This is a genomic window from Actinomyces faecalis, assembly GCF_013184985.2.
GTDB lineage: Bacteria > Actinomycetota > Actinomycetes > Actinomycetales > Actinomycetaceae > Actinomyces > Actinomyces faecalis.
The window spans coordinates 1-57,671 of sequence record NZ_CP063418.1; the positions used below are offsets into that span (position 1 = coordinate 1).

Annotated in this window: 46 protein-coding genes and 2 tRNA genes (1 of these 48 running past the window's edge); 32 read left to right on the forward strand and 16 right to left on the reverse strand. The window is 67.6% G+C overall.

Annotated elements, in window-relative coordinates; genetic code table 11:
* Nucleotides 1-169 precede the first annotated feature (169 nt).
* The 10 genes from dnaA (at nt 170) to HRL51_RS00045 (ending at nt 11,240) form a co-directional block, all read left to right on the forward strand.
* The gene (gene dnaA, locus HRL51_RS00005) at nt 170-1,774 is read left to right on the forward strand and encodes a chromosomal replication initiator protein DnaA (RefSeq protein ID WP_172191912.1); all 1,605 of its coding nucleotides are present in this window, start codon (nt 170-172) and stop codon (nt 1,772-1,774) included.
* 547 nt (nt 1,775-2,321) lie between these two features.
* Nucleotides 2,322-3,455 carry a DNA polymerase III subunit beta gene (gene dnaN / locus HRL51_RS00010; RefSeq protein WP_172121184.1) on the forward strand — a complete coding sequence of 378 codons (1,134 nt, stop codon included), beginning with the start codon at nt 2,322-2,324 and terminating at the stop codon, nt 3,453-3,455.
* Nucleotides 3,456-3,500: 45 nt separating this feature from the next.
* On the forward strand, nt 3,501-4,724 hold the full coding sequence (gene recF, locus HRL51_RS00015) for a DNA replication/repair protein RecF (protein WP_172191914.1): 1,224 nt from the start codon (nt 3,501-3,503) through the stop codon (nt 4,722-4,724).
* The gene (locus HRL51_RS00020) at nt 4,717-5,418 is read left to right on the forward strand and encodes a DciA family protein (protein WP_244960186.1); all 702 of its coding nucleotides are present in this window, start codon (nt 4,717-4,719) and stop codon (nt 5,416-5,418) included. Before recF ends, HRL51_RS00020 begins: the two co-directional genes overlap by 8 nt.
* Before the next feature lie 246 nt (nt 5,419-5,664).
* Nucleotides 5,665-7,716 (forward strand): DNA topoisomerase (ATP-hydrolyzing) subunit B, encoded by a 2,052-nt coding sequence (gene gyrB, locus HRL51_RS00025; protein ID WP_172121238.1) that lies wholly within the window; start codon nt 5,665-5,667, stop codon nt 7,714-7,716.
* An 82-nt stretch (nt 7,717-7,798) separates the two neighbouring features.
* Complete coding sequence (gene gyrA, locus HRL51_RS00030) at nt 7,799-10,381, forward strand: DNA gyrase subunit A (RefSeq protein WP_172191916.1); 2,583 nt, start codon at nt 7,799-7,801, stop codon at nt 10,379-10,381.
* Complete coding sequence (locus tag HRL51_RS00035) at nt 10,378-10,848, forward strand: DUF3566 domain-containing protein (protein WP_172191918.1); 471 nt, start codon at nt 10,378-10,380, stop codon at nt 10,846-10,848. The genes gyrA and HRL51_RS00035 overlap by 4 nt, the downstream gene beginning before the upstream one ends.
* 49 nt (nt 10,849-10,897) lie before the next feature.
* Nucleotides 10,898-10,974 (forward strand) — tRNA-Ile (locus HRL51_RS00040).
* Between the two features lie 27 nt (nt 10,975-11,001).
* Nucleotides 11,002-11,127, forward strand: a complete 126-nt coding sequence (locus HRL51_RS11840) for a hypothetical protein (RefSeq protein WP_280528701.1) — start codon at nt 11,002-11,004, stop codon at nt 11,125-11,127.
* A gap of 37 nt (nt 11,128-11,164) precedes the next feature.
* Nucleotides 11,165-11,240: transfer RNA gene (locus HRL51_RS00045), tRNA-Ala, on the forward strand.
* A 536-nt stretch (nt 11,241-11,776) separates the two neighbouring features.
* Here HRL51_RS00045 and HRL51_RS00050 read toward each other — a convergent pair.
* Both HRL51_RS00050 and HRL51_RS00055 read right to left on the reverse strand, forming a co-directional pair.
* Nucleotides 11,777-12,619, reverse strand: coding sequence for a rhomboid family intramembrane serine protease (locus HRL51_RS00050; RefSeq protein ID WP_172191920.1), 843 nt, complete (start codon nt 12,617-12,619; stop codon nt 11,777-11,779).
* 105 nt (nt 12,620-12,724) lie between these two features.
* The gene (locus HRL51_RS00055) at nt 12,725-13,246 is read right to left on the reverse strand and encodes a peptidylprolyl isomerase (RefSeq protein WP_172191922.1); all 522 of its coding nucleotides are present in this window, start codon (nt 13,244-13,246) and stop codon (nt 12,725-12,727) included.
* Nucleotides 13,247-13,425: 179 nt separating this feature from the next.
* Here HRL51_RS00055 and HRL51_RS00060 point away from each other — a divergent pair, with 179 nt between their 5' ends.
* On the forward strand, nt 13,426-14,058 hold the full coding sequence (locus HRL51_RS00060) for a YtxH domain-containing protein (RefSeq protein WP_172191924.1): 633 nt from the start codon (nt 13,426-13,428) through the stop codon (nt 14,056-14,058).
* 214 nt (nt 14,059-14,272) lie between these two features.
* On the forward strand, nt 14,273-15,142 hold the full coding sequence (locus HRL51_RS00065) for an aldo/keto reductase (RefSeq protein ID WP_172121177.1): 870 nt from the start codon (nt 14,273-14,275) through the stop codon (nt 15,140-15,142).
* Between the two features lie 90 nt (nt 15,143-15,232).
* Here HRL51_RS00065 and HRL51_RS00070 read toward each other — a convergent pair whose 3' ends face one another.
* The gene (locus HRL51_RS00070) at nt 15,233-15,577 is read right to left on the reverse strand and encodes a cell division protein CrgA (protein ID WP_172121176.1); all 345 of its coding nucleotides are present in this window, start codon (nt 15,575-15,577) and stop codon (nt 15,233-15,235) included.
* A gap of 266 nt (nt 15,578-15,843) precedes the next feature.
* Here HRL51_RS00070 and HRL51_RS00075 point away from each other — a divergent pair, with 266 nt between their 5' ends.
* Both HRL51_RS00075 and HRL51_RS00080 read left to right on the forward strand, forming a co-directional pair.
* The gene (locus HRL51_RS00075; protein ID WP_172121175.1) at nt 15,844-16,602 is read left to right on the forward strand and encodes a class E sortase; all 759 of its coding nucleotides are present in this window, start codon (nt 15,844-15,846) and stop codon (nt 16,600-16,602) included.
* Nucleotides 16,602-16,757 carry a hypothetical protein gene (locus HRL51_RS00080; RefSeq protein WP_172121174.1) on the forward strand — a complete coding sequence of 52 codons (156 nt, stop codon included), beginning with the start codon at nt 16,602-16,604 and terminating at the stop codon, nt 16,755-16,757. Before HRL51_RS00075 ends, HRL51_RS00080 begins: the two co-directional genes overlap by 1 nt.
* A gap of 154 nt (nt 16,758-16,911) precedes the next feature.
* Here HRL51_RS00080 and pknB read toward each other — a convergent pair whose 3' ends face one another.
* Genes pknB through HRL51_RS00115 form a run of 7 tightly spaced genes read right to left on the reverse strand, consistent with a single transcriptional unit; the run spans nt 16,912 to nt 25,750 of the window.
* Nucleotides 16,912-18,873, reverse strand: coding sequence for a Stk1 family PASTA domain-containing Ser/Thr kinase (gene pknB, locus HRL51_RS00085; RefSeq protein WP_172121173.1), 1,962 nt, complete (start codon nt 18,871-18,873; stop codon nt 16,912-16,914).
* Nucleotides 18,870-20,090, reverse strand: coding sequence for a serine/threonine-protein kinase (locus tag HRL51_RS00090; protein ID WP_216666434.1), 1,221 nt, complete (start codon nt 20,088-20,090; stop codon nt 18,870-18,872). The genes pknB and HRL51_RS00090 overlap by 4 nt, the downstream gene beginning before the upstream one ends.
* 14 nt (nt 20,091-20,104) lie before the next feature.
* Nucleotides 20,105-21,598, reverse strand: coding sequence for a peptidoglycan D,D-transpeptidase FtsI family protein (locus tag HRL51_RS00095; RefSeq protein ID WP_172121171.1), 1,494 nt, complete (start codon nt 21,596-21,598; stop codon nt 20,105-20,107).
* The gene (locus tag HRL51_RS00100; protein WP_425321738.1) at nt 21,595-23,202 is read right to left on the reverse strand and encodes an FtsW/RodA/SpoVE family cell cycle protein; all 1,608 of its coding nucleotides are present in this window, start codon (nt 23,200-23,202) and stop codon (nt 21,595-21,597) included. The genes HRL51_RS00095 and HRL51_RS00100 overlap by 4 nt, the downstream gene beginning before the upstream one ends.
* Before the next feature lie 9 nt (nt 23,203-23,211).
* Nucleotides 23,212-24,579 (reverse strand): PP2C family protein-serine/threonine phosphatase, encoded by a 1,368-nt coding sequence (locus HRL51_RS00105; RefSeq protein ID WP_172121170.1) that lies wholly within the window; start codon nt 24,577-24,579, stop codon nt 23,212-23,214.
* Nucleotides 24,576-25,046 carry an FHA domain-containing protein FhaB/FipA gene (locus HRL51_RS00110; protein WP_172121169.1) on the reverse strand — a complete coding sequence of 157 codons (471 nt, stop codon included), beginning with the start codon at nt 25,044-25,046 and terminating at the stop codon, nt 24,576-24,578. The genes HRL51_RS00105 and HRL51_RS00110 overlap by 4 nt, the downstream gene beginning before the upstream one ends.
* A complete protein-coding gene (locus tag HRL51_RS00115) occupies nt 25,043-25,750 on the reverse strand; it encodes an FHA domain-containing protein (RefSeq protein WP_172121168.1) in 708 nt (235 codons plus the stop codon). The genes HRL51_RS00110 and HRL51_RS00115 overlap by 4 nt, the downstream gene beginning before the upstream one ends.
* A gap of 829 nt (nt 25,751-26,579) precedes the next feature.
* Between HRL51_RS00115 and HRL51_RS00120 the strand changes: the two genes are divergently transcribed.
* Nucleotides 26,580-32,828, forward strand: coding sequence for a Cna B-type domain-containing protein (locus tag HRL51_RS00120; protein WP_172192966.1), 6,249 nt, complete (start codon nt 26,580-26,582; stop codon nt 32,826-32,828).
* Nucleotides 32,829-33,169: 341 nt separating this feature from the next.
* Nucleotides 33,170-34,354: a TIGR04053 family radical SAM/SPASM domain-containing protein gene (locus HRL51_RS00125; RefSeq protein ID WP_172192964.1), complete on the forward strand. Its 1,185-nt coding sequence runs from the start codon at nt 33,170-33,172 to the stop codon at nt 34,352-34,354.
* Nucleotides 34,355-34,452: 98 nt separating this feature from the next.
* On the opposite strand, the gene HRL51_RS00130 is transcribed toward HRL51_RS00125, so the two are convergent.
* A complete protein-coding gene (locus HRL51_RS00130) occupies nt 34,453-34,998 on the reverse strand; it encodes a phosphoribosyltransferase (RefSeq protein ID WP_172120669.1) in 546 nt (181 codons plus the stop codon).
* 136 nt (nt 34,999-35,134) lie between these two features.
* Here HRL51_RS00130 and HRL51_RS00135 point away from each other — a divergent pair, with 136 nt between their 5' ends.
* The 4 genes from HRL51_RS00135 to ahpD all read left to right on the forward strand — a co-directional run bounded on the left by HRL51_RS00135 (nt 35,135) and on the right by ahpD (nt 39,319).
* Nucleotides 35,135-36,721 (forward strand): aspartate:alanine exchanger family transporter, encoded by a 1,587-nt coding sequence (locus HRL51_RS00135; protein ID WP_172120661.1) that lies wholly within the window; start codon nt 35,135-35,137, stop codon nt 36,719-36,721.
* Nucleotides 36,722-36,879: 158 nt separating this feature from the next.
* Nucleotides 36,880-38,031 (forward strand): YeiH family protein, encoded by a 1,152-nt coding sequence (locus HRL51_RS00140; protein WP_172120660.1) that lies wholly within the window; start codon nt 36,880-36,882, stop codon nt 38,029-38,031.
* A 173-nt stretch (nt 38,032-38,204) separates the two neighbouring features.
* Complete coding sequence (locus HRL51_RS00145) at nt 38,205-38,786, forward strand: peroxiredoxin (RefSeq protein WP_172120659.1); 582 nt, start codon at nt 38,205-38,207, stop codon at nt 38,784-38,786.
* A 2-nt stretch (nt 38,787-38,788) separates the two neighbouring features.
* Nucleotides 38,789-39,319: an alkylhydroperoxidase, AhpD family gene (gene ahpD, locus HRL51_RS00150; RefSeq protein ID WP_172192962.1), complete on the forward strand. Its 531-nt coding sequence runs from the start codon at nt 38,789-38,791 to the stop codon at nt 39,317-39,319.
* Between the two features lie 237 nt (nt 39,320-39,556).
* Here the strand turns inward: ahpD and HRL51_RS00155 are convergent, their stop codons facing one another.
* Nucleotides 39,557-41,209: an MDR family MFS transporter gene (locus HRL51_RS00155; protein WP_413228083.1), complete on the reverse strand. Its 1,653-nt coding sequence runs from the start codon at nt 41,207-41,209 to the stop codon at nt 39,557-39,559.
* Nucleotides 41,206-41,964 carry a TetR/AcrR family transcriptional regulator gene (locus tag HRL51_RS00160; protein ID WP_172120657.1) on the reverse strand — a complete coding sequence of 253 codons (759 nt, stop codon included), beginning with the start codon at nt 41,962-41,964 and terminating at the stop codon, nt 41,206-41,208. The genes HRL51_RS00155 and HRL51_RS00160 overlap by 4 nt, the downstream gene beginning before the upstream one ends.
* Before the next feature lie 238 nt (nt 41,965-42,202).
* Between HRL51_RS00160 and HRL51_RS00165 the strand changes: the two genes are divergently transcribed.
* Entirely contained in the window at nt 42,203-42,511 is a 309-nt protein-coding gene (locus tag HRL51_RS00165; RefSeq protein ID WP_172120656.1) for a thiamine-binding protein, read from the forward strand.
* Between the two features lie 66 nt (nt 42,512-42,577).
* Here HRL51_RS00165 and mtnN read toward each other — a convergent pair whose 3' ends face one another.
* From mtnN to HRL51_RS00180, 3 genes are all read right to left on the reverse strand, one after another.
* On the reverse strand, nt 42,578-43,333 hold the full coding sequence (gene mtnN, locus HRL51_RS00170; protein ID WP_172120655.1) for a 5'-methylthioadenosine/S-adenosylhomocysteine nucleosidase: 756 nt from the start codon (nt 43,331-43,333) through the stop codon (nt 42,578-42,580).
* A gap of 131 nt (nt 43,334-43,464) precedes the next feature.
* Complete coding sequence (locus HRL51_RS00175) at nt 43,465-44,445, reverse strand: AlbA family DNA-binding domain-containing protein (RefSeq protein WP_172120654.1); 981 nt, start codon at nt 44,443-44,445, stop codon at nt 43,465-43,467.
* A 247-nt stretch (nt 44,446-44,692) separates the two neighbouring features.
* Nucleotides 44,693-45,208, reverse strand: a complete 516-nt coding sequence (locus HRL51_RS00180) for an S-ribosylhomocysteine lyase (protein WP_413228082.1) — start codon at nt 45,206-45,208, stop codon at nt 44,693-44,695.
* Nucleotides 45,209-45,328: 120 nt separating this feature from the next.
* Between HRL51_RS00180 and HRL51_RS00185 the strand changes: the two genes are divergently transcribed.
* The 11 genes from HRL51_RS00185 to HRL51_RS00235 all read left to right on the forward strand — a co-directional run.
* Nucleotides 45,329-46,174: an alpha/beta fold hydrolase gene (locus HRL51_RS00185; protein ID WP_244960188.1), complete on the forward strand. Its 846-nt coding sequence runs from the start codon at nt 45,329-45,331 to the stop codon at nt 46,172-46,174.
* A gap of 313 nt (nt 46,175-46,487) precedes the next feature.
* Complete coding sequence (locus HRL51_RS00190) at nt 46,488-47,948, forward strand: SLC13 family permease (protein ID WP_172192958.1); 1,461 nt, start codon at nt 46,488-46,490, stop codon at nt 47,946-47,948.
* Nucleotides 47,949-47,955: 7 nt separating this feature from the next.
* Nucleotides 47,956-50,001: an ATP-binding protein gene (locus HRL51_RS00195; protein WP_172192956.1), complete on the forward strand. Its 2,046-nt coding sequence runs from the start codon at nt 47,956-47,958 to the stop codon at nt 49,999-50,001.
* Entirely contained in the window at nt 49,998-50,489 is a 492-nt protein-coding gene (locus HRL51_RS00200; RefSeq protein ID WP_172192954.1) for a response regulator, read from the forward strand. The genes HRL51_RS00195 and HRL51_RS00200 overlap by 4 nt, the downstream gene beginning before the upstream one ends.
* A 244-nt stretch (nt 50,490-50,733) precedes the next feature.
* Nucleotides 50,734-51,915, forward strand: a complete 1,182-nt coding sequence (locus HRL51_RS00205; RefSeq protein ID WP_172120649.1) for an AI-2E family transporter — start codon at nt 50,734-50,736, stop codon at nt 51,913-51,915.
* Between the two features lie 136 nt (nt 51,916-52,051).
* Nucleotides 52,052-53,011: a sugar-binding transcriptional regulator gene (locus tag HRL51_RS00210; RefSeq protein WP_172192952.1), complete on the forward strand. Its 960-nt coding sequence runs from the start codon at nt 52,052-52,054 to the stop codon at nt 53,009-53,011.
* A complete protein-coding gene (locus HRL51_RS00215) occupies nt 53,008-54,045 on the forward strand; it encodes a LacI family DNA-binding transcriptional regulator (protein WP_172192950.1) in 1,038 nt (345 codons plus the stop codon). Before HRL51_RS00210 ends, HRL51_RS00215 begins: the two co-directional genes overlap by 4 nt.
* Nucleotides 54,046-54,241: 196 nt before the next feature.
* Nucleotides 54,242-55,186 (forward strand): nucleoside hydrolase, encoded by a 945-nt coding sequence (locus HRL51_RS00220; RefSeq protein WP_244960189.1) that lies wholly within the window; start codon nt 54,242-54,244, stop codon nt 55,184-55,186.
* Nucleotides 55,187-55,320: 134 nt separating this feature from the next.
* A complete protein-coding gene (locus HRL51_RS00225; protein ID WP_172120645.1) occupies nt 55,321-56,589 on the forward strand; it encodes an ABC transporter substrate-binding protein in 1,269 nt (422 codons plus the stop codon).
* A 69-nt stretch (nt 56,590-56,658) separates the two neighbouring features.
* Nucleotides 56,659-57,585 carry a carbohydrate ABC transporter permease gene (locus HRL51_RS00230; RefSeq protein ID WP_216666322.1) on the forward strand — a complete coding sequence of 309 codons (927 nt, stop codon included), beginning with the start codon at nt 56,659-56,661 and terminating at the stop codon, nt 57,583-57,585.
* A protein-coding gene (locus HRL51_RS00235) for a carbohydrate ABC transporter permease (protein WP_172192946.1) crosses the window boundary here: on the forward strand, nt 57,578-57,671 show its start. 803 nt of this gene lie beyond the right edge of the window; only the first 94 of its 897 coding nucleotides appear in the window; its start codon is at nt 57,578-57,580; its stop codon lies beyond the right edge, outside the window. Before HRL51_RS00230 ends, HRL51_RS00235 begins: the two co-directional genes overlap by 8 nt.

A 57,671-nucleotide genomic window follows, 5' to 3' on the forward strand; every position in this document is an offset into this window, starting at 1 on the left:
AACCGACCACGTTCAGGCCCAGGCACGGTCATCTGGCCACAACCGCAGGCACTGGTGTGGACAACTCTGTGACCAGCCATCATGATGGGCTATCCGGTGGTGTTCCGCCCCGCCAAGGGGTCCCGCACGCCGCCGTGTCCTGTTCGAGCGCACAGTCGAGGAGTACGTCGTGCCTGACGTCGCCACCACCCGGTGGGAGTCCGCCCTGAACCTCCTCGCCTCTCGGCAGGAGCTGGGACGGGGCCAGATCGCTCTGCTTCGCATGACCCGCGTCATCGACGTCGACGACGTCCTCGTCCTCGTCGTCGGCTTCGCCCTGCCTCGCGACATCATCGACAAGAACCACGCCGTGATCGCCCGGGCGCTGACCGAGGTCTGGGGGCACCCAGTCACCTTCGAGGTCACGATCGACCCGTCCCAGGAGTCCTCCAGCCACTCCTCCGACCGCTGGCCCCCTGCAGACGACGGCGGACAGCCCACACCTGGCACCCAGTCCTCTGAGCCGGCAGACCACAGTGACGACGAGCCGACCGAGCCCGGGGCACCAGTCCCCTCCCCCACGTCCCCGGCTCCCTCCATCGCCCCGCAGGTCCCCTCGCCTGTTCCTGACCCGGCTCAGTCCCTGGCCGATGACGAGGACCCGACCCCGACGTCGTCCCCCTTCGGTCCGGGCTACGTCCCCCCGCGCCACCCCACCGCGACCCTGCCAGCGGCCGAGGTGGCCCGTGACGACTGCCGGCTCAATCCCCGCTACACCTTCGCCACCTACGTCCAGGGCAAGTCCAACCGCCTGGCCCGGACGGCCGCGGCCGCCGTGGCTGAGGCTCCCAGCCGCGCCTACAACCCCCTGTTCATCTACGGCGGCTCCGGGCTGGGCAAGACCCACCTGCTGCACGCCATCGGCCACTACGCCCGCACGCTCTACCCGGGCATCACCGTCAAGTACGTCAACTCCGAGGAGTTCGTCTCCGACTTCATCGCCTCGGTCGCAGACGGCCAGATGCGCAACTTCAAGGACCGCTACCGCAACGTCGACATCCTCCTGGTCGACGACGTCCAGTTCTTTGAGGGCAAGGAGCAGACGCTGGAGGAGTTCTTCCACACCTTCAACGCCCTACGCATCGCGGAGAAGCAGATCGTGCTCACCTCCGACCAGCCGGCCCTGGAACTCAAAGGCTTCAACAACCGCCTGATCTCCCGCTTCCAGGAGGGGCTGGTCGCTGACGTGCAGCCGCCGGACCTGGAGACGCGCCAGGCGATCCTCACCCTCAAGGCGCGTGCGGACGGCATCTCCGTGACCGAGGACGTCCTGGAGTACATCGCCAGCCGCGTCACCACGAACATCCGTGAACTCGAGGGTGCGCTGGTACGCGTGACAGCCTTCGCCTCCCTCAACAAGCAGCCCATCGACCGTACCCTGGCCGAGGTGGCGCTCAAGGACGTCATCACCGACCCCACCGGTGAGGAGATCACCTCCGGTCTCATCATGGGTCAGGTTGCTGACTACTTCGACATGACGATTGACGACCTGTGCGGTGAGAGCCGGCGCAAGAACTTCGTCCACCCCCGCCATATCGCGATGTACCTGTGCCGCGAGCTCACCGAGCTCTCGCTGCCCAACATCGGCCGGGAGTTCGGTGGACGCGACCACACCACCGTCATGAGCGCCCACCGCAAGATCACCACCCAGATGGGTGAGCGCCGCGAGACCTTCAACGAGGTCAACGAGCTGACCAGCCGTATCAAGCAGGCGGCGCTGGCACCACGTCGCTGACCTGCCCCAAGCAGCACTCCGTACCTACGGCGTCATGTCGCACCCAGCACGTGCGACACGACGCCGTTTCCGCGTCTCCGTCACTGGAGGACCGGGAGGCGACCAGCCCCCCGCCCTCGTCACCGCCCTGTGGACACGCTGGTGGACAGATGCGGAACGCTCGTGGACACATAACAATTGTCGTGTGGAGGAGCTCAGACCCTCCTGGGGACGAAATTCCTGTCGTCCTAGGACCCTCCACCGTCACTCCTTGTGGTCCACCGAACTACACATCTGTGGTTCCACACCCGCAAGGACCGGGATAACAGGGAAAGATGTGGTTCTCCCCAGAATCCACATCTCCTAACAACCCTACGAACCAAGAATTCATGTCATCCATCCCCGACCTGCCAACACGGTCCACGCCTGACTCACCCACGCCCCGTCCTGTGGACTCGACGCGCCCGGTACCCATGCGTCTAGACTCCAACCAGATCGTCCTGCCCGTTGTCAGGCCCAGCAGCCTGCGAACCAGTCAGGACCGCATGAACGCAGACAGGAGTGCACTGTGAAGCTCAGGGTTGACCGCGACGTCCTCGCCGAGGCCGTGACCTGGACCGCCCGCTCGGTGCCGGCTCGTCCTCCGGTACCGGTCCTGGCGGGTGTGCGTCTGGAGGCCTCCAGCGCCTCACTGGTCCTGGCCTCCTTCGACTACGAGGTCTCCGCCCACTGCGAGATTCCTGCTGAGGTTGAGGAGGAGGGTGTCGTCCTGGTCTCCGGGCGCCTGCTGGCGGACATCGCCAAGGCCCTGCCCTCCAAGCCGGTCGACCTCGAGGTCGAGGGCACCAAGGTGACGGTCAGCTGTGGCTCCTCGCGCTTCGCACTGGCCGCTATGGCGGCGGAGGACTACCCGTCCCTGCCCGCTATGCCCTCCACCGCCGGCACCGTGGACGCCCACGACCTCGCCCAGGCCGTCGCCCAGGTCTCGATCGCCGCCTCGCGCGACGAGACCCTGCCGCTGCTCACCAGCGTCCAGATGGAGGTCGACGGCGACTCCCTGACCCTCATGGCCACCGACCGCTACCGCCTGGCGGTACGTGAGATGACCTGGGCCAGCCAGGACAAGAGCCTTGCCACCCACGCGCTGCTCAAGGCCCGCACGCTCTCCGACGTCGCCAAGTCCCTCACGTCCACTGGTGACGTGACCGTCGCCCTGACCGAGGCAGGCTCGGCCACCTCGGGACTCATTGGCTTCGAGGCGGGCGGGCGCCGTACCACGAGCCTGCTGACCGACGGCGACTACCCGCCGGTCCTGCGACTCTTCCCTGAGGAGACCTCGATTCACGCCACGGTCGGACGCGAGGAGCTCATGTCCGCAGTTCGTCGCGTCAGCCTCGTGGCAGACCGATCCACGCCGATCCACATGTCCTTCACGCAGGGCAACCTCGCTCTGGACGCGGGCACCGGGGAGGACGCCCAGGCCTCAGAGCAGCTTCAGGCTCATCTGGAGGGTGAGGACATCTCGACCGCCTTCAACCCCGGCTACCTCCTGGACGGACTGGGTGCGATCAACCAGCCCTACGTGACGCTGGACTTCACCCACCCGTCCAAGCCCGCGGTGCTCACCGGTGTGGAGTCGATCGGTGGTGAGAAGGACCCGTCCTTCCGCTACCTCATCATGCCTATCCGCTTCGGAGCGTGAACAGGCGTCCTAGCGCGGGCGCGGGCGAGCCGGCGGTGATCGTGCGTGTACGTCTCTGACCTGTCCCTGGACGACTTTCGCTCCTACGACACCCTCGTCCTGTCCCTGGAAACCGGTGTCACGGCCTTCATCGGCTCCAACGGGCAGGGAAAGACGAACCTGGTCGAGGCCGTCGGGTACCTGTCCAACCTCACGAGTCACCGCGTGGGCGCAGACTCCGCGCTGGTACGCCGGGCCCTGCCAGGCAGTCCCCAGCCTGCCGGGGCGGTCCTGCGTGCCAAGGTCGTCCACGGTGAGCGCCCGACGGTGGTGGAGATCGAGCTCATCTCCGGCAAGGCCAACCGTGCACGGCTGGGTCGCAGCCCTGTACGGCCTCGCGAGCTTCTTGGTGTCCTGCGTACCGTCATCTTCGCCCCTGAGGACCTGAGCCTGGTGCGTGAGGAGCCCGGGGTCCGCCGCCGCTTCCTTGACGACCTCGCGGTGACGTTGCGACCCACGCTCGCCGGAGTGCGCGCCGAGCACGACAAGATCCTCGCCCAGCGCGCCAGCCTGCTGAAGTCGGCGCGGGCCGCCCGCCGGTCGACCGCCTCCATGCTCTCCACCCTCGAGGTCTGGGACGCCCAGCTCGCTGCGGCTGCCGCCACTCTCATCGCCGCCAGGGTCGATGTCGTGCGTCGCCTGCGCCCTTGGCTCGCCTCGGCGTACGAGGCGGTGAGCCAGGCCCAGTCCCCGGTGCACGTGGCCTACCGCTCCAGCCTGCTGGCTCATGAGGGAGCGCCTGATCCTGACCCGCGCACGATGAACGACCTGCAGGACGCCTCCTGGCCTGCCGGGGAGGAGGAGCTGCTCGACCAGGCAGCCACCGCCCAGCGTCTGGAGACCGCAATGGGTCAGCTCCACGCCCGTGAGATCGACCGCGGTGCCAACCTTGTGGGTGCTCACCGTGACGAGCTCTCCCTCTTCCTGGCCGGGCTGCCCGCCAAGGGCTTCGCCTCCCACGGAGAGCAGTGGTCGCTGGCGCTCGCCCTGCGGCTGGCCTCCTACGAGATGCTGCGCCACGACGTCGACGCCTACGGTGGCGACGGCGAGCCTGTCCTCATCCTCGACGACGTCTTCGCCTCCCTGGACGAGGGACGGCGCCGCGCCCTGGCGCAGATGGTGGCCGGGGCGCAGCAGGTGCTGGTGACCGCAGCCGTGCCTCAGGACGTCCCCGATGAGCTGGACGGCGTCCGCATGAGCGTCGAGGCCTCGAGGATCACCCGTGGATAGCCAGGCAGGTCAACCGCGCGGTGGTGACGGCGGCACGCCCAGGGGCAGGAGCGAGGCGGCCCGAAGGGACGTGCCCCTGCCGCAGGACGGGGCCGACGTCGACGCCCTCGCCCTGGCACAGCTTGCCCGGCTGCAGGAGCAGGCCTGGACCGGTGGCGTCGCACGCAGCTCGTTGCGACGCAACGCTGTGGGTGAGGACGGTGTCGCTGCCTGGGACGCTCCACGCGCCAGACGATCGGCTCGGGAGGACGAGGACCCGGAGACGGACCGTGGTCCGGGCCTGCCTCCGGGACGCGACCGACCTGGCCCGACCCGCTTCGACCCGCGTACCGGCAAGCGTGAACTGGCCCGCGCCGTCGTCGAGCGAGGCTGGGCCGGTAAGCTGGCGATGGCACAGGTGGTCGTGGCGTGGGAACGAATCGTCGGTCCCCAGATCGCTGAGCACGCTGAGGTGGTGGCCTTTGAGGAGGGGCGGCTGGACGTCCGCAGCTCCTCCAGCGCCTGGGCCCAGCAGCTGCGGCTCATGATGCCCTCGATCAGTGCGGCCGTGGCCCACGAGCTCGAACGGCTCTACCCGGGCAGACGCGTTCCCGCCGTCGAGATCCGGGTCCTGGGACCGGGGTCGCCCACCTGGAGGCACGGTCGCTTCGGCGGGGCGCGCGGCGGGCGTGGACCGCGAGACACCTACGGGTGAGCGCCGGCGTCGTCGACTGTCTCAGCGTGACCCCTCCCACGTGCCGTGGACGGGACCAGGAATGAGGGGTGACGGCCTGACAGGCTAGAATGGGCTCGGAATAGCCCAAGGTGCGTCGCGAACCTTGCGCAGGTACCCACCTACACGCCGCGGACCGCATCCGTATCACGGCGTTCTGAGAGGTCCTGTCTGCCATCGACGCACAGAACGAGGAGCAGCTGACACGTGTCTGACCAGGACCAGCCTGTGACCACCCCTGAGCCCGGGGCCGAGGCCCGTAGCGGCCACCCTAGCGGCGAGTACGGCGCCAGCGACATCACGGTCCTGGAGGGCCTGGAGGCGGTGCGCAAGCGCCCGGGCATGTACATCGGCTCCACCGGTGAGCGAGGCCTGCACCACCTGGTCTACGAGGTGGTCGACAACTCCGTGGACGAGGCCCTGGCTGGCTTCTGCGACCACATCGAGGTCACCATCCAGGCCGACGGCGGTCTCAAGGTCGTCGACAACGGCCGCGGTATCCCGGTGGACGAGCACCCCACCGAGCACAGGCCCACCGTCGAGGTGGTCATGACCGTCCTGCACGCCGGCGGCAAGTTCGGAGGCGGAGGCTACGCGGTCTCCGGCGGCCTGCACGGTGTGGGTATCTCCGTGGTCAATGCCCTGTCCACCCGTGTGGACACCGAGGTGCGTCGCCAGGGTCACGTGTGGCGCATGAGCTTCGGCGACGGCGGTCACCCCAAGACCCCTCTGGTCATGGGTGAGGAGACCGAGGCCACCGGTACCACCCAGATCTTCTACCCCGACCCGGAGATCTTCGAGACGGTCCAGTTCGACTACGAGACCCTGCGCCGTCGGTTCCAGCAGATGGCCTTCCTCAACAAGGGCCTGCGCATCACGCTGACCGACGAGCGTGAGGGCGTCAACGACGACGGTGACGAGATCACCGGGGACGAGGCCGGGACCGCCGACGACCCGGTCAAGGGCAAGCGCGAGGTCTCCTACTGCTACGCCAACGGCCTGCACGACTACGTCGCCTTCCTCAACAAGTCGAAGAAGGTCGACCTCATCCACCCCGAGATCATCGACTTCGAGGCCGAGAAGGCGCTGGACGAGACCCACGGCATCAGCCTGGAGATCGCCATGCAGTGGACGAGCGCCTACTCCGAGTCCGTCCACACCTACGCCAACACCATCAACACCACCGAGGGCGGTACCCACGAGGAGGGCTTCCGCACGGCCCTGACCACGCTCATCAACAAGTACGGGCGTGAGAAGGGTCTGATCAAGGACCGCGACGACAACCTCACCGGTGACGACATCCGCGAGGGCCTGACCGCGGTCATCTCGGTCAAGCTCTCCGAGCCCCAGTTCGAGGGGCAGACCAAGACCAAGCTGGGCAACACCGAGGCCCGCACCTTCGTCCAGCAGACCGTCTACGACCGCCTGGGTGACTGGCTCGACTCCCACCCGGCTGACGCCAAGGCGGTCATCACCAAGGCCAGCCAGGCGGCGGCCGCGCGCGTGGCGGCCCGCAAGGCCCGCGAGGCTACCCGCCGCAAGGGTGTGCTGGAGTCAGCCTCGATGCCCGGCAAGCTGCGTGACTGCTCCTCGCGCAACGCCGCCGAGTGCGAGATCTTCATCGTCGAGGGAGACTCCGCCGGCGGCTCCGCCGTGGGGGGACGCGATCCCGAGCACCAGGCGATCATGCCGATCCGAGGCAAGATCCTCAACGTGGAGAAGGCGCGCCTGGACCGGGCGCTGTCCAGCGACACGATCCGCTCCCTCATCACCGCCTTCGGCACCGGGATCGGTGAGGACTTCGACATCTCCAGGCTGCGCTACGGCAAGATCGTCATCATGGCCGACGCCGACGTCGACGGCCAGCACATCGCGACCCTGCTGCTCACGCTGCTCTTCCGCTACATGCGTCCCCTCATCGAGCAGGGACACACCTACATCGCCATGCCCCCGCTGTACCGCCTCAAGTGGTCCAACGCGGAGCACGAGTTCGCCTACTCCGACGCCGAGCGCGACCAGCTGCTCAGGGCCGGGGCCGAGGCCGGCCGCCGACTGCCCAAGGAGGGCGGTATCCAGCGGTACAAGGGTCTGGGTGAGATGAACGACCACGAGCTGTGGGAGACCACGATGGACCCCGCTGCCCGCATCCTCAAGCAGGTCACCCTCGACGAGGCCGCGGACGCGGACGAGACCTTCTCCATCCTCATGGGCGACGACGTCGAGCAGCGTCGCTCCTTCATCCAGCGCAACGCCGCTGACGTGAGGTTCCTCGACATCTAGCCCCGCAGCCAGGTGACCGGCCCGGTCACCGTGAGCCGCGCCGTCGAGAGACCAGACCTGACCTGACCAGCAAAGGAAACCCGTGAGCGACGAGACCACCCCGATCAGCGAGCAGACCCACGACCGCATCCAGCCGGTCGACCTCCAGATGGAGATGCAGCGCTCCTACCTCGACTACGCGATGAGCGTCATCGTGGGTCGTGCGCTGCCGGACGTGCGGGACGGCCTCAAGCCCGTCCACCGCCGCGTCCTGTACGCGATGTACGACGGCGGCTACCGCCCCACGTCCTCCTTCTCCAAGTCCTCCCGCGTGGTTGGCGAGGTCATGGGTAACTACCACCCCCACGGCGACGCCGCCATCTACGACGCCCTGGCGCGCCTGGTGCAGTGGTGGTCGCTGCGCTACCCGCTGGTGGCCGGCCAGGGGAACTTCGGCACCCCCGGCAACCTGGGGCCGGCCGCGCCCCGGTACACCGAGTGCAAGATGGCGCCGCTGGCCATGGAGATGGTCCGTGACATCGACGAGGAGAGCGTCGACTTCCAGGACAACTACGACGGGAAGAACCAGGAGCCGACGATCCTGCCGGCTCGCTTCCCCAACCTCCTGGTCAACGGCTCCGAGGGCATCGCGGTGGGTATGGCTACCCGCATCCCGCCGCACAACCTGCGTGAGGTCGCGCGCGGGGTCCAGTGGCTCCTGGAGCACCCTGACGCCTCGCGCGAGGAGCTGCTGGAGGCGCTCATCGAGCGTATCCCCGGTCCTGACTTCCCCACCGGGGCCACGATCCTGGGCCGGCGCGGTATCGAGGACGCCTACCGCACCGGTCGCGGTTCGATCACCCAGCGCGCCGTGGTCAACGTCGAGGAGATCCAGGGACGCCAGTGCCTGGTGGTCACCGAGCTGCCCTACCAGGTCAACCCGGACAACCTCGCGGACAAGATCGCCCAGCTCGTGCGCGACGGGCAGGTCGGCGGCATCGCGGACATCCGCGACGAGACCTCCGGACGTACCGGCCAGCGCCTGGTCATCGTGCTCAAGCGCGACGCCGTGGCCAAGGTGGTCCTCAACAACCTGTACAAGCGCACCCAACTCCAGGACAACTTCCCGGCCAACATGCTGGCCCTGGTCGACGGCGTCCCGCGCACGCTCAGCCTGGACGGTTTCGTGCGCCACTGGGTGGACCACCAGATCGACGTCATCGTGCGCCGCTCGCGCTTCCGCCTGCGCAAGGCGCAGGAGCGTCTGCACATCCTCGAAGGCTACCTCAAGGCCCTGGACGCGCTGGACGCGGTGATCGCCCTCATCCGCCGCTCCCAGACCGCTGACGAGGCCCGTGGGGGCCTGATGGGGCTGCTAGGCGTGGACGAGGTGCAGGCCGACGCGATCCTCGCCCTCCAGCTGCGACGCCTGGCTGCCCTGGAGCGCCTGAAGATCCAGCAGGAGGCTGACGAGCTCCAGGCCAAGGTCGCGGACCTGAAGGACATCATCGCCTCCCCCGAGCGTCAGCGCGGCATCGTCTCCGACGAGCTGGCTGAGATCGTCGAGAAGTACGGCGACGAGCGGCGTACCCGCATCGTGCCCTTCGACGGCGAGATGAGCATGGAGGACCTCATCCCCGAGGAGGAGGTCGTCGTCACGATCACCCGCTCGGGCTACGCCAAGCGCACACGTACCGACGCCTACCGCTCCCAGCACCGCGGGGGCAAGGGAGTCAAGGGAGCGGCGCTGCGCGAGGACGACGTCGTCAACCACTTCTTCGTCACGACCACCCACCACTGGCTGCTCTTCTTCACCAACCTGGGCCGGGTCTACCGCGCCAAGGCCTATGAGCTCCCTGAGGGCGGGCGTGACGCCAAGGGCCAGCACGTGGCCAACCTGCTCGCCTTCCAGCCCGGCGAGGAGATCGCCCAGGTCATGGAGCTCAAGGACTACGAGCAGGCCGACTTCCTCGTGCTGGCCACCAAGCGTGGCCTGGTGAAGAAGACGCGCCTGAGTGAGTACGACTCCAACCGCTCGGGCGGTGTCATCGCGATCAACCTGCGTGAGGACGCGGAGGGCAACCCCGACGAGCTCGTCTCGGCACGGCTGCTGTCTGAGGGGCAGGACCTCCTCCTGGTCTCCCGCCACGGCCAGTCCGCCCGCTTCCACGCCTCCGACGACGTCCTGCGTCCCACCGGCCGCGCCACCAGCGGCGTGACCGGCATGCGGTTCCGCGACGGCGACTGGCTGCTGGCGATGGACGTCGTCGACCCGCAGTGGACTGACGCTGACCTCTTCGTGGTCACCGAGGGCGGATACGCCAAGCGGACCAACGTGGCTGAGTACCCGACCAAGGGCCGTGGAGGCCTGGGTGTCAAGGTCGCCAACCTCGTGGAGGAGCGTGGTGACCTGGTCGGCGCGCTGGTGACAGCACCTACCGACGAGGTGCTGTGCATCATGGCGTCGGGCAAGGTCGTGCGCTCCCGCGTGGACGAGGTCTCGGTGACCGGACGCAGCACCCAGGGCGTCACCTTCGCCAAGCCCGACGACGGCGACCGCATCATCGCCGTCGCCCGCAACACCGAGCGCGAGATCGACGGCGACGACGAGCCTGCCTCTCCTGCGGAGCAGGCGGGCGACACGGTAGCGTTGGACGACAACGACAACAGTGAGGACCAGGCATGAGCAAGCCGGAAACCCGCCACCCCGCCGGTGAGTCCGGCAAGGCAGACAGCGCCAGCACCACCCAGGTGCCGAGCTCATCGAGCAGGCCCACGCTGGCAGGTCCGCGTCGGGTGCACCTGGCGCTGACGCGGGTCAGTCCCTTCTCGGTCATGAAGGTCGCCTTTCTGCTGAGCGTGGCAGCCGGCATCATGCTCGTCGTGGCGGCCGCCTTCGTGTGGTTCATGCTTGACGCGATGCACGTGTTCTCCACGATCCAGGACCTGGTGGGCAAGGTCATGGAGTCGGAGTCGAACTCCTTCACCGCGCTGCTGGAGTACATGAAGTTCTCCCGTGCCGTGTCGATGGCGACGATCATCGCCGTTATCAACATCATCCTCACCACGGCGCTGGCGACGGTCGGTGCCTTCCTCTACAACGTGACGGCCGCACTGGTTGGTGGGGTTCATCTCACACTGGCGGACGAGTGACTGGATTTGGTCGCCTGAGACCGGGTGGGTTAATCTCTTCCGGTCGCAAGGGCCTATAGCTCAGTTGGTTAGAGCGCATCCCTGATAAGGATGAGGTCGCTGGTTCGAGTCCAGCTAGGCCCACCACCCGCGGTGGAACGATGAGGAGGGTTCATGAGGATCCGACCCTTCGTGCTAACCGCGGTTTTCTTGTCCTTGGTCGGGGCCGGCTACGCCGCCTGGCTCAGGTACGAGTCCGAGCGGATGAGCCGGATGCCGTGGACTGAGGTCACGGACTGAGGGCCACGGAGGAGACCTCGCCGCTCACAACTACATCGGGGCCATGGCGCAATTGGTAGCGCACCTGCTTTGCAAGCAGGGGGTTACGGGTTCGAGTCCCGTTGGCTCCACCATCACGATCCCCCGGACCTGCTGAGGTTCCGGGGGATCGTCGCTTTGGGTCCTCAACAGTCGTCCTCAGGCCTGGACAGCCCCGTGATCGCCCCCATTCTCATCGCTCTAGGCCCTTAACAGTCGATCCCTATGCTCCCCGCAGCGGAATCGACTGTTAAGGGGCTGAAGCGACGGGATGCTGGGGGAATGCGGCTCTGGTGCGAGTCGAGCGCGACTGTTAAGGGCCTGAAGCGACGGGAGAGCTCGTCAGCTTGTCATCCACACTGTGCACCGCCAGTGGCCTGGCGCCGTCCCCAGCTGTGTCCTAAAGGACTCTTGTCATTCATGCGGCGTCATCACTCACAATTGTCCCCAGGTGTGGAAAGGTCTGTGGAGAACTACATGAATGTTATTCCACAGGTTTACCCACAGGTGTGGAGGAATGACAGCGCTGTGCTTCGCGCGATCTGTGGACAACCTGGTGGACGCGCGACAGCAGCGAAGAAAAAGGCTTGGGCACCACGTGGTGCCCAAGCCCTTCGACGCCAGTGCCGGGTTACACGAGAAGGTACTTAGCCGCCACCAGCGCTGCCAGCACCAGGCCGATGCCTACGCTCCCCCACACCGCCACGGGACCGCGGCGCTCACGCGGTGCCCAGGCGAACAGGGACGCAACCACCAGGCCGGTCAGCAGGCCACCCAGGTGCCCCTGCCAGGAGATCCCGGCCCCTAGCACCGAGATGACGAGGTTGACTGCCAGCAGACCGAGGATGGCGGAGGTGTCCCGGCCGAAGCGACGCTGGATGATGAACACGGCCGCGAAGAGGCCGAAGACCGCGCCTGAGGCACCTACCGTGAGCGTGATCCAGGACCGGGAGACGGGAGAGGCCAGCAGGTAGATCGCCGTCGAGCCTCCCAGGGCGGACAGCGCGTAGAGCACGGCGAAGCGCCAGCGCCCGAGCAGCGGCTCCAGGGAGGTGCCGCACACCCACAGCGCCCACATGTTGAAGGCCAGGTGCATGAGGGAGCCGTGGAGGAAGGCGGTGGTCAGGAAGCGCCAGGGCTGGTCCAGCGCCACCACGGGAGCGAAGCCGAGGTCAGCAGTCAGCGAGGGACGGAGCATCTGCACCACGTACACCGCTACGCAGGCCACGATGAGCCCGGTCGTGATCCGCGCGTCCTGGACCGCGACGCCTCCCAGGAGCGTGCGCGTGGGCCGACGGCGCTGCTGGGCCTGGCGTACACAGTCCACGCAGTGCACGCCGACGGCGCTGGGTACCTGGCACTCGGGGCAGGCTGGGCGCCCGCAGCGCTGGCAGCGCACGTAGGAGACGCGGTCGGGGTGGCGCGGGCACACCGGCTGGGCGTCGGAGGCTGCGGCAGGGCTGTCCTGGCTCATGGAGGACTCCTTTGGTCGGATGCGTACGACGCCGTCGGACCGGGCGGTCCGACGGCGTCGGCAAGGGGTCAGTGGGCACGCACGGCGTGACTCACGCGGTCGGTGTCACTTCTGGACGGTCACCGAGGTGATGATGACGTCCTCCAAAGGACGGTCACGGGGGTCGGTGGCCACGGCGGAGATGGCGTCCACGACCTTGCGCGAGTCCTCGTCCGCGACGGCGCCGAAGATCGTGTGCTTGCCCTGGAGCCACTCGGTCGGCCCGGTGGTGATGAAGAACTGGGACCCGTTGGTGCCCCTGCCGAAGCGGCGCCCGGCGTTGGCCATGGCCAGCACGTAGGGGGAGGCGAAGGTCAGCGAGGAGTCGATCTCGTCGTCGAAGACGTAGCCGGGGCCGCCGGTACCGGTGCCCAGCGGGTCACCACCCTGGATCATGAAGCCGGGGATCACGCGGTGGAAGATGACGTTGTCGTACAGAGGAGCGTTGGTCTCCTCCCCCGTCTGGGGGTCCGTCCAGGTCTTCTCGCCAGTGGCCAGGCCGACGAAGTTCGAGACGGTCTCGGGAGCCTGCTCCGGGAAGAGCTCGAGGCGGATGTCGCCAAGGTTGGTGTGCAGTGTCGCTTCCATGGGCCTCATCGTCGCACGCGCTCGCTCCTGGAAGGAGTGGCAGCCCACGCACGACAGGCGGTGTTCACCCCAGGCAAAACAGGGTGGCCGTTCTCAGGCGCCGGTCAGCCTGGAGTGGGACCATAGGCTTCAGTCATCGTCACTCGCATGACCGACGTCTCTCTCAGCTAGGAGAAGCCATGGCATTCAAGAAGAAGATCGAGAAGAACCTTGACACTGACCAGCTGCGCGAGGAGGCTGCCGCATTCGCGGAGAACGTCGCCGAGCAGGCTGAGCGTGCCGCCGAGTGGGTTGCCCCGCACGTGGTCAAGGCGCGTAAGGACCTGGCTCGCGTGGCTGCCGGCGCCCAGGAGCGCCTGGAGCCGGCATACACCGAGGCCCGCAGCCGGGTCGTCGAGGACTACCTGCCGCGTGCCCAGCGCGCCGCCTCCGCCGCTCAGGCTGCCGCCCAGACGCCCGGTACCGTGACCGAGCGCGCCCAGCGTGCCGCCGAGGCTGCTCGCCTGGCCGCCGTCGAGGCGCCCAAGCCGCGCAAGTCCCGCCGCGTCCTCAAGTGCCTGGGCTGGACCACGCTGGCTGCCGGTGCCGCTGCCGCAGCCTACGTCGTATGGCGCCGTAGCCAGCCGGTGGAGGACCCGTGGGCCGAGGAGTACTGGGCCGACTCCACCGAGGACTTCGACGTCGCTGAGGCGGTCGAGGACGTCAAGGACGAGGCCGCCGAGGTTGCTGAGGCCGCCAAGGACAAGGCTGAAGAGCTCAAGGACAAGGCGGTCGACGCCGCCAAGGACCTGAAGGACTCTGTCGAGGACTGACGACGGCGCGGCTCGTCCGCCGCGACACTGACGCCTTCGGGCCGGCAGGCCAGTGCGTGCCGGCCCGAAGGCGTTCTTCGCACACGGGCAGGCGAGGACCACACTCATCGCATCCCGGGCCCGTCGCGTCCCTGTCATACCGGTGACCGGGCAGCGAGCACGGTGAAGGCGGAAACGGCGGTCAGAACGAGCCGTGTCCGCCTAGGCTTCAGTCATGACCCACGCACTTCCTGCCGCCATGATCCCCTTGACTCACGCCGTGGCCGAGGGCTCGGAGGTCCTCATGCCTCAGCTAGGCCTGGGTACCTACAAGATCAGTGACGAGGACGTCCAGGCGGTGGTCGAGCAGGGTCTGGAGATTGGCTACCGGCACCTGGACACCGCACAGATGTACGGCAACGAGGCCGGTGTGGGACGTGCGATCGCCGCGATCGGGCTGCCGCGCGAGGACGTCTTCGTCACCTCCAAGCTGGACAACCCCCATCACGCGCCCGAGGATGTCGCCCGCACCTTCGACGAGACGATGGAGCGCCTGGGGCTTGAGGTCCTGGACCTCTTCCTCGTGCACTGGCCCCTGGCCAGGACTCCGGGCCTTTCCCTGGAGCGGACCTGGGAGGCGATGATCGCGCTGCGAGAGAGCGGGCGAGTGCGCGCCATCGGTGTCTCGAACTACCAGCACGACCACCTCGAGACCATCATCCAGGCCACCGGCGTGGTCCCGGCGGTCAACCAGATCGAGATCCACCCCTACCTCCAGCAGCGCCGGATGCGTGAGGTGCACGAGGAGCTGGGGATCGTGACCCAGTCCTGGTCCCCGCTGGCACGCGGCCTCATGGTCACTGACCCGGTGGTCCAGCAGGTGGCCGACGAGCTCGGGGTGAGCCCGGCACAGGTCGTGGTGCGATGGCACCTGCAGCACGGGCTGGTCGTCATCCCGAAGTCAGTGCACCCCGAGCGGATGCGTGCCAACGCCGAGGTCTTCGACCTCGTCCTGAGCCAGGAGCAGATAGCGGCGCTGGACGCCCTGGAGCGTGGTCACCGCACGGGATCGCACCCGGACACGATGCAGCTCACGCACGGCTGAGGCGGTGCCCCGCACGATCCCGGTGCTACCGCCCGGGCTGCCGTGGCAGGCCGGGCGGGCCGACGGCGAAGGCGCCCTGCGCCCTCACGCTCACTTCCAGTGCAGCAGACCCAGGAAGCCGGCCAGGATGACGAGGAAGCCGATGTAGAGGTTGCCGTTGACCAGCCAGTCGCTGGCGTGGTGCGCGGTGAAGTAGGGGATCGGGTACTGGCCCTTGAAGAGGTAGGTCACCACGACCCACAGCAGGCCGACGCACATGAGGGTCACCATCGTCGGGGCGTACCAGCGCGGTGAGCCGGTCTCCTTGACCTTGGTGGGGACGCGGGAGACGCGGTTGGCGGCGGCGCGCGAGGCCTCCAGGCGCTCACGCTCAGCAGCCGCAGCCTTCGCGGGGTTACCGGAGCGAGCCGGGTCCTTCTTCTTCTCCTCGCCCACCAGGGCCTCCTTGCAGACAGCGCGGCCGGTTTCCGGTCGCTCGTTTGGCGCGGTCCGTGCACAGCCTAGGTCATCGCGGCTTCAGGGACGGAACGGGCCAGAGTCACGCCGTCGGCTCACAGCCAGCAGGCAGTCAGGTGGCGGCCAGCAAGCCGTGTCACAGCTGCCAGGGGACGCCGGAATGAGTCCGAGACAACTCGAGGGGAGCCGTTCTGGCGACCTGAGAGCCCTAGACTGGCGGGCGGAACGCCTACTCAGGAGGTCAGATGTCGTCTCGTGGTCGCCACCAGCGGGCCCCCAAGAGTGGGCCGCTCGACGTCGCTGTCCGAAGCATCGGCGAGCTCCTCATCACCGCAGGGCTCGTCATCGCCCTCTTCCTCGTGTGGCAGCTGTGGTGGACCGGCATCGACGCGACCAAGATCGCCAACGAGCACAAGGTGGCGTTCCATGAGGTCCAGGTCGAGTCGCCGCGCGTGGAGGGAACCAAGCACACTGACGCACCTCCTGTGGCTGAGGCTGTGGGCTACGGACAGACCATTGGCATGCTGGTGGTCCCCAGGTGGTACGGCATCACCAACAACAACATGCCGATCCAGGAGGGGACGGGCGCGGACGTCCTCGACCAGGCGGCAGCCGGCCACTACACCGAGACCCAGCAGGTCGGCGAGGTCGGCAACTTCGCCATCGCCGGCCACCGTCGTACCAACGGCAACTCCTTCCGGCGTGTCGACCTGCTGGAGGAGGGCGACGAGATCATCGTCGCCACCAAGGACACCTGGTACGTCTACACGGTCACCTCGCACGACATCGTCCTGCCTGAGGCCGTCGAGGTGATCGCCCCGGTCCCCGGCGACCCCAGTGCGGCACCGACGGAGCGCTACATCACGCTCACAACCTGTCACTCCCTGACCACCGGTGAGTGGGGCAACGACCACCGGTGGATCGTGCACGCGAAGTTCTCCTACTGGATGCCACGTTCCGAGGGCCGCCCCGCCTCGGTGCTCAACGACCCGGAGGTCAACTGATGTACGGATGGATCTGGCGACACCTTCCCGGCCCGGGCTGGCTCAAGCTCTTCGAGGCGCTCGTCATCGTCGCCGCGGTCGTGCTGCTGCTCTTCCAGGTGGTCTTCCCCTGGGCCAACGAGACCTGGCACCTGTCCGGCAACGCGACCGTCTGACAGGCGTCCTCACTTCCGCGCCTCGCGAGAGAGCGAAGCGACACGCGCTCAGGTGCACTGAGGCCCCCGGCTCATGGCAGCCGGGGGCCTCAGTCATGGGTGCGCTGTCGTCGGGCTCCTCAGACCCAGGACCCCTCGACGGCGGGGTCGGGGATCATGAGCCTGAGCGGCCGGCGGAACGGGACTCCGGGGAGGTGCTCACGGTGATGGCGGTCTCCTTACCCAGCACGGAGCCGGGGCCGGGGCTGACGTTGGTGACGACACCGTCGCTGGGACCCTGGACCGTGACCTTGGTGAAGCCGGCGGAATGAAGGGCGGCCATCGCCTCGGAACCCGTCATCCCCAGGATGTCAGCGGGCACGGTGGCGGTGGTCGAAGCGCCGGAGGAGATGACGAGAGCCACCTCGCCGCCGCGTTGCACGCTGACCCCGGCTCCCGGGTCGGTGCGGATGACCTGCCCGGCGGCGTAGTCCGTGGACTCCTCCTGGGTCACGTTGCCGACGGCGAGGCCAGCCTCCTGGAGCGCCGCGCGCGCCTCCTCCTGGGTCATCCCTGGCAGGCCCTCAGGTACCGCTGTCTGCCCGGTGGAGAGCACGAGGTCGATCGTGTCTCCGCGCGAGACGGAGGTACCGGCCACCGGGTCGGTACGGATCACGTTGTCCTTGTCCACCGTGCCTGAGTCCTCGGTGGTCACGTTGCCGACCTTGAGGCCGGCCTCCTCCAGGGACTTCTTGGCCTCGTCCTGGGTCCTGCCGGACACGTTCGGCACGTCAACCATGGCTGAGCCCGAGGAGAAGTGGACGGTCACCTGGGCGCCCAGGACGGCGGAGGTCCCGGCCCCGGGCTCAGAGGAGACGGCCAGGCCCTCCTCGACGTTGTCCGAGGCGACGTCGTCGCCGCGCCGGTAGACCAGGCCCGCGTCCTCAATAGCACGCTTGGCCTCGGCCTCGGTCATGTTCTTCACGTCCGGCACCGGCGCGCTCGTGGCGGTCGCGGTGGCCTCGGGGTCGGGCTCGGAGCCGGAGAAGTAGCCGGAGGCTACCAGCCCGATCACGGTGCCCAGGCCCACGAGCATGAGCAGGATGAGGATCCAGACCCACCACGGCCGGCGCGTGCGTGGCTCGTCGTCGTCCTCCTCGCCAGGCAGGGGCAGTGGGGCGGGGGCAGGGCTGACGGTGGTAGCGGGTCCAGGAACCTGGTCCAGCACGGTGGTGGGCTGGCGGTCCCAGGAGTCCGTGGTCGGGGCGCTCACGGGCAGGCCGCGGGCGGCCGCCAGCAGGTCGGCGCGCACGTGGGCGGCGTCCTGGTAGCGGTCGTCACGGTTCTTGGCCAGCGCCTTGAGCACCACCCGGTCCAGGGACTCGGGGATGTCAGCCGCGATGGACGACGGCGGACGCGGGACCTCGCGCACGTGCTGGTAGGCGATGGCCACGGCGGAGTCGCCGGTGAAGGGGGGCACTCCTGTCAGCAGCTCGTAGAGCAGGCAGCCGGTGGAGTACAGGTCGCTGCGGGCGTCGACGAGCTCGCCACGTGCCTGCTCGGGGGACAGGTACTGCGCGGTCCCCACCACGGCGTGGGCCTGGGTGACGGTCGCCGCGGAGTCCTCGATGGCCCGGGCGATGCCGAAGTCCATGACCTTCACCGCGCCGGTGGAGGTGAGCATGATGTTGCCGGGCTTGATGTCCCGGTGGACGATCCCGGCACGGTGGGAGTACTCCAGGGCGTCGAGCACTCCGGTGACGATCTCCACCGCCTCGGAGATCGGCACGGCCTCGCCCTCACCGAGCAGCTCGCGCACAGTGTGCCCCTCGACGTACTCCATGACGATGTAGGGCACGGAGTGGAGCGAGCCGTCAGGTGCCGTCAGCTCCTCCTCACCGGAGTCGTAGACCGCCACGATGGCCGGGTGGTTGAGGGCAGCGGCCGACTGGGCCTCGCGGCGAAAACGGGCCTGGAAGGTGGAGTCGCCAGCGATGTCGGAGCGCAGGAGCTTGATCGCGATGATGCGGGACAGGCGCTTGTCGTACCCGAGGTGGACCTCGGCCATGCCGCCGCGGCCGATCAGCTCGCGGATCTCGTAACGGCCCGCGAGGACCTGAGGAAAGTGGCCGGTCACAGTGTCTCCTTCGGTGACGTGACGGATGAGCCAGCGCCGGACCCTGGTGCGCTGTGAGCTGCGGCCAGGGTACCGATCGTGACAATGAGGGTAAGGGCGGCAACGAGCCCGAGCACGATGAGCCAGGACAGTGACGTGGGCAGCCCGAGCAGGCCACGGCCGCTGGAGTGGCGCGGTGCGACGTCGTCGGTGGCTGGGGAGGAAGCGCCTGCGCGTGCGGCGACGGCGCTGCGGGTGCGCCAGGCTGCGGGAATCTGACGGGTGGGTACCCGAGTGCCTCCTGTGGCCTCTCGGCGGTGTCTCGTACCGGGACGAGGCCGGGAGGACGGAACGGAGGTGTCGTGCCTGGCAGGGGTGGCTTGGCGGCCGGTGGCGACCCACGACAGCTGCCCGCGCGGGTCCCAGGACTCCTTGGGCAGGTGGATGACGATGCGGTCCAGGCGGCGGGCGACCTCGCGGGCGGAGCGAGGTCGGCTCCCCGGGTCCTTGGCCAGCAGCTCCATGACGATCTCGCGGACCTCAGGGTTGACGCCGTCGGGCAGTGGCGGGACCGGCTCGTTGACGTGGGCGAAGGCGATGTCCACCTGGGTGGCGCCGGTGAAGGGTCGGTGACCTACCAGCGCCTCGTAGGCGATGACTCCCAGGGCGTACAGGTCGCCGGCGGGGGTGGCCATATGTCCCATGGCCTGCTCAGGGGAGAGGTACTGGGCGGTGCCCATGACCATGCCCGTAGCGGTGAGAGGACGCTGGTGGACGCCGGTGGAGATACCGAAGTCGGTGAGCTTGGCCAGGCCCTCACGGTTGATGAGGATGTTGGAGGGCTTGACGTCGCGGTGGACGACGCCGGCGTCGTGGACCACCTGGAGGGCGCGAGCCACCTGAGCCAGGATCGGCAGGATCTCTCCCGCCTGCATGGTGCCCTGCTCGGACAGGAGGTCGGACAGGGCGCGGCCCTGGACCAGCTCCATGATGATCCAGCCTGAGCCGTCACGTTCGCCTGAGTCCAGGACGACGGCGAGGTTGGGGTGGCGCAGTCCGCGGGAGTTGGCGGCCTCGGCGCGCAGGCGGGACAGGAAGATCTCGTCCCCGGTCAGCTCCGGGCGCAGGATCTTGGCGGCCACCGCGCGCCCCGAGCGCAGGTCGGTCGCCTGCCAGACCTCACCCATGCCACCCAGGGCGATGCGCTCGATGAGCTCGTAGCGTCCCTGGAGCTCCATCCCGACGTGTGGTCTCACTGGTCCACCGCCGCGTCGATGACGGAGGCCGCGATCGGGCCTGCGACCGAGCCACCGGTGCCGGACCCCGCGGTCTGCTCCCCGCCGTCCAGGACGACGGCGAAGGCGATCGAGGGGCGGGAGATGTCCGTGCCTGCGAAGCCGATGAACCAGGTGACCGGGCCACCAGTCTCGGAGCCGGTCTCGGCGGTGCCGGTCTTGCCGGCCACGCTGACACCCGCCACCTGGGCGGAGGTGCCGGTGCCCTCGGAGACCACCTGCTGCATGAGGGTGGACAGCTGGGAGGCGGTCTCGGCACTGACCGGAGTGCGCAGGGAGGTCGGGGTGGTGGTGGACACGACGTTGAGGTCGGAGTCCAGGGTCTGGGAGACGAGGTAGGGCCTCATCTGCACGCCGTCGTTGGCGATGGTGGCAGCCACCATGGCCATCATGAGCGGGGTCGCTCGCACGGAGGCCTGGCCGATGCCGGCCATGGCCGTCTGGGCCGGGGAGGAGTTGGCCGGGTAGGTCGAGGTCGTCACGGCCAGCGGGATGGACAGGGGGGAGTCGAAGCCCCAGGCGCGTGCCTCCTGGCCCAGGGCGTCGTCACCCGCGTCCATCGCCAGCTGGGCGAAGGGCGTGTTGCACGAGTGGGCGAAGGCGTAGGCCAGGGTGACCGTGCCGTTGCCGCAGGACTCTCCGGCGTAGTTGGACAGGGCGTGGCTGGTCTGGGGCAGGGTGAGGGTGTCCGGGGCCGCGACCTCGGTGTCCGGGGTGACGGCACCGGCGCGCAGGGCGGCGGCGACGGTGAGGACCTTGAAGGTTGAGCCCGGTGGGTACAGGTCCCCGGCGATGGCCCGGTTGGTCAGCGGCTTGGCCTCGTCCGCAGTCAGGGTGTCCCAGGCCTGCTGGGCGGTGGCGCCGTCGTGGGAGGCGATGAGGTTGGGGTCGTAGGAGGGGGAGGAGACCAGGGCCTTGATCGCCCCGGTAGCCGGGTCCATGGCGACGACGGCGCCGCGCCGTCCGCCCAGCGCGTCCCAGGCCGCCTGCTGGACCTGAGGGTCGATGGTCAGCTCCAGGGCGCCGCCCTGCTGGGTGCCGCCGGTGATGAGGGACTTGATGCGTGAGGACAGCAGCGAGGGGTCCTGGCCGTTGAGCACGGAGTTCTCCGCCCGCTCCAGCCCGGTCATCGAGGCGAAGTAGGTGGAGAAGTAGCCGGTCAGCGGCGCGTAGAGGGGACCGTTGGCGTAGGTACGCTGGTAGGCGTAGGCGTCGTCAGACGGCACGGAGTCGGCGATGGTCTCCTCGCCGACGATGATCGCGCCGCGGTCGGTCCCGAACTCGGCGTAGACGGTGCGGGAGTTGCGTGAGTCCGTGGTCAGCGTGCCCTGTGAGGAGGCGGACTCCCACAGCGCCGGCCGAGCCAGGCCCTGCACTGAGGTGAGTGAGGCAGCCAGAGCCAGGAACATGACGAGGACCAGGACCGTGACCTGGTGGATCTGACGGTTCACGGCCTGGCTCCCTTCACGATCGTGGTGGGCTGGTCGTCCCGCGAGGGATGGGAGGAGTCCTGGCCGGAGGCGGGACGCTCGGACGAGGTCGTCTCCTGTGTCTGCGCGTCAGGAACCGAGGAGGAGCCAGCGGAGGAGGCGCTGGCCTCGGCCTCCTCAGGATCCTCGGCGTCCAGAACGGCTCGGCGCAGGGAGCTGGGCAGCTCGGCGGTGTCGATGATGCGTGGCGCCGACGTCACGGGGCGGCGGGCGGCGTCGGACAGGCGTACCAGCAGGGCCAGGATGATCCAGTTGGCGATGAGGGAGGAGCCGCCGTAGGCGAGGAAAGGAGTGGTCAGGCCGGTCAGCGGGATCAGACGTGTGATCCCTCCGACCACGACGAAGACCTGCAGGGCGATCGTGAAGGACAGCCCCACGGCCAGCAGCTTGCCGAAACCGTCACGCAGGTGCATCGCGGTACGCAGGCCGCGCTGGACCAGGATGAGATAGAGCATGAGCAGGGCGAGGGTGCCGGTCAGCCCCAGCTCCTCACCCAGGGAGGCCACGATGAAGTCGGAGTTGGCGAAGGTGACGAGGTGGGGGTACCCCGAGCCCCAGCCGGTCCCGAGAAGGCCGCCCGAGGCCATGCCGAACAAGCCGGTCACCAGCTGCCAGGAGCCGCCGGGGGCGGCGTAGACCTCGGGGTTCATGGCATCGAGCCACGCGGAGAAGCGCTGCTGGACGTGGGTGAGGTGCGTGGCGGCGAACCAGGCGGCGGGCGCGAACAGCGCGGCACCGATGAGCAGCCAGCTGGGGCGGTCGGTGGCCACGAAGAGGGTCACCACGAACAGCCCGAACAGCAGTAGCGAGGAGCCGAGGTCACGCTGGAGGACGAGCACGGCGATGGAGGCGCCCCACACGATGAGGAGGGGCACCAGGTGGCGCGCCCGCGGGAGGCTCAGGCCCAGGACCCGTCGGCCGGCCAGCGCCAGGTTGTCCCGGTTGGCCACCAGGAAGGAGGCGAAGAAGATCGCCAGCAGCACCTTGGTCAGCTCTGCCGGCTGGAAGGACATGGGACCCACGTGGATCCAGATGCGGGCGCCGTTGATCTGCGCGCCCAGGCCCGGCACGAAGGGCAGGACGAGGAAGACGAGGCCGCCGGCCATGGCCCACCGGTCCCAGCGGCGCAGGAGCCTGTAGTCACGCATGAGCAGGACCAGGCAGAACAGGACGACTCCCAGTCCGGTCCACATGGCTTGCCTGACGGAGAAGCCGTGTGCCTCGCCCAGGCGCTCGTAGGACAGGTCCAGGCGCTGGATCATGGCCAGGCCGATGCCGTTGAGGGCGACGGCGATCGGCAGCAGCACCGGGTCCGCCCAGGGAGCGGTACGTCTGACCCACAGGTGGACGACGACGGTAGCCAGGACGACTGCACCGGCGACCGGCAGAAGCTGGGCGGGGGAGGAGCCGGTGCGGTTGAGGGCCGTCAGGGCGAAGCCACCCAGGCCCAGCGCCAGGGCCAGCACCAGCAGGCCAGCCTCGGCCCAGCGCCCTGAGCGGGTCATGGGCGAGATGGAGGCCGCAGGGGCGGGCGAGGTGTACGTAGCGGGCTCTGAGGAGGACATCGCTGAGCCCTACTGTCCCGTGGCGGCGTCAGTGGGAGCCGGGGTGACCTCGACGGGGTCTGAGCTGGCCATCGTGTCCGTGGCTGTGGGGGTCGCGGTGGCCTGCTCGGTGACACGTGCAGAGACCGTCTCGCGCACGTACGTGCGTGCCGCAACCAGGGAGGGTTGGGCGACGGTCTCCTCCAGGCGCTCCAGCATGCGTTCATCGAGGTCGGACAGGGCCGGCTTGTCGTAGGTCTGCACAAGATGGCTGAGGGAGACGGGCCCCAGGGACTGCGGGATGCCCTGGTAGATAGCGACCTTCCCGCCCGCGGTGGTGACGTAGTACTGCGTCTGGGTCCACATGTAGCCGGCGATGCCAGCCACGGCCAGGGCCACCAGGGTCGCGAGGCAGGCCATGGTGGTGCGCAGACGATGACGACGACGGACGCGGCGGTCGCGCTCGGCCTCGGCTGCCAGCGCCTCCTCCTCCGCGGTGTCAGGGGAGGGGGTTGAGGCCTCGCCGTCCGCCTCCAGGCCAGCCACGAGGGCGGCAGCCTTGGCTGCCGGAGTGGCCGGGACCGGGGCGGCGCTGACGCCGTCGGCGGCGAGGCGCTCGCGGTGGACGGAGGCGGAGCCGACCACCTGCGGCTCCATCTGCGGGGTGGGATCGTCCTCGACGACGTCGAAGACGACGGCGGTGATGTTGTCTGGTCCGCCAGCGCGTTCGGCCAGGTCAACGAGCTGGTCCGCAGCCAGGGCAGGGTCCTCCACGCCGGCCAGGACCTCGCCGATCGTGGCGGCGGTGACGGGGCCGGACAGGCCGTCGGAGCACAGCAGCCAGCGGTCGCCGGGAACAGCCTCGCGGATGGACTCGTCGAGCTGGACCTCACCGTCGGCGTCGCCCAGGACGCGCAGGAGGACTGAGCGCTGGGGGTGCTGGCGCGCCTGCTCGCGGGTCAGGCGCCCGGTCTCCACGAGGTACTCCACGAAGGTGTGGTCGGTGGTGACCTGGGTGAGCTCGCCCTCGCGCAGGAGGTAGGCGCGCGAGTCCCCCACGTGGACCATGGCCAGCTTGTTGCCGCTGCGCATGACAGCCACGCAGGTGGTGCCCAGGCCTGCCAGGTCCGGCTCGGCGGTGGAGCGGGTCACGAGGTCGGCGTGGGCCTCCTGGACGGCGCCGCGCAGGAGGCCGAGCAGCTCACCGGCCTGGTGAGAGTCGGCGTCCAGGGGGATGAGGTGGCTGATCGCCACCGCGGAGGCGATATCGCCGCCAGCGGGCCCACCCATGCCGTCACACATGGCCACCAGGTGTGGCCCGGCGTAGGCGGAGTCCTGGTTGGAGGCACGCACGAGCCCGACCGAGCTGCGTGCGGCGTAGCGCAGGGAGATGGTCATGGACGCAGCTCCAGGGTTGTCTGGCCGATCCTGACGGGCACACCCACCGCGAGCTCAGCGGTTCCGGTCATGCTCTGGCCGGCCAGGGTGGTGCCGTTGGTGGAGCCGAGGTCCTCCAGCCACCACGTGCCGTCCTTGGGGAAGATGCGGGCGTGGCGGGAGGAGGCGTAGGAGTCCTCCAGCACCAGGGTGCAGGAGGGGGAGCGTCCGATGGTGATGGAGGTGGGGGACAGCGGCACGGTCGAACCGGCCAGCGGGCCCTCGGTGATGACGAGGCGTGAGGCCTGGCGACGCCGTGAGCGCGCGGCTGGTGTCGACGTCGTCTTCTCGCCGGAGCGGCGCAGGCGCAGGGAGCGTGGAGAGCCTGGCGCGACGTCGCGGCGCAGGGTGCGCACGACGAGGAGGACGAGGACCCACAGCAGCGCCAGGAAGCCGAACCTGGCGAGGGTGAAGGCGAGCTCGCTCACTCGTTGACCCCGGAGGAGTGTGTGCCGTCCCAGAACATGATGCGGGTGCGGCCGACGGTGAGCGTGTTGCCGTCCAGCAGGGTGGCTGCGTCGATGCGGTGGCCCTCGACGTAGGTGCCGTTGGTCGAGCCCAGGTCCGTGGCGATGGCGTGGCCCTGGGTGAGGCGGATCTCCAGGTGGCGGCGCGAGACGCCGGAGTCGTCAACGACGATGTCCGCCTCCGAGCCGCGGCCGATGACGGTGACGGGGCCGGTGAGCAGGTAGCGCTGGCCGTCGATGTCCAGGATCGGGTTGGACGGCGAGGCGGTGGCGGCCGCGGCCGGAGCGGCAGCACCACGCCGGGTCGAGGAGTCGACCTCGATGGCCGGGGAGGACAGCGCGGCATCGGCCACGAAGGTGACCTGGACGGGGCCGACGAAGGAGTAGCCCTGCTCACTGGCGTGGGAGGTGGCGACCTCCTCCATCTGACGGACCATCTCGTCACGGCCCCAGGCGTCGACGCGGTCGACGTCCGAGGGGGAGAGGTGGACTCGGAAGACGTTGGGGACCACGGATCGGTCGCGCGCGAAGGAGGCGGCGCGCTTGTCCATGGTCTCGCGCAGCTTCGAGGCGATCTCGATGGGCTCGACGTCGCCCGAGAAGCGGGACATGGCACGCTCAGCGACGTTCTCCACGCCCTTCTCGAACCTGTCTAGGAACCCCACGTTCCGCACCTCCTGTCAGTGACCGGATGACGGCGACCGATCTGCGCCAATGTCTGGTCACAGTAATACCGCCGCTATCGTAACCGGTGTCGCTACGAGCCGGCGGGAGGGTGGCCTGCACGGCAAGCAGGTGACGGGTCTCACCGCACTGAGCGGGCTGCTGGATTGGACGCGAGGGCCTTGGGACCGCTATCGTCATCCTCGCTCCAAGCGCGAGTGGCGGAATTGGTAGACGCGCACGGTTCAGGTCCGTGTGAACTGACGTTCATGGGGGTTCGAGTCCCCCCGCGCACGATACGGATGAGGGCCCGGAACTGAGGTTCCGGGCCCTCATCGTGTTCCAGGCCTGCGACGGGGTGCTGCGAGGGTGGTGGCAGAAGTCTTCTCCCGCGGTGAGGCCACCGAGGCGAGAAGACCTGACTGGCATGAGGGAAGTCACGTCCGCTTCTGTAGGAAACCTACATGTTCGTTGTTGTGAGGGAATGAGTATTCTCGCTTATTAGCGTGGCTCGGATTCATAGTGGCTACGACTTCCCCTCCTTGACCTTAGGAAGGTCCACCGATGCGTCTACGACGTTCCGCCGTGGCCCTCGTCCTGTCGGCAGCACTGGCTGTCGCCGGACTGGTGCCAACAGCGACTGCAACGACATCCCCACCCGTTGATCCTGCCGCGACGAGCACCGCCGCGCCTGCGTCCCCCGATCCGTCCACGAACGCAGTCGATGAGCCTGCCGCTGACAGGTCGGCCGATACGGCTCGTGATGAGGCAGGGGCTGGCACCGATCGCGCGGCCACAGCAGTCGCCGATGACTCCACCGGGCGTGTCATCATGACAATCGGAACGCTCAACTCCGACAACTCCATCACGACCGACAAGACCGAGTTCTACACCTATGAGACGATCTCACAGGTTGTCGATCTAGATATCTCGGGCAAGGACTACACGCTGAACAATCCCTACCTGGTTGTTCGCCTGCCACAGACCGCCAAGCTCGAGAAGCTCGCCTTCGTCGACTCCACCGCTGCCAAGACCGACCGAGGCACTGAGGACGGTTACCAGTACGTCAAGTACAGCTTCCCGTCCCTGACCGGCGGCCAGCACTTCACCTTCCCGCTGACCTTCGACTTCGACGGCCGCTACGCCAGGAACGGTGACGTGGCAACGATTGAGGCTGTCCTCTACGACGGTGACGGCAGCGTCGTCCAGCAGGTCTCCCAGACCTATACAGCCAAGACAGTTGGTCTGAGCGGATACTCCTATGCCTCCACGTTCGCCAACACCGGCGCGTACATTGACTCCCTTAACGGCAAGCCGCTGACCGCAGGGCAGACAGCGGATGGCCACCACGGCACTGTCACCGTGGACGTCAGCAGCGAGAGCGTCACCACCTTGCCCTCCGAGCGAGTCTTGACCTACTACCTCTCGGCGAACGTGTCTGACAGCCCCTCCGGCAACTACGGCCTTGAGATTCCGGGCAATGTCAAGGCCGTGATGACTCTTCCGCAGGGAGTCACCGTGAAGGACCCGATTGCGACGGTGAAGACCGAGACCCTGCCGGATGGACGCCAGCGCGTGACCGTCATCGAGACGAATCCGAGCTTCACCTCGAGTGACTCCAGGTGGACTCGTGGCAGGACCTCGGAGTACATCGGCTTTTCTGACAGCAACCGCACCCTCCTTGCCTTTAATGGGGTGCCGCTGAACACGGACCTGCCGATCCTCATCGACTACTACCGTGACGCCGAGGCGGACGGATCGGGTGGCACCCTGATTGCCAGTCGCAACGAGACCGTTCTGTTCTCCCCGAGGGTCTTCAAGGGTGACGGGACGTTCGGTGTCGAGCGCAGCGGGAGGGCGACCTACTCCCACCCGTCCTCGGCGATCGCATCGAACAGGTATGCCCACACCCAGGGTAGGTACTACAGCGGAGCCTTCGAGGTCACCGACACCGGCCTGGGACTGCGCAGCCGCTTCTTCCAGACCAACAACGGAGCGGGCCTGGACAGCCCTTTTGAAGCAGGCGTGACTAACTCCATCAAGGAGCTGCAGACCTCCCTGACCAGCGACAAGCTCACCTACAACAGCGTCAAGGTGGACTCGAGCTTCTCCGTCACGACCGGTAAGTCCCCCTCGGGTGCAGACAAGGCGATTGTGGACAGGAACATCGCCGCAGCCAATGCAGCCTTCAATAATGGCAATACCACGCTCATCGGCATTCGGGCTGACGGCAGCGAGGTGCTCATCAAGGACAACGTCCAGCTCGGTGAGACCATCGCGATCCCGCAGGGTAATGAGCGCGAGTTTACGAAGATAGCCTTCCGCTTCGCCGAGCCCATCGTCTTTGACAACATCCAGCTCTATACCTGGGACTACCTCAGGCTCATCACCTCTGAGCAGGAGGCTCTGGACAATCAAGACTCCGCCACAGCGAGGCTCTATAACTCGAGTGCCACGATCACCGTGGCGTCTGGGACGAGTGCGACGACCTCGGACGTCGTCGAGGTGGCTCCGTTGGCGCCCCAGGCGCACCAGTTCCCGACCTCGATTTCAAAGAAGTCGATCCTGTCCGCTGCCGGTGGTGTGCCTGTGGACATGATCGTCGGACCATACTGGTCCACTCGGCAGAATTTCGGGCCGATTCCGGCCTACACCGGTACCAAGGTCATCACCTTGCTGCCCAACGGGGTGAGCTACGAGGGATTCTCGCGCTACAACAACCCGGCGAACGTCCCGCCCCCTGCGGTCACGACGGTCGACAACTACAAGGGCACTGGCCGGACGGCTGTCATCGCGGACTACGGTGACGTGCCGTTCAACGTCGATGCAGCGATCAGGCTCAACCTGCGGGTCTCTCAGTACACCGCCCGGGGAAATAATGACATCCCGGTCTATATGACCTGGACCAACAACGACGTCGTCAAACCCTTCCGTTACAGCTCCCCGACCAGCCCGGGTAGCTACGCCTACGCGGACGCCCTGGACCTGGACGGTGACGGGGACACCACTGAGCTGTTCCACAAGGTGCAGACGTCCTTCTCCTTCACCCCGGCTCTCGAGCTGACCCTGAGCAAAGCCGTGCGCTACGACGGCGACACGGGGGAGTACTCGATGGCGACCACCGCGGACATTGACTCCTCGGTGACCTACAAGATCAACATCTTCAACAACGCCATCACCCCAGTGAGGAAGATTGAGGTCATCGATGTCTTGCCTTACTCCGGCGATCACACCATCGTTGCGAACGAGGCTGGCAGTTACCCCAGTCGCAACTCGACCTACCCCAACGGGCTGCGGGCCAGCCTGGAGTCGGTCAACAGCAGCGAGGTCAACGCCCAGTTCACCTTCTTCTACCTGACCTCTCCCCAGGGAGCCGATCTCGCCTCCGTGCGCGACGGGTCCTGGGTGACCGCGGACAAGATCAGCGACTTCTCGACGGTCAAGGCCGTCAAGGCAGTGCTCAAGGAGAACCAGGAGATCGCAAGCAAGGGCGAGGTCAACATCCTCGTTCCGGCAACCGTTCCTAACGACCCGACCCTCATGGGTGTCTCGATGGCGAACCCGGACCAGGCGGTCAATACCACGGCCTACTCCCAGGACGGCCGGGTCTTCTCCGAGGCCAACGCCGTCAAGGTCCTGGTGGGAACCTATGAGATCACCGGCATCTACTTCACTGACAAGAACAACAACGGTGTGTACGACGCTGGTGTCGACGGCGTCAGGCCTGGCCAGGAGCTGACCCTCTTGGACAAGGACGGCCGTCCTGTCACCGGTCCGGACGGTAGGCCGATCACCATGACCACGGACAAGGACGGCCGCTACACCGTCACCGTCTATAAGCGCGGCACCTACACAGTCTCCGCCACGCGTGACAACACGGTGACCTTCCAGTCACAGACCGGCACCGGCGCAGAGGGCAACAACCTCGACCCGGCCACGATCTCGGACACTGGTACCTCCGCCCTGACCTCAGCGGTGACGGTCAACCCCGCCACCATCACCCAGCACCGCAACATCGCGGTCCGGGAGGTCCCGGGGTCTGTCACGATCAACAAGACAAAGGATGCTGAGGAAGGTTCCGGCCCGCTCGCCGGAGCGACCTTCAGGATCCGTACCACTGACGGCAAGCCGGTCATCAGTACCAACGGCACCGAGATCGCGGACGTCACTTCCGACACCAACGGCAAAGCCGTCTTCGACAAGGTGCCGCTAGGCACCTACACGGTTACCGAGGTTTCCGCACCCATCGGGTACGTCAAGGACCCCAGCGCGAAGACCGCGGTGCTCACCCCGGCTACCCCGGACATCACCCTCGACGTCGTCAACGGCGTCGCCAAGGTCAACGTTCCCGTCACCAAGGTCTGGTCCGACGACTCCGACCGGGACGGGCTGCGACCCCCCGCAGTCACCGTCCACCTCCTGGCGGATGGCGAGGACACTGGCCAGACTCTCACCCTGAGTGAGGCCAATAGCTGGAAGGGCACCTTTACTAACCTGGTCGAGTACCAGGGCGCTACACCGGTCGCCTACACGGTGAGCGAGGACGCCGTGACGGGCTACACCACGGCTGTGACCGGGACCCAGGCCACGGGCTACACCATCACCAACACCCACAAGATCGCCACACGTGCGATCGCGGTGAGCAAGGTGTGGTCGGATGGCGAGAACCAGGACGGCCTGCGCACCGACTCGGTGACGGTCAACCTCCTGGCTGACGGCCAGCCCACCGGTAAGAGCCTCGAGCTCAGCGCCTCCAATGGGTGGAGGGGCACCTTCTCCAACCTGCCAGTCAACCAGGCCGGCCAGGCTATCGCTTACACGGTGAGCGAGGACGCCGTCACGGGCTACACCACCACCGTGGCGGGCTCGATGACCAACGGGTTCACGGTGACCAACACCCACATCCCGCAGGTGCGCGATGTCAAGGTCACCAAGGCCTGGCAGGACGCAGACAACCAGGACGGTATCCGTCCCGGCTCCGTCGTCGTCTCCCTCCTGGCGGACGGCGAGGACACCGGCAAGCGGGTGACCCTCGATGAGGCCGGCCAGTGGACTGCCACCTTCAGCGGGCTGGCCAGGTTCAAGGCAGGCAAGGAGATCGTCTACACCGTCTCCGAGCAGGACGTGAGTGGCTATACCTCGTCCATCTCCGGGGACGCCACAGCGGGGTACACGATCACCAACTCGCACGCCCCGGCCACTATCGACCTCCCGGTCCTCAAGACCTGGGTCGATAACAACGATGCTAAGGGCTTACGCCCCTCTTCCGTCACGCTCCGCCTCCAGGCTGATGGAGCTGACGCGGGTAAGACCCTGACCCTGACATCCGCCGACTCCTGGCGCGGTTCCTTCACGGGGCTGCCCACGTACAAGCCGGGTGCCCAGGGCCAGCCGGTCAGCTACACCGTGACTGAGGAGGCCGTGACCAGCTACGCCACGACCTACGGAGGTACCCAGGACCGTGGCTACACCGTCACGAACACCATTGAGGGCAAGGTCTCGGTCACTGCCTCGAAGGTGTGGTCCGGGATCGACCCCGATGCCGCGCCCGCGGTGACCGTCAACCTCCTGGCCAATGGCACCACGGTCGACTCCGCCGTCCTGGACGGCAACGCCGCAGGCGGCTCCTGGACCCGTACGTTTACGGACCTGGACCGTTACTCCGGTGGCGTTGAGATCGAGTACACCATCGAGGAGGCCGGCGTCTCCAACGCCACCCTGACCGCGGGCGGCCATGACTACGCCGTCGCCGTCACCCAGGGTGAGACGGAGCACAGCTGGGTCATCACCAACACGATGGACAACCCGACCCTCACCGTGGACGGCACGACCGTGTGGGTCGACGCGGACAACCAGGACGGCAAGCGTCCTGACACCGTCACTGTTGAGCTCACCCGCAACGGCGAGCCCACCGGCACCACCGTGACCGTCACCACGGACTCCGACGGTGGCTTCTCCTTCCCTGACCTGCCCACCTACGACTCCAAGGGCAAGCCGATCACCTATGGGGTCACGCAGGTTGGGCAGATCGAGGAGTACTCCACCGAGGTCAGCGGGGACATGACCAAGGGCTTCACGGTGACCAACACCCATGAGGTGGCCAAGACCTCCGTCAAGGCCACGACAACCTGGGTGGACGCGGACAACCAGGACGGCATCCGTCCTGAGTCGGTCATTATCCGTCTGTTCGCCGACGGCGAGGACACGGGTCAGACCCTGACCCTGAGCCCCGATGAGGACGGCGTGTGGAGCGCGACCTTCGAGGGCCTTGACGTCTACAAGGTCGGTGCGGTGGGCCAGCTGGTCACCTACACCGTCGTCCAGGACGGGGTCGAGGAGTACGAGACCCAGACCACCGGGGACGCCGCGGACGGATTCCTCTTCACCAATATCCACGAGGTCGGCAAGCGGACCGTCACCGTGGGCAAGGTGTGGGACGACGCCGGGGACAAGGACGGCTTGCAGCCTGCGTCCGTGACCATCCACCTCCTGGCTGACGGTGTGGACACCGAGCAGTCGGTGGAGCTCAACGCGGATAACGGCTGGACCGCCTCATTCACCGACCTTGACGTCAACGAGCCTGGCAAGCAGGGACACAAGCTCACCTATACCGTGAGCGAGGTGGCCGTGACCGGCTACGTCACCCAGGAGGTCTCGGGCTCGATGGAGGACGGCTACACCGTCACCAACACCCTCATCCGTGGTGGCATCACGCTCACCAAAGTCAACCAGTCCGGCAGCCCGCTGGCTGGTGCGGTCTTTGAGCTGCGTGACGCCCAGGGCGAGGTCGTGGGTACCGTCACCTCCGACGCGGATGGCATGGTCACCTTCTCGGCTCTGGCCTACGGCACCTACACCGTCAGTGAGGCGCAGGCCCCGTCCGGCTACGAGAAGGCCGACTGGTCCCAGGAGGTCGTCATCGACACCGCAGGTCAGGTCATCGACCTGGGCACGGTGACGAATAAGGCCATCTCCGCTACGCGTTTGTCCAAGACCGGCACCAACACCCTCATCGGCCTGGTAGCCATGAGCATGCTGGCAGCCGGAGGACTGCTGGTGGTTCGCCGTCGCCGCGCCTGAGGCGAGGCACGAGTCGCGGTGAGGTCTTGAACCGGCCGCGTACCAAGCCGATCAGCCGACGCTGACCGTACTGACTAGCCGGGGCCCACGTGCAGTGCGTGGGCCCCGGCTAGTCGTGCTCCACACAGGCTCTGGTGGACCGGACCCAGGGCCGGGTCACCAGAGCAGCCCCCGCCTACTGTGTGCCCATGACTGACACGCCTCTGGCTCCCGCTCGCCCAGCACACGCCGTCAGAAACCTGGATCCGTGCGCGCCCGAGCCACACGACCCGCCCGCGTCCCCAGACCGGCGTCAGGGCCGGACCGGACGTCCGGTCCGGGTTCAGCGCCACGACCCCACCATGCGCCCCATGCTCGTGACCTGGGAGGCCACCCGGGCCTGCCAGCTGGCCTGCCGGCACTGCCGCGCTGAGTCCCGTCCGCTGCGTGACCCCCGCGAGCTCACCACGGACGAGGCCAAGACCCTCATGGATGAGGCAGCCTCCTTCGGCCAGCCAGCCGTCATCTTCATCATCACCGGAGGCGACTGCTTCGAGCGCCCCGACCTGGCCGAGCTCGCCGCCTACGGCACAGCCGCTGGTCTGCACGTGGCTGTGGCGCCCTCAGGCACCGACAAGCTCACGAAGGACTCCCTGGCCCACCTCCAGGACGAGGGCGTTAACGTCATCTCCCTGTCTCTCGACGGCGCCACCGCCGCCACGCACGACGCCTTCCGTGGGGTTGAGCGCACCTTCGACCGCACCATCGCTGGGTGGGAGGCGGCCCGCGAACTGGGGATGAAGGTCCAGATCAACTCCGTCGTCGCCCGGCACAACGTCCACGAGCTGCCGGATCTGGCCGCGCTCGTACGTGAGCACGGGGCTATGACCTGGTCCGGCTTCCTGCTGGTGCCCACCGGTCGCGGTGTGGACCTGGGGTCCCTTGACGCCCAGGAGATCGAGGACGTCCTCAACTGCTTCTACGACATGGGTGAGGCGGTTCCGGCCAAGACCACGGAGGGCCACCACTTCCGCCGCGTCTGCCTCCAGCGCTACGTCCTGGACCAGCGGGGCCTCAGCCATGACGAGGTCGTTGAAACCATGCACCTCGGTCCGCTCTACCACCGGCTGCGCGAGCGGATCGTTGAGCTCGGCCTGGACCACGGCGAGCGACGTCGTCGGCCGCCGATCACCGTTTCCTCCGGTAACGGCTTCATGTTCGTCTCTCACGTCGGCGAGGTCACGCCCTCGGGCTTCCTGGAGAAGAGCGCCGGCAATGTGCGCGACTCCTCCCTCACCGAGATCTACCGCAGCTCAGAGGTCTTCACCGGTGTGCGGGACACGAGTCTGCTGGAGGGCAAGTGCGGATACTGCGAGTACAACCGTGTGTGCGGGGGCTCGCGGGCACGGGCCTACAACACCACAGGCAACCTCCACGCCGAGGAGCCGCTGTGCGCCTACCAGCCCGGCACCTTTCCCTACGCTGAGGACGTCACCGCGTTCATGCGCTCCATGGACGGGCGGACCAGCCGCCAGCATCACCAGTGAGCCCCTTGCGATCGTGGTTTCACGTACTGGACCGGTACCTACAACATGCGTAGGTACCGGTCCAGTACGTGAAACCCCGGTTGAGACGCTGTGAGAGCTCAGCCCTGAAGGGACTGTGGGGTGATGACCGGCAGGACCGACCAGGGGAAGTTGATCCACTTATCGGTCTCGCGCCAGCAGTAGTCCGGCTCGAAGACCGAACGGGGCTTGCGGTAGATGACGGCCGAGCGGGCGTCGACCGGGACGCTCTCTCCGCCCAGGTCCAGCCCCTGGTGGCGCAGCAGCTCCATCACCATCTTGAGGGTCTTGCCGGAGTCAGCGACGTCGTCGACCACAAGGACCCGTTTGCCAGGCAGCTCGGAGGCGTCCATGAGTGGGGGCAGGATGACCGGCTCCTCCAGGGTCTGACCAATGTTGGTGTAGAACTCCACATTGATCGATCCCATGGCCTTGACGCCGATAGCGTAACCGATGGCGCCAGCAGGGATGAGGCCGCCACGGGCGATGGCGATGATGAGGTCCGGCATCCAGCCAGAGGCCACGATCTGGGCGGACAGCTCACGCTCGGCCTGGCCGAACAGCTCCCAGCTGAGCTCCTCGCGGTCGGGGGCAGCCTCGCTGGTGGCGCCGTCGTCAAAAGGGATGCGGGAGGCAGAGCTGTTCGCGTCAGTCACCCGACCAAGCCTACTGCGTCGAACGTGTGTGGTTGTGACCGAGTGAAGACCTCCAGTCCCTTCACTCGGTCGCAGCCACACACGTTCGGCCGGATAGTCTGGGTGTGTGCCCGACTTCCTGCTCCCCGTGGTCGACGTCCTGGCCGCCGCTCCCATCCTGACTGTCTTCCTCGTCATCGGGCTGGGCACGGCTGTGGGCCAGGTCCCCTTTGGCCCTATCCGCTTCGGGGCGGCCGGCGCCCTGTTCGTAGGCCTGGCCATCGGTGCGCTCGACCCCCGGCTCGGCGCGGACCTCAACCTTCTGCGCAGCCTGGGCCTCGGGCTGTTCTGCTACACCGTCGGCATCGGCGCGGGCAACACCTTCTTCCGCGACCTGCGGCGCCAGCTGCCGCTCATGGCACTGTGTGTCCTGGCGCTGGTGACCGCTGGGATCGTCGGCGCCGGCTACTCCCACGTCACCGGCATCAGCCCAGCCATGGACGCCGGCGCCTACGCCGGGGCACTGACCTCCCCCGTCCTGGACGCGGCTATCGAGGCTGCTGGGACGGGGGAACCCGCCGTCGGCTACGCCCTGGCCTACCCCGTGGGCGTGGCGATGGCCATCATCGTCGTCGCCCTGGTGGTCGGACGGCAGTGGCCGGGCCAGCGTGACCCACGCCCCGCCTCCGCCGACGGCCTCAAGGCCACGAGCGTGGAGCTGCTGCGACCGGTCAGGCTCACCGAGATGGAGGCTTTCCGCTCCGGGCGCATCCGCATCTCCTACCTTGAGCGCGAGGGCGCTACCCGCGTCGTGGTCCCGGGCGAGGAGCTGCTGGCTGGCGACCGCGTGGTCGTCGTCGGCCCCCCGGCCGCACTTGCGCAGGCGGTGGATGACCTGGGCTCGGGTATGGACCGGTGCCTGGCCAAGGACCGCACCGTCGTGGACTACCGCCGCCTGACCGTCTCCTCCACACGTGTGGCCGGGCGCACCATCGCCGAGCTTGACCTGCCCGGACGCTTCCAGGGCGTCATCACGCGCGTGCGCCGCGGTGACCTGGACCTGCTGGCCCGCGAGGACCTGGTCCTAGAGCTGGGTGACCGCGTGCTCGCCGTCGTCCCCTCTGACCGGCTGGAAGCCGCGGCTGACTACTTTGGCGACTCTGAGCGATCCATCTCCCAGATCGACGCCTTCAGCGTGGGGATCGGTATGGCGCTGGGAGTCCTGCTGGGACTAGTCAGCATCCCGCTGCCCGGTGGTATCACCCTGCGGCTGGGGGTGGCCGCCGGCCCGCTCGTGGTCGGCATGGTGCTCGGGCGTGTGGGGCGCACCGGCTCCTTCGTGTGGGGACTGCCCCACGCCGCCAACGCCACCATCCGCCAGCTCGGGCTGCTCTTCTTCCTCGCCGCCATCGGGCTGGCGTCCGGCCCTGACTTCGCCGCCTCCGCCTTCTCCCTCATCGGCCTGGCTGTGGGCGGGCTCGCAGCGCTCATCATCCTCGTCAACGCGGCGATTCTGCTGGTCGGCGCGCGCTGGGCGGGGGTGAGCGCCCCGCGCGCCGCCGGTGGGCTGGCGGGACTGGTCGGGCAGCCGGCGATCCTGGCCTTCGCCTTGTCTCGACGCGACGACGAGCGCATTGAAGCCGGCTACGCCACGCTCTTCGCGTTGGCGATCGTGGTCAAGATCGTCATGGTGCAGGTGCTCGTGGCGCTGTAGTCAGGTGCGTGTCACAATCCCGGGCGATTTCTGCGGGCCGGCCCGACGAACGGCGAGGTGCTCGCGGTCTTCCGGCGTTTGTGTCGAGTAAGAATCAGGTGGTGCATGGTGCCGGGGTGGATCGCCCGGGATCGTGACAGCGTCTCGCAGCGGGCAAGATGGTCCCCGTGACTTCTTCCTCCAGTGCTTCCCGGTGGCGTTCGTGGCTGTGGCGGGTGTGGCCCGGCGTGGTCCTTAGCGGTCTGGTCGCGCTCGCGGCCACCGCCGTCAATGACCGTGTGCCGTTGGTCTCCGCGATGCTCGTGGCGATCTTCGCGGGTGTACTGGCGCGCAACCTGCGCCTTGTCCCGGCCCTCGTTGAGCCGGGGCTCGCCCTGACCGGCAAGACCCTGCTGCGTCTTGGTGTGGTACTGCTGGGCCTGCGCCTGTCGCTGCGGGCGGTGGCGGCGCTGGGCTGGGGAGCGCTCGGGGTCATCGCGATCACGGTCATCACGGTCTTTGCCGTCACGGTGTGGACAGGTGCTCGGCTCGGCGTCGGCCACGCGACGACCGTGCTCACTGCCACCGGCACCGCGATCTGTGGCGCGGCGGCAGTGGCCGGCATGAGTGCGGTGGTGCGGGCTGACGGCCCAGCGGGTACGAGCCGAGCGGGTACGCGACCTGCGGGCGGCGAGAACGCCGAGAGCGAGACCGTGGACGAGGCGGCTACGACGGCGATCGCCTCGGTGACGCTGTTCGGGACCGTGGCGCTTCTGGCGCTTCCCCTGCTCGTGCGCTGGCTCGGGCTGGAGGCCACGTCCGCCGGGGTGTGGGTCGGAGCTAGCGTGCACGAGGTCGGTCAGGTCGTGGCGGCCGGTGGCCTCATCTCGCCCGAGGTCCTTGATGTGGCCGTGGTGGCCAAGCTTGGGCGCGTGGTGCTGCTGGCGCCGCTGATTGCCGTCGTCGGCGCGCTGGAGGGCCGTCGGCTGGTGCGGCTAGGGGAGCGGCCTGGGGACGACGACGGCGCAGTCGGCCTGCCCAGGGCCGCGCGCCCCCGCCCCCGCATGCCGCTCGTGCCCTGGTTTGTCGTTGGTTTTGTCTCAACTGTGCTCTTGCGCACCCTGACTGAGGGCAGTGTGCCAGTGGCATGGTTTGAGTGGGGCAGCGCGGTGGCCTCCTTCCTGCTGACCATGGCCATGTTCGCTATGGGTGCGGCGGTGGACCTGCGCAGACTGGCGCGCGGCGGCGGCAGGGCGCTGGCGCTTGGGGCGGTGTCCGCCGTCGTCTCTGCCCTGGTCTCTTTGCTGGGGGTGATGCTCCTTGTGCGGTAGGTGGGACGGTGCGCTGTGGGAAGCGAGCACGACCCGTCAGTGAGATAACTAAAGTTCATTGAACATTTGGAACTGCTCGCTTGAACTTATTACACAAGGCTTCTACCGTGGTGCGGGACACGGGTGCGCCGCCTGCCGGCGCGCACCTCAGACCGCACTACAGGAGGCACACCATGGCCGTTCTCACTATCGGCGACCAGTTCCCCAGCTACGAGCTCACTGCTGTCATCCCCGGCAACCTCAAGGACGTGGACGCTCACCAGCCTGAGGACTACTTCACCACCGTCTCCAGCGACGTCCCCGAGGGCACCTGGCGGGTGGTCTTCTTCTGGCCCAAGGACTTCACCTTCGTGTGCCCCACCGAGATCGCCGCCTTCGGTGACCTCTATGAGGAGTTCAAGGACCGCGACTGCGAGGTCGTGGGCGTGTCCGTGGACAACGAGTACACCCACTACGCCTGGCGCCGCAGCCACGACAAGCTCCAGGACCTGCCCTTCCCCATGGCCAGTGACCTCAACCGCGAGCTGGTCGAGGCCCTGGGCATCAAGCGCGCCACCGGCGAGGCTGACCGCGCCACCTTCATCATTGACCCGCACAACGTCATCCAGTCCGTCTCCGTGACGGCTGACTCCGTGGGCCGCAACACCGAGGAGGTCCTGCGTCAGCTCGACGCCCTCCAGTCCGACGAGCTGTGCGCCTGCAACTGGAAGGCCGGCGCCGCCACCATCGACGCCCTGCACGAGATGGAGGCCTGAGGATGACGATCGCGAACCTGCGCTCGGCCCTGCCCGAGTGGGCCAAGGACCTGTCCCTCAACCTCTCCAGCCTCGTGCGTTCCACGACGCTGACCGAGCAGCAGCAGTGGGGGACCTTCCTCGCTGCCGCCGCGGCTACCCGCAACGAGTCCGTGCTCGTGCAGGTAGCCGAGGAGGCCAAGGAGCACCTGAGTGAGGAGGCAGTCTCTGCTGCCCTGGGTGCCGCCTCCATCATGGTGATGAACAACGTGGCCTACCGCGCCCGCCACTTCCTGGGCGGCGACTACGCCAACGAGCGCATGGGCCTGCGCATGAACATCATCGGGTCATCCGGCGGGGTCGACAAGGTCGACTTCGAGCTGTGGAGCCTGGCGGTATCCACGATCAACGGCTGCGAGAAGTGCGTGACTGCCCACGACGCCACCGTACGTGGTGAGGGCCTGAGCACTGAGCAGGTGTGGGAGGCCGTGCGCATTGCGGCCACCATCCAGGGTGCCGCCCAGGCGATCGAGGTTGTCGAGACCCTCGGCTGAACTCGTCGGTTGGCTCCTGAGCTCGCTACCCCTTCCTGTTACTCACTACTTCGTGGCGCCCTTCGCTACCCGTGGTACGTACCAGCGGGACAGCGATCGACGTCGGTGGGTGTCGAGTAACGGGAAGGGGTAGCGGGCAAGGCGCTGGGCGGCGACGGAGAGCCGGGGGAGCGGGTGAGGGAGGGCGGTAGCAGTGGAGGAGAGGGAGCGTATGGCTCAGGCCTCCTGTTGGACCTCCTACTCCGCCTCCTGATGTTCGTGCCCAGCTTCTAGACGTTCCTGCTCTGCCACCTGCTCCAGGGCGGTCTGGCGTGAGAGCGGGACCTCCTTGTAGAACAGGCCGATGACCGCGGTGACAAGGAAGACCGGCACCATCAGGAGGAAGATCGGGCTCAGAGCGTCCGCGTAGGCGGTGGTGACTGCTGTGTGGAGCCCGCCGGGCAGCTGCGCTACCGCGGCCGGGGTCAGTGAGGAGGCCTCCCCGCTCTGGAACTGGGACAGGGCGGCCAGGACCTGTGGGTCTGAGCTGGTGGTGAGCTGGCTGATCTTGGTGGTGAGCTGGTTGGTGAGGTTGTCCGCGAAGGCCACGCCGATGAGCGAGGCACCCAGAGACACTGCGACTTCGCGGAAGAAGTTGTTGCCGGACGTGGCTGTACCCAGGTTGCGAGGGCTGACGTCGTTTTGCACGATGGTGACGAGTAGCTGGAAGAACAGGCCGATGCCAGTGCCCATGACGAGCGTGGATGCAGAGACCTGCCACACAGGAGTGTTCACCTGGAAGGTGCTCATCCACCACAGACCAGCCGCGGCGATGAGCGGACCGACGATCGGGTAGACGCGGTAGCGGCCAGTGCGGGTGACCGCAATGCCAGAACTGATGCCACCAACAAGCATGCCCAGGGTCATGGGGACCAGGAGGAGGCCCGAGATGGTGGCGGAGTAGCCGTAGCTCATCTGCAGATAGGTAGGCAGGTAGAGGCTGGCGCCCACCATCCCGCCCATGGCGAGCATGCCCTGGATGGTGGAGAGGATAAAGGTACGGTTCGTCAACACACTCATCGGCAGGATCGGCTCGCAGGCTCGTTTTTCCACGATTGGCAGTGCGATCCAGGCCATGGCCGCCACTAGGGCCATCGCGATCAAGGCAGGGCTGGTCCACTCCAGCTCATTACCGCCGAAGGTGGCCACGAGCACGAGGAGGACGGCGCCCAGGTTCATCAGGGCCAGGCCCGCCCAGTCGATCGTGGCCTGGAGCTTGCGGACAGGCAGTTTGAGCACGGCCCACACGGCGATCCAGGCGATGACGCCTAAGGGGAGATTGACCCAGAAGACCCAGTGCCAGGAAACCGAGTCGGTCAGCCAGCCACCCACGATTGGGCCGAGCACGGAGGCGATACCGAACATGGCGCCCATGGGGGCCATGTAGGTACCGCGTACACGTGGGGGAATGAGATCACCGGTGATGGCCTGTGAGGAGATCATGAGGCCACCGCCGCCCAGGCCCTGCAGGGCGCGCCAGGCAATGAGCTCGCCCATGGTACCCGCCGTGCCGCACAGCGCGGATCCCACGAGGAACAGGGCGATGGCGATGAGAAAGAGGTTCTTACGGCCTACTAGGTCGCCCAGCTTGCCGTAGACCGGCATCGCGACGGTGACTGCCAGGGTGTAGGCCGTGACAATCCAGGCCATGTGGCTGGCCCCGCCCAGGTCCCCGACGATGGTGGGCAGAGCGGTACCAACGATCGTCTGGTCCAGGGCGGACAGGAACATGACAACCAGCAGGGAGGAATAGACCGCCCAGAAGCGGCGGTCGGGACGGAACTCGGGCTCGGGCGCTAGCGCGTGGTGGTTGTCCGGTTGGGTTGAGGCCTGGATGACGGTATCGGTCACTCGTGCGTCCTTTCTGGGCAGGTGGCTGTCTCGTTGACGAGCAGCTCGTGAAGGCTGGTGGTGACCAGGGTGATGGCGTCAGCCAGCGAGGCAGGAGCGGCCTGACTGTGCCTGTGGCTCGCCTCGTGGCAGGCCTGGTCGGGGCAGTGAGCGTCGTCGTCAGGGTCGCCGGCCCACAGGGCGATGGCTGCCTTGATGACACTGGTGGCCAGGGCGGAGGCGCTCACCGTCCTTGGGTCGGTCAGGTCCAGTTCGAGGCGGCGCGCCAAGGCGGCACGGACCACGGACTGGTGCAGCCGGACCCGGTGCTGCAGCTCAGGAAGGAGCTCTGGATTGTCCCGGAGGATGGTCCTGAGCTGGCGGAAGCGTGTGCCGTGCACGTCGTAGGGGTCAGTGGCGGGGACGGCGGAGGCTAGAAGCACAGCCAGATCGTCAAGCAGGTGACCGCGTGCGGCGACGAATGCCTCGACTTCCTTCTGGCTCGGTGTCTGCGGCCCCAGGATGAACAGGTCTGCCTTGGAGCTGAAGTAGTTGAAGACGGTGCGCCTGGAGACGCCAGCGGCGGCGGCGACGTCGTCAATCGTCGTGGCTTCGTAGCCGCGCTCAGAAGCCAGGTGGAGGGCGGCCTCCTGGAGTGCGGCGCGGGTGCGGTGCGCTCGGGCCGCGCGCAGGCCCCCAGATGCCAGCCCTGCGGCGGGCGAGCCTGTGGGCATGTCTTCCGCGCGGTGAGGATCGGTGGTTCTGGGGTCTGTCACACCATGAAGTATGCACTTGGTGCAGATTTGCACCAAGTGCAAATAGATGTGGGCCTGAGCACGCTCGGAGCGTGCGGAGTGATCGGCGCGCAGTGCGCGGTGCCGGTGTCATCCTGTGCCGACCCGCTGCGGTGCTGCACAGTCTGTGTGCTGTGTGGCCCGCCGTGAGCCCGGTGCTGATCGCGCCGCGCCCGAGGGCCTACGCCGTTTTCAGGCCCGGCAGCGCGAGGATGGGGCCATGCTGGTTGCCTTCTCTGTCTCCCCGTCCATCTCTGACTCCCCGGATGGTTCCGTGTCTAAGGCGGTGTCCGCCGCTGTCCGTGTGGTGCGCGAGTCTGGTTTGCCCAATGAGACGACGTCGATGTTCACCACGATCGAGGGTGAGTGGGACGAGTGCATGGACGTGGTCAAACGAGCCTGTGAGGCCGTGGCTGAGGTGAGCCCGCGCGTCTCGCTGGTCCTCAAGGCTGATATCCGGCCCGGCTGGGATGGGCAGCTCGCGGCCAAGGTTGAGCGGATCGAGGCCCATCTGCGCGAGCAGGCCTGAGGCTCTCAATGGTGCCGGCGGGCACCCCCGAGACTCGCGCTGGGTCCTGGCAGGACCTAGCTTGGGTTAGCGCAGTGCAGCCAGCACGACGGCGGTCGAACGGGTCGCGGCCTCGTCGGCACCGATGTGGAAGTCCTGACCTGCTTCGGGGCCGCACAAGTCTGAGACTCCGCGGATCGAGACGAAGGGGATGCCGGCAGCGTGACACACCTGGGCCAGGGCGGTGGACTCCATATCCGTGCTGATAGCACGCGGGAATCGCTCGCGCATGTCCTTGACATTGGCGGCAGTGACAAAGGATCCGCCAGCCAGCATCTGAGCCACATGGATGCGGGCGCTGACAGAGGCGGGCGTGGCCTGGCCTAGGGCCTCCTGAGCCGCACCGGCACGCTCCACCAGGACTGGGTCGCCACGGAAGACCGTGGGTTGGCCCGGAGTCTGGCCGATGGCGTAGCCGAAGGCGGTGGCGTCCACGTCACCGTAGGCCAGGGTCTGGGAGACGCACACGTCCCCGACCTCAACCTCTCGCCCGAGGCCGCCGGTGGTTCCAGCGGAGACCACGACGTCGGGGGTGACCTGGCTCAGCACGGTGGCCAGTGCGCTCGCGGCTGAGACCAGTCCGATGCCACTGTGAACGAGGATGAGCTCGCGCGTGTGATCGGCGCCCTCCGCGCGAGCAGGAAGCTCCAGGGACCAGGCCTGGGCGGTGCCCAGGAGGCTGAGCGGCTCAGCCTTGTCCACCAGCGCCAGCGACTCGAGGAAAGGCTGGGCCTCCTCAGGCATGGCGGTGACAACGAGGGCGGCGACGCGGCGGGTGCTCATGAGGCGACCCTACTGGAGGGGCGTGTGATCGTGCCTGCGGCGTGAATACGCGCCACATACACACTCCTCCTCACGCCGTGAGTACGTCGTTGCGGTCAAGTGGCGCGATGACGCTGCTGAAATGCTCGATCTCAGGGGCGGGGAGAGGACTCGTCTGAAGCAGTGGTCGTCTCTGTGGACACTCCGCCCGGTGTGGCCTTGCGATGGTAGAGCAGGTAGGTGCCGATGCGCGAGCGCAGCGTCGGGCGCACCTCGTGCGGCCAGCGCTGGGCCACGTAGGCGACGGCGTCGTCGACCTCCAGCCGCTGGGTCGAGTTGCCGGCACGCACCCACAGCTCGCGGCCGTCCTTGCCCTTGGTACCTGCCAGGTAGACGGGGCGAGGTGAGGGTGGCACGCTGACGCGGCACACCTCACCCTCCCCGTGGGTGGCTGGAGCGAAGTCCAGCCGGGGCAGCGCCGCGGCGTTGGCGCCCAGCCGTGTACGCCACAGGTCGCGCAGGAAGAGCTCGAACCGGTCAGCGTCAGGCTGACGCAGGGTCTGGTAGTCAGGAGCGAGACCGATCAGCTGGCCCTCGTCGTCGACCCCGAGAAGCAGCGTGCCCCCGCGCGCGTTGAGGAATGCTGCCACGGTCTTGGCCACGACTGTCTCCATGGTCTCGTCGCGCTTGCCCGTGTGCATGTTGACACGGGCAGAGGACTTGAACTCCAGGCGGTCAGACTCCCCGCGCGCAGCGACCCGGGCAATGGGAGGAAGGGGCGGCTCGTGCTGGAGGCGGCTGAGGACCAGTGCCGTGACGGCGACGACCACCGCCGCTACCAGCGCCGCGGCGGCGACGATGCGAGGGGCCCACACGTGCTCCTCGCGAAAGAGCCAGGAACCCGTCGCCATCCCGGCCCACATGCCGATCAGTGCGGTCAGGGTCGCCGAGGACCTCGACAGGTGCACCCGCTGGGGCAGCACCCGGCGCATGAGCACTCCGACGAGGTAGGCGATGACGAGGGCCGCTGGCTGCACCAGGACCGTGAACAGCAGGTCCGGGCTTCGCGGCGCGATCGTCTCAGTGGGCGCAGCGGTCAGGAACGCGGAGGTTGGCGCAGAGGTCAGCAGCATGGTGCCTCGAGGCTAGCGTGCCAGGTCGAGGACGATGACCTCATGACTAGGGCGTGGACGTAAGCTCTTGCTGTCAGAGGGCTCTGTCAATGGTGACTGCTCCTACGGTCCTGAAGGAGGTAGGCAAGTGTGCGTCGGTCAGCTGAGGGATGCCGATGCCGTCATGACACCAGGGAATACCGCGTGCTCCCGTGCCTTCTTGGGCTAGGCCGTGTCTCGCAGGTCTTCTAGGCCGTACTCTGCAGAATCAGGCCAGGACCTGGTCCCACTCCTCGCGGGCGTCCAGGAAGGCGCGGACGGCATCCTGAGCGGCCTCCAGGCTGTGGTTGGCGCCCCAGCCGCACTGGACTTCGTTGGCGGCCGGGACCTCGGTGGCCTCAAGGATGTCGCGGAAGGTGGCCTCCAGCAGGGGTGCGAAGTCCTCGGGCTCGATGCCCAGTGTCAGGGCGTAGAAGCCGGTCTGGCAACCCATCGGCCCCCAGTCGATGAGGCGGTCGGTGTGGTTGCGCATGAGCTCGGCCGTCAGGTGCTCGATGGAGTGGATGGCCTTCATGTCCAGGTGGTCGACGTTGGGCTGGGTGAAGCGCACGTCGTACTTGACCAGCTCGTCCCCGCGCGGAAGACGCTTGCGGTCCGCCACGCGGATGAAGGGGGCAGCGACCTTGGTGTGGTCCAGGTTGAAGGACTCCACGTTCATGCGCGGGCCGTCGGTGTCCGTGTAGGACTCGGTGTGCGGGGCGGGGAGGGGGCCATGCTGCGTCATGGCGTCAGCCTAGGGTCCGTCCCTTCCGCCTCGCGAGCGTGCACCTATGCTGCCGTGTGTGCACCTGGGCGCTACTCACTGGGGTGCGCAGGTGCACACTCGCGGACTGGAGGAGAGCGCGTGGAGACGGAACAGCCCTTGGCGAGGATCGTCGTCGGCCCGGCGACGGCCCCTGCCCTTCTCCTTCTGCACGGCATCACCGGCTCGGCCGTCTCCCAGAGCGAGGCGATCAGCCACTGGACTCGCGCCGGATACCGCGTCATCGCGCTGGACGCCCGCGGTCACGGACTGTCCCCGTGCTGGAGCCCGGAGCAGCTGGCCCGTGCGGGCGAGGTCCTGGTCGACGACGTCGTCGCCACCCTGTCCGAGATCGAGGCCGAGCGCTCGGCTCGTCTAGCAGCAGGCCTGCCCGCGCCCGCCGCCAGGCCCGTCCTCATCGGGCACTCCATGGGTGGGGCGACGGCGATGGTCGTGGCCGCCCGCCACCCCGAGCTCGTGGCAGGCGTGGTGTTGTGCGACCCCGCTCGCTACGGCCAGCGCAGCTCGGGTGAGCTGCTGGCGCGAGGGGCGGCACGGCGTCGGGCCTTGGAGAGCGAGCTCGCTGACCTGCCGGCGGCCCTGAGCCGGTCCCTTGACTCGGACTCGGTGCCGGACACTGAGGCGGCTGCGGTCCTGTGGGCCTCCCAACACGTGGACCCTGCGCTGCTGGACACAGGCGTTGTCGCACCGCAGGTGCCCTGGCTGGCAGGGATGGCACAGCTGACGGTGCCTACTCTGCTTGTCACCGGTGACCGACCCGGCTCAGCGCGCGTGGGCGTGCAGGGCCTGGCAGAGGTGGAGGCCCTCGGGCACGCCAATGTGACGACGGCGCTCGTGCCCGGATCCGGACACGACGTGCGGCGGGACCAGCCAGAGGGGTTCTACGCCGTCGTCGATTCCTGGCTTGCTCGGGTTCTGCCTGCCTGAGACGCGGACCCCCGTCTCAATCGTGGTTTTGTGTACGGGACCGGTGGTTGCGCAGGTCCTGAACACCGGTCCCGTACACAAAACCACGATCGCAAACAGAAACCCCGGTGTTAGAGGGCCGGGGCAGGGCTGCGGCGAGGCTGTGCCAGGGGGGAGGGGTGGCTTAAAGCTGCGCTTAGACCGATGGCCTCGAGAGCCATGCCGGAAGTCCCACAGTCGGACGTGATCTATCGCATACGATCGTCATTGTCCCGGCAAAGAAGCCGGGACGCCCCAGTTTCCGCGCCCCCTGAACGGCGATACAGGAGGAGCTATGCCGAGGTCTTCCGCGCATCCCACCCGCACCAGTGCTGCCCGTCCCGCGGCCACGTCCCGGGCGGCCAGGAACAAGGGGGGTGGGCTGGCGACCAAGCAGCTCGTCGGCCTGGTCCTGGGCGTGATCGTCTTCGTCGTGCCCTTCCTCATCGATGTGCCTGACCTGGAACCACTGGGTGAGCGGATGCTCTCCATCTTCCTGCTGGCGATCGTCCTGTGGGTGACCGAGGCGATTCCACTCGTGGCTACCGCGGTCCTCGTCATCGCTCTTGAGGTCCTCCTGGTCTCTGACCAGGCACTCCTGAGCGTCCCCGAGGACGCCGCGAAGTACTCCTCCTTCCTCGGGGCGCTGGCCAATCCCGTCATCATCCTGTTCCTGGGCGGTTTCCTCATCGCCGACGGCGCTGAGAAGTACCACCTGGACAGGAACCTCGCCGCCGTGCTCATCAAGCCCTTCACCGGTTCGGCACGCAAGACCGTACTGGGTCTCATGGTCATCACGGCCCTGCTGAGTATGTTCATGTCCAACACGGCCACCACGGCGACCATGTTCGCCGTCGTCATCCCCGTCCTCGGCGCGCTACCCGCCGGCAGACCGCGCGCCGGCCTGGCCCTGTCCATCCCGGTGGCCGCCAACGTCGGTGGCATCGGCACGCCGGTGGGCACCCCGCCCAACGCCATTGCGCTAGGGGCGCTGGCGGAGCAGGGCTACCACATCTCATTCGGCTCCTGGATGGTCATGGCGATCCCGCTCATGCTCGTCATCCTCCTGGGTGCCTGGCTGCTCATCGTCATCATGTTCATCCCCGCCGAGATGGGGATTGAGCTGGAGATGCGGGCCAGCTGGCACACCGACCGCAAGGCCGTGACCTTCTACGTCATCGCCGCCTGCACGATCCTGCTGTGGATGACCGAGGCCCTGCACGGGATGAGCGCCAACGTGGTGGGCTTCCTGGCCGTGGTCGCCCTGCTGGTGACCACGGTGATGGGTGGGGAGGACCTGGGCAGGCTGTCCTGGCCGGTGCTGTGGCTCGTGGCCGGCGGTATCGCGCTGGGTGACGGCGTGGGCAAGACCGGCCTGGACACCTGGATCCTCGGCCTGTTCAACTGGAACGCCATGCCGGCCACGGTTGTTGTCATCGTCATGGGTGTGCTCGGTCTGGCGATGTCCAACGTCATCAGCCACTCCGCCGCCTCCAACCTCCTTATCCCCCTGGCCATGGGCCTGGCCACCGGGATCGACGGGCTGGACCCGGTCACTATCGCCGTCATCCTGGCGTTGGCCTGCTCGCTGGGGATGAGCCTGCCGATCTCTACGCCGCCCAACGCCATCGCCTACGCCACCGGCGAGGTGACGACGGCGGACATGGCCAAGGTGGGCATCATCGTCGGCGTCGTGGGTACGGCCCTGCTCGTCGCGGTGATGCCGGCCTTCTGGTCCGCCCTGGGACTGCTGTGAGGCTCGTATGACTCTCCATCCGCCTGACGCGCCCCCGGCCCCGCCCGAGGAGGGCAGCGAGGCCGAGAGGCTCGTCGTCGCCGTCGTCTCTCCCGCCTCGCTGGGCAGCCAGGCCGCCCACGAGGTGGAGGCGGCCGTGCGCGGGGTGGCTCAGGTGGTACGCGTGCGCTCGCTCGCCGAGCTGTTCGCCCGTGCCAACCCGGACCGCGCCGACTCGCTGGGCACCGTTGCCCTCATCATCGCCACGGACGAGGTCGGCAGCCTCGACGACGTCGCCGCCGCTGTCGACCACTACCCGGCCGTGGCCTCAGCCAGGCTCGTCCTGCTCACCGAGCGCAGCGAGCTGACGGACGTGGGCCGGGCCATCGACGAGGACCTCGTCCAGGAGGTCGTCGCCGTGCCCTGGACGCCAGGCGCGATCGGCGGACGTGCGGCGGCACAGACGCAACGCTGGATGCGCGACCACCGTCCCGACGACCCCCGCCGCTGCCGCCTGGGGCCCGACGGCGACCAGGGAGCCTCCGTCAGGTCGCCCATGCTGGAGGCCCTGGGGCAGTCCACCGACCGCCTCACCATGGCCTTCATCGAGGCCTGCGAGCAGGTCCTGGGCCCGCGGCCCCGGCTGCACCTGGAGCCGGGGGTGCGCCTGACCCACCAGGGCCAGCCGGTCGACGGCGTCTACATCGTCATCTCCGGAGCCGTGGCCCTGACCCGGCACACCCGTGTCGGCGAGGTCACGCTGCACCACGCCACCACTGGTCGCATCGTGGGGCTGGTCTCGCTGGCCTCGCACGGACGTGCCTTCGTCACGGCGACCACCACCACCGACGTCGAGCTCATCCTGCTGTCCATCGAGCAGCTGGACCGGGCCCTGCGTGAGAACCCTGCGACAGAGCAGAACCTGGCCGCACTCATCATCTCCTCCCTGACCAAGCGCCTGTCTCGATCGGAGATCCTGCAGGTGGAGAAGATCGAGCTGGCCGCGGCCGTGGAGTCCGAGCGCGCCCAGACCGCGCAGGCGCTGGAGGCCCTGGAGCAGGCACGTCTGGAGCTGCTGGCCCAGGAGCGCTTCGCCACCCTCGGCGAGCTGGCCGCCGGAGTGGCCCATGAGCTCAACAACCCGGTAGCGGCGCTGGAGCGCGCCAGCGACCACCTCCAGGAGGACCTGACCACGCTGATGGCGACCCATCCTGACGGGGATCTCATCGCCCGCACCGTCGAGGCGGCGCGCACTCGCCCCGCCTCCTCCACCAGGGCCGAGCGCGCCGCGCGCAGGAGTCTGGAGGCAGTGGTCGCAGACCACGACCTGGCTCGCCAGCTGGTGGTCCTGGGGATGGGGGCGGACACCGACCCCGAGCAGGTCCGGGCGCTGGCCGCTCAGCCCGCGCGGCTGGAGACAGCGCTGACCGCGGCCTCGATCGGGAGGCAGGGACGCAACATGGCGCTGGCTACCGAACGGATCCGGGGCCTGGTCTCCTCGCTGTCGACCTACATGCGCCCCGAGGGGGAGATGGAGCAGGACGTCGACGTGTGCGAGGTTCTGGAGGACTCCCTGCGGCTGACGGCCCACCGACTGGGTGGTGTGGCGGTCGAGCGGGACTACGGCGAGCTCCCCACCGTCCCCGGACGGGCAGGTGAGCTGGCTCAGGTGTGGACGAACATCCTCTCCAACGCCGCCGACGCCCTGGCTGGTGCCGAGATGGAGGCGCGTGAGGCCGGCAGGAGCTTCGAGCCCCGCGTCCGAGTGGGAGCCCACCTGGAGCCCGGTGACGCCACACAGCCCGCCCGGGTGCGCGTCGACGTGGAGGACAACGGCCCGGGTATCGCCTCCGACGTCCTGCCCCGGATCTTTGAGCCGCGCTTCACCACCCGCCACGGGCAGGTGCGCTTCGGGATGGGGCTGGGGATGGGTCTGGCCAAGAGCGTCGTCGACGCCCACGGCGGCACCATCGCCGTGCGCTCGCGGCCCGGATCGACCTGCGTCAGCGTCACGCTCCCGGTGGCGGCGAGCACGTCAGCACCTCACTCACCACACAGTCAGGAGATGTCATGAAGCTGGTCATCCTCGTCGTCGAGGACGAGCCTGAGGTCCGCGACGCTGTCGTGGGCGACCTCGCCCCCTTCGCCCAGGTGGTTCGGATCGAGCCGGCTGAGGACGTCAGTGACGCCTGGGAGGTGGTCGCGGAGATCGAGGACGACGGCGACCTCCTCGCCCTGGTGCTCGCTGACCACCGGCTGCCCGGGCGATCGGGGGTCGACATGCTCGTGGAGATGACCTCAGACGAGCGCACCGCCGCCGCGCGCAAGGTCCTGGTCACGGGCCAGGCGGACCAGGAGGACACCATCCGCGCGGTCAACGAGGCAGGGCTCGACCACTACGTGGCCAAGCCCTGGCAGCCTGAGGACCTTCAGGCTGTCGTGCGTGAGCAGCTGACGGACCTGGTGCTGGAGGAGGGGCTGGACCCGTTGCCGCACCTGCCAGCCCTCGACGGCGCCCGCGCCATGGAAGCCCTGCGCTGGGAGGGCGGCGCTCGGGTGTAGACGGGGGAGGCCGGAGCCTACCGGCCGGTGACGGGCCCAGACGGCAGTGACGGGGACGATCTCCTCTCCTGCCTGGCGGTCCTGCGTGGGACGATGGGCGCCGTGGATCGTGTGTGGCTCGGAGCCGGGCTGGCGGTCCTGACGGCCCTGACGATGCTGGTTCAGCGCTGGGCGGGCCTCGGGCTCGGCTGGATCCGGGCTGTGGGTCGCTGCAGGGAAGAGGCAGCCGTGGGAGGATCCCGCTATGAGCGCTTCCCCAGCCGTTCCTCCACGTACCAGTCGCACCCAGGGCGAGACGATCGCGCTGACCGTCGCCCTCCTGGTGATCGGCGGAGCCGGCGTCTACTTCCTCCAGGGCCTGCTGGGCCCGGCCTTCTTCGCCCTCACGCTTGTGATCACGGTCAGGCCGCTGGTGGCCTGGGCCTCGCGACACCACGTGCCGCGTCCGGTCTCGGCCGTGGCCGCGATCATCATCGTCTACACCTTCGTCCTGGCGCTGTTCGCGGCGCTGGGCGTGGCGGTGGCCCAGCTGGTGGAGACCCTGCCCGGCTACTCCTCGAAGTTCCAGGCGATCTGGGAGGACACCGAGGGCCTGCTCACCACGCTGGGCGTGGACCAGTCCACGCTGTTCGACCAGGTCTCCTCCATGATCGACACCTCCCGGGTGGTCTCGCTGGCACAGGGGCTGCTGGGACAGCTGACCTCCTTCGGCAGCCTCCTCATGATCATGGCGCTGACGATCGTCTTCCTCATGTTCGACATGTCGCGTATCGAGGTGCGGGCTGAGGCGCTGCTGCGCCTCAAGCCGGAGATCTCGACGGCGCTGGCGGACTTCGCCCGCTCGGTGCGCTCCTACTGGCTGGTCTCCACGGTCTTCGGTCTCATCGTGGCCGTGCTCGACGTCGTCGCGCTGGGCGTGCTGGGGGTGCCGATGGCCGTGACCTGGGGCGTGCTGTCCTTCATCACGAACTACATCCCCAACATCGGCTTCTTTGTGGGTCTGATCCCGCCGGCTCTGCTGGCCCTGGTGGACTCCGGCCCGTGGACGGCGCTGTGGGTGATCGTGGCCTACGTGGTGCTCAACTTCGTCATCCAGACCCTCATCCAGCCCAAGTTCACTGGTGACGCCGTGGGGCTGAACACCACGACCACCTTCCTGTCCCTGATGTTCTGGTCCCAGGTCATCGGTGCGCTGGGCACCATCCTGGCGGTGCCGCTCACGCTGTTCGTCAAGGCGATGCTCATTGACTCCGACCCGCGGGCGCGGTGGGTGAGCATCTTCCTGTCTGCTGGGGACAATCCCGTGCCGGCGCCGGAGACGTTGGACCCCCAGGAGCTTGACGAGCTGGACCTGGACGGCGACGGCGTGGGCGAGGACGACCCGAAGCACGGCATGGAGGTCGTTGAGGGGGCGCAGGACGCCTAGAGGCCTCTGCGCTTGGCGCCGGCCGGGACGTCGGCTATAACGTGGCGCTGAAAGCCGTTCGGCAGCGCTAGCCGACCTCCCGTCTAGGTCGCCGACGTCCCCTGGTGGGGATACAGCCGTGGAAGGACCGATCCTGATGCCAGCCCGCACTGATGCCGCCCAGCTCCGCCTGATGGTACGTGTGGCCAGGATGTACCACGAGCTGGGGATGCGTCAGACGGATATCGCCTCCGAGCTCCACGTCTCTCAGCCGCGTGTCTCGCGTCTGCTCAAACGAGCGAGCGAGGAAGGCGTGGTGCGCACCGTCGTCACAGCGCCGGAGGGCACCTACACGGTGCTGGAGGAGGCCGTGGAGGACCGATACGGCCTGGCCGAGTGCATCGTCGTCGACTCCGGCAAGGGGGAGGCGGAGGTGGACGCCTCTCTGGCCTCAGCGGCCGCGACATACCTGGAGACCACCCTGACAGGCGGGGACGTGATCGGCCTGTCCTCCTGGAGCGCGACATGGCTGGCCGCGGTGGAACAGCTCGCGGCCTTCCGGGTTCCGGTTGCCTCCCAGGTGGTTCAGCTCTTTGGCGGTGTGGGACACCCCAAGGTACAGGTCAAAGCCACCCGACTGATCGACCTCCTAGCGCGTGCCACGGGGGCTGAGGCGGTCTTCTTCCCCTCCCCGGCGATCCTGGGCTCTGCCTCTGCCGCCGAGCAGCTGGCGGACGACCCAGCTGTCCAGCGGGTGATGGAGCTGCTGCCGCAGGTGACGATCGCGCTGGTAGGGATCGGCAGCCTGGAGCCCTCGCCGCTGCTGCGCGAGTCCGGCAACATGACGACGGCGACCGACACCGACGAGCTGGGTGCGGCGGGTGCGGTGGGGGACGTGTGCCTGCGGTTCTTCGACGCCGAGGGGCGTGAGGTCCACTCTGACTACGACCGTCGGCTCGTGGGTGCGGACGCCGACCAGATCCGAGCGATCCCGCGCCGTGTGGCCGCGGCGGGAGGAGAGCGTAAGCACGCCGCTATCCGGGGTGCTCTCCTGGGTGGCTGGGTCAACGTGCTGGTGACCGACGTTCACACGGCACGTAGCCTGCTGGAGGGGTGAGAAAGCTGGCCGGAGAGAGGGGGCGCCGTCGGGCAAGCATGACGGACGTGGGCCGCCGCGCCGGCGTGTCCGCACAGACGGTCTCGCGCTACTTCAACGACGGCTACGTCTCCGACCAGGCTCGGGCAAGGATCGAGGAGGCGGTGCGGGCTCTGGGGTACGTGCCTAACCGGCTGCCGGTCCAGTTGCGTCGTGATCGCACGGACTCTATCGGCGTGTGCCTGTTCGGGCCGCTCAACTACGGAAACTCCTCAATCATGACCGGGATCTACCGGGTGGCGCGGGAGCTGGGGCAGCGGGTGCTCATGGTGCACATGGAGCCTGACCCGCAGGGTAGTGCCGCGTTGTGGGACGAGGCGATGGCGGAGATTGACGCCGTGATCGCCAACCGGGTGGACGCGATAGTGATCGCCTCGCCGTACGAGGGGCTGATGCGCATGGTCGACCACGTAGGGAACCTTGTACCCGTGGTCGTGCTCAGTGAGTTCACGGACTCCGAACGTGATCCCGTCGGTTCCTACTCCTACGGCCTCTCCCTACGCCTGGTCCAGCATCTCATTGCTCTTGGACGTACGGAGATCCTCCACGTCGCAGGACCGGGTGATCGTATTCAGGCGAGGCTCCGCCGTCGGGCATATGAGGATGCTCTGGCTGAAGCGGGTCTGAAGCCTCTGCCGATCGTCGAGTGCGAGGAGTGGGACGCAGTCTCGGCGGCCAAGGCTGCTGAGCACGTGGAGGTGGACGACTTTACGGCGGTCTTCGCAGGAAATGACGATCTTGCCCTTGGCTTCATGAGCGTCATGCGCGCTCGCGGTGTGGTCGCTCCCCGTGACTACGTCATCGCAGGCTTTGACGATCGCCCTCAGGCCCGCTTCTTTGAGCCGCCGCTGACGACGGCACATATTGACTTCGACAAGATCGGCGAGACTGCCATCCGTACGGCTGTTGCCCGCGCTGCTGGTGAACCGGAGTCGACGAGGCAATGGTTCGTCCCGGGGGAGATCGTGCTGCGGGAGTCGACTGAAGGCTTCTGAGCCTTGTGGCCCACGTGAGGCTCGTGGTCGGGAGTATCCGGTCTATGAGCTGACGCTTGTGCGTCATCGGATCTGTACGTTATGCTTAACATGTTCTCATTCAGAGTGGAATGATTATTCGTACGGAGGTCTGAAGATGACCAGTGTGAAGACGTGGCGGTTGGGATCTGCCCCCTGGGCTGAGACTGAGAAGACGGTGCCTCGCGCACGCGTTATGATCGACAACGACTTCTCCGGCGATCCCGATGACTTCTACCAGCTGGTGCACCACCTGCTGAGCCCTACGGTCGAGATTCCGTTCATCGTCGCCTCTCACCTGCGTCCGGGTGACCCGATGGATCCCAGCGACCACACGGCCACCAACGCCGAGCGCCTGGCCAACGAGGTCTGTGAGGTCATGGGTCTGGAGCACGAAGGACTCGTGGTCCGTGGTTCGCAGACGGCGCTGGTTGACCGCGAGACGCCGGCTCCCTCGGACGCCGTCGACCGGATCATCGCTGAGGCGATGCGAGAGGACACGGACCTCCCTCTCTACTACGCCGCAGGCGGTGGACTGACTGACTTGGCCTCGGCCTACCTGATCGAGCCGCGCATCGCGCAGCGGCTGACTCTCGTGTGGATCGGTGGCGCCGAGCACCCGGGAACCGTTGACGCCCCACCGCAGATCGAGGACGCTCCGGAGTACAACCTGCGGATTGACGTCACCGCTGCACAGGTCCTCTTCGATGCTCCCGAGCTGGCGATCTGGCAGTTCACGCGGGACATCTACCGTCAGTGCCTGATCTCGGACGCGGAGATGCGTCTGCGGGTGCGTAGCGCCGGCGCGGTGGGGCGCCACCTCTACGACTCGATCGTGGACGTGCGTGAGCGTATGGCTGAGCACGGCTTGGTGGCGGCCGAGACCTACGCGATCGGTGACCAGCCGCTCGTCCTCGCCACCGCGCTGACATCTCAGTTCCAGGCGGACACCTCCTCGTCCTTCCACGAGGTCCGCCCCTGCCCCTCGATCGCGGACGACGGCTCCTACATCCACCGTCCCGACGGTCGGCCGATCCGGGTCTACCGCCAGGTTGACACCCGGCTCATGTTTGAGGACTTCTACGCCAAGCTCGCTGAGTTCGCTGCCTGGCAGCGTTCCTGAGTCCTCTGGTCGCCGGTGGCCGAGCACCGGTGGCTGCGGCGCTCCTCCTCGAGTGGGTGCCACCCCATTTCCCATGTCCACCTTCCTCAACCCACGGCAAGGAAGCCGTACCGACAACTCGAACGGAGACTCCGATGAAGATGACACGACGCCACGCTCTTGGCCTTGGCTCCGCAGCCCTCGCCGCCGGCATCCTGTCTGCCTGCGGCCGCCAGGGAGGAGGTGCCTCCAGCGGTGACACCAAGGCACTGACCGTGTGGGTCGGTGCGCTCCAGGACTCTCAGAAGAGTGACATGGACCGCCTTATCAAGGCCTTCCAGGACGCCAACGAGGGATACACGGTCTCCTACCAGACCCACTCCACCGACGACCTCAAGGAGGCGATGCGTCAGGTCTCGGGCACCAACGCAGGGCCGGATATCTACTGGTACTGGGAGGGTCCGGGTCTGGGCGGTGAGCTCGTCAACGCCAAGATGAGCCTGGACCTGACTGACTACTACAAGCAGTACGGCTGGGAGGACCGCTTCACCTCTGCGTCCCTGGCTGGTATCACCCAGTACGGCGGCCACCACGGTGTGCCATGGACTCTCCAGGCGCAGGCGCTGTACTACAACAAGACCCTCTTCTCCCAGGCTGGCATCACCTCGGAGCCCACCACCTACGAGGAGCTCGTGGAAGCCTGTGACAAGCTGGTGGCCGCCGGGATCACGCCGATCGAGTTCGGTGGCACCGTCAACTGGCACGTCATGCGCCTGCTGGACTCTCTCATCGAGAAGTACTGCGGTGCGGACGTCGCGACGACGCTGGTGACGGACAAGAAGGGCTGGGACACCGAGGCCGGCGTCACCGAGGCCTTCACCGAGCTCAAGCGGTGGGCGGACACCTACTTCAACCAGGGCTACATGTCTGTCTCCAACGACGACTCCAGCCTTCTGTTCTGGGGCGGCAAGGCCGCGATGGCTCTGGAGGGGACCTGGTACGACGCTCAGATCGTCGACAACGGCATGGACCCAGCCGAGGTGGGTATCTTCCCCTTCCCCACGGGTACCGAGCGCCTCTACGGCTTCGGCGAGGGTTTCTACGTCAACGCCAACACCTCGAAGGCAGACACCGCTGCCAAGTTCCTCGACTTCATCACCTCACCGGAGCAGATGAAGGCTAGTGGTGGAACGTGGGCGGCGATCAGTGTCAACAAGGACGTGCCGGTGGGTGACGCAAACCCGCTCGACGCCCTGTGGGAGCCGATCATGTCCGCCACGGACATGTACAACAACTTCGACCAGGCCCTGTCTCTCAACGAGACCACGGAGTACTGGCGCATCCAGAACGCTGTCCTCATCGGTGAGATGACGCCGGAGGAGGCCGGCCCGGCCATGCAGAAGTTCATTGACGCCAACGCCTGACAGTCGGCTGGGGGAGGAGGGCGCGGCCCTCCTCCCCCAGCGCTGTCCTACCTGAGTGAAAGGCCTGCTATGGCAACAGCTGATGTCAGCACACTGGCGCCACGCAAGGGGCGCGGTCGGTCCGAGCGCCGTGTCCTGCGGTCCTTGCCCTACCTGGCTCCCGCCGCTCTCCTGTACGGCATCTTTCTGGTCTACCCGATGCTGGACTCGGTGCGCCTGTCCTTCTTCTCCTGGTCCGGCTACGCCGCGGACCCCCAGGAGTTCGTGGGCCTGAGGAACTACCGGTACCTCCTGACCCAGGACACGGTCTTCTGGACAGCGCTGAAGAACTCCATGATCTGGGTGGTGCTGTCCGTCGCCATCCCCATGGTCCTGTCCCTGCTCATGGCGCTGGCCCTCAACCAGCGCATCTGGGGGCGCAACGTCTTCCGCTCGATCTTCTACATCCCGAGCGTCTTCGCCTCCATCACGGTGGCTGCTATCTGGCGGTGGATCTACAACCCGACCCTCGGTGTCATCAACCAGGTCCTCGACGCGGTCGGGCTCGGCTCCCTCACCCACGAGTGGCTGGGGGACCCCAAGACGGCGCTGTACTCGATCTTCATCGCCTCGATCTGGCAGGGTGTGGGATTCAACCTCGTTCTCTTCCTCGCCGGCCTGCAGGCGGTGCCTGCAGAACTTGTGGACGCGGCCAAGGTGGACGGCGCTGGACGCTGGCAGGTCTTCCGTCACGTCACCTGGCCTGCGCTGCGGCCGACGACGACGGTGGTCATCATCCTGACCATCATCAACTCTCTCAAGGTCTACGACCTCGTCGTCGGCATGACCGGAGGCGGGCCGGCCCAGTCCAGCCAGGTGCTGGCGCTGTGGTCCTACCAGCAGTCCTTCTCCAACCACAACTTCGGTGCAGGTGGCGCGGTGGCCACCGTGCTGCTCATTCTGTCTCTGTGCCTGGTGGTCCCCTACCTCGCATGGTCGATGAAGGGGGATGACTGAGATGACGGCTCTTGCCTCGGCCGCTCCGGCCACGAGCCACAGGACGCCGGTCAGGAACCGGCCGCAGCGGGACTGGGTGATCGTCG

Coding starts and splice junctions, on each gene's coding strand:
- HRL51_RS00035 (WP_172191918.1), top strand. CDS start 10,378: ATGAGCAAGCCGGAAACCCGCCACCCCGCCGGTGAGTCCGGCAAGGCA.
- HRL51_RS11840 (WP_280528701.1), top strand. CDS start 11,002: ATGAGGATCCGACCCTTCGTGCTAACCGCGGTTTTCTTGTCCTTGGTC.
- HRL51_RS00050 (WP_172191920.1), bottom strand. CDS start 12,619: ATGAGCCAGGACAGCCCTGCCGCAGCCTCCGACGCCCAGCCGGTGTGC.
- HRL51_RS00055 (WP_172191922.1), bottom strand. CDS start 13,246: ATGGAAGCGACACTGCACACCAACCTTGGCGACATCCGCCTCGAGCTC.
- HRL51_RS00060 (WP_172191924.1), top strand. CDS start 13,426: ATGGCATTCAAGAAGAAGATCGAGAAGAACCTTGACACTGACCAGCTG.
- HRL51_RS00065 (WP_172121177.1), top strand. CDS start 14,273: ATGACCCACGCACTTCCTGCCGCCATGATCCCCTTGACTCACGCCGTG.
- HRL51_RS00075 (WP_172121175.1), top strand. CDS start 15,844: ATGTCGTCTCGTGGTCGCCACCAGCGGGCCCCCAAGAGTGGGCCGCTC.
- HRL51_RS00080 (WP_172121174.1), top strand. CDS start 16,602: ATGTACGGATGGATCTGGCGACACCTTCCCGGCCCGGGCTGGCTCAAG.
- HRL51_RS00090 (WP_216666434.1), bottom strand. CDS start 20,090: ATGGAGCTCCAGGGACGCTACGAGCTCATCGAGCGCATCGCCCTGGGT.
- HRL51_RS00100 (WP_425321738.1), bottom strand. CDS start 23,202: ATGTCCTCCTCAGAGCCCGCTACGTACACCTCGCCCGCCCCTGCGGCC.
- HRL51_RS00105 (WP_172121170.1), bottom strand. CDS start 24,579: ATGACCATCTCCCTGCGCTACGCCGCACGCAGCTCGGTCGGGCTCGTG.
- HRL51_RS00120 (WP_172192966.1), top strand. CDS start 26,580: ATGACAATCGGAACGCTCAACTCCGACAACTCCATCACGACCGACAAG.
- HRL51_RS00125 (WP_172192964.1), top strand. CDS start 33,170: ATGCGCCCCATGCTCGTGACCTGGGAGGCCACCCGGGCCTGCCAGCTG.
- HRL51_RS00140 (WP_172120660.1), top strand. CDS start 36,880: ATGGTCCCCGTGACTTCTTCCTCCAGTGCTTCCCGGTGGCGTTCGTGG.
- HRL51_RS00145 (WP_172120659.1), top strand. CDS start 38,205: ATGGCCGTTCTCACTATCGGCGACCAGTTCCCCAGCTACGAGCTCACT.
- ahpD (WP_172192962.1), top strand. CDS start 38,789: ATGACGATCGCGAACCTGCGCTCGGCCCTGCCCGAGTGGGCCAAGGAC.
- HRL51_RS00165 (WP_172120656.1), top strand. CDS start 42,203: ATGCTGGTTGCCTTCTCTGTCTCCCCGTCCATCTCTGACTCCCCGGAT.
- mtnN (WP_172120655.1), bottom strand. CDS start 43,333: ATGAGCACCCGCCGCGTCGCCGCCCTCGTTGTCACCGCCATGCCTGAG.
- HRL51_RS00175 (WP_172120654.1), bottom strand. CDS start 44,445: ATGCTGCTGACCTCTGCGCCAACCTCCGCGTTCCTGACCGCTGCGCCC.
- HRL51_RS00180 (WP_413228082.1), bottom strand. CDS start 45,208: ATGACGCAGCATGGCCCCCTCCCCGCCCCGCACACCGAGTCCTACACG.
- HRL51_RS00190 (WP_172192958.1), top strand. CDS start 46,488: ATGCCGAGGTCTTCCGCGCATCCCACCCGCACCAGTGCTGCCCGTCCC.
- HRL51_RS00195 (WP_172192956.1), top strand. CDS start 47,956: ATGACTCTCCATCCGCCTGACGCGCCCCCGGCCCCGCCCGAGGAGGGC.
- HRL51_RS00200 (WP_172192954.1), top strand. CDS start 49,998: ATGAAGCTGGTCATCCTCGTCGTCGAGGACGAGCCTGAGGTCCGCGAC.
- HRL51_RS00205 (WP_172120649.1), top strand. CDS start 50,734: ATGAGCGCTTCCCCAGCCGTTCCTCCACGTACCAGTCGCACCCAGGGC.
- HRL51_RS00210 (WP_172192952.1), top strand. CDS start 52,052: ATGCCAGCCCGCACTGATGCCGCCCAGCTCCGCCTGATGGTACGTGTG.
- HRL51_RS00225 (WP_172120645.1), top strand. CDS start 55,321: ATGAAGATGACACGACGCCACGCTCTTGGCCTTGGCTCCGCAGCCCTC.
- HRL51_RS00230 (WP_216666322.1), top strand. CDS start 56,659: ATGGCAACAGCTGATGTCAGCACACTGGCGCCACGCAAGGGGCGCGGT.